This window comes from Streptomyces sp. 35G-GA-8 (assembly GCF_023534745.1).
Classification (GTDB): domain Bacteria; phylum Actinomycetota; class Actinomycetes; order Streptomycetales; family Streptomycetaceae; genus Streptomyces.
On sequence record NZ_JAMHJQ010000019.1, the window covers coordinates 115344 to 158104 of the forward strand.

The 42761-nt window shown below is 70.4% G+C and carries 36 protein-coding genes (1 of these 36 only partly in view); 14 read left to right on the forward strand and 22 right to left on the reverse strand.

Going from position 1 to position 42761, the window contains the following annotated elements:
- On the forward strand, positions 1–721 hold the 3' portion of the coding sequence (locus M1203_RS33540; protein WP_249953624.1) for a lysyl oxidase family protein. 980 nt of this gene lie to the left of the window's left edge; only the last 721 of its 1701 coding nucleotides appear in the window; its start codon lies beyond the left edge, outside the window; its stop codon occupies positions 719–721.
- A 74-nt stretch (positions 722–795) separates the two neighbouring features.
- On the opposite strand, the gene M1203_RS33545 is transcribed toward M1203_RS33540, so the two are convergent.
- Positions 796–3576 carry a glycoside hydrolase family 3 C-terminal domain-containing protein gene (locus M1203_RS33545; protein WP_249953625.1) on the reverse strand — a complete coding sequence of 927 codons (2781 nt, stop codon included), beginning with the start codon at positions 3574–3576 and terminating at the stop codon, positions 796–798.
- A gap of 338 nt (positions 3577–3914) precedes the next feature.
- On the opposite strand from M1203_RS33545, the gene M1203_RS33550 reads away from it, so the two are divergent.
- From M1203_RS33550 to M1203_RS33570, 5 genes are all read left to right on the forward strand, one after another.
- Positions 3915–5588 carry an extracellular solute-binding protein gene (locus M1203_RS33550; protein WP_249953626.1) on the forward strand — a complete coding sequence of 558 codons (1674 nt, stop codon included), beginning with the start codon at positions 3915–3917 and terminating at the stop codon, positions 5586–5588.
- 29 nt (positions 5589–5617) lie between these two features.
- Complete coding sequence (locus M1203_RS33555) at positions 5618–6655, forward strand: ABC transporter permease subunit (protein ID WP_249953627.1); 1038 nt, start codon at positions 5618–5620, stop codon at positions 6653–6655.
- Complete coding sequence (locus tag M1203_RS33560; RefSeq protein ID WP_249953628.1) at positions 6652–7626, forward strand: carbohydrate ABC transporter permease; 975 nt, start codon at positions 6652–6654, stop codon at positions 7624–7626. Before M1203_RS33555 ends, M1203_RS33560 begins: the two co-directional genes overlap by 4 nt.
- A 79-nt stretch (positions 7627–7705) precedes the next feature.
- The gene (locus M1203_RS33565; RefSeq protein WP_249953629.1) at positions 7706–9913 is read left to right on the forward strand and encodes a sialidase family protein; all 2208 of its coding nucleotides are present in this window, start codon (positions 7706–7708) and stop codon (positions 9911–9913) included.
- Complete coding sequence (locus M1203_RS33570; protein WP_249953630.1) at positions 9913–11907, forward strand: beta-galactosidase; 1995 nt, start codon at positions 9913–9915, stop codon at positions 11905–11907. Before M1203_RS33565 ends, M1203_RS33570 begins: the two co-directional genes overlap by 1 nt.
- Before the next feature lie 119 nt (positions 11908–12026).
- Here M1203_RS33570 and M1203_RS33575 read toward each other — a convergent pair whose 3' ends face one another.
- From M1203_RS33575 to M1203_RS33590, 4 genes are all read right to left on the reverse strand, one after another.
- Positions 12027–13061, reverse strand: coding sequence for a LacI family DNA-binding transcriptional regulator (locus M1203_RS33575; RefSeq protein ID WP_249953631.1), 1035 nt, complete (start codon positions 13059–13061; stop codon positions 12027–12029).
- A 212-nt stretch (positions 13062–13273) separates the two neighbouring features.
- Positions 13274–14506, reverse strand: a complete 1233-nt coding sequence (locus M1203_RS33580; RefSeq protein ID WP_308404945.1) for an FAD-dependent oxidoreductase — start codon at positions 14504–14506, stop codon at positions 13274–13276.
- Positions 14506–14700, reverse strand: coding sequence for a ferredoxin (locus tag M1203_RS33585; protein ID WP_249953632.1), 195 nt, complete (start codon positions 14698–14700; stop codon positions 14506–14508). Before M1203_RS33585 ends, M1203_RS33580 begins: the two co-directional genes overlap by 1 nt.
- Positions 14701–14723: 23 nt before the next feature.
- Entirely contained in the window at positions 14724–15923 is a 1200-nt protein-coding gene (locus tag M1203_RS33590) for a cytochrome P450 (RefSeq protein WP_249953633.1), read from the reverse strand.
- 208 nt (positions 15924–16131) lie between these two features.
- Here M1203_RS33590 and M1203_RS33595 point away from each other — a divergent pair, with 208 nt between their 5' ends.
- Positions 16132–16638: a MarR family winged helix-turn-helix transcriptional regulator gene (locus M1203_RS33595; RefSeq protein WP_249953634.1), complete on the forward strand. Its 507-nt coding sequence runs from the start codon at positions 16132–16134 to the stop codon at positions 16636–16638.
- 177 nt (positions 16639–16815) lie between these two features.
- Here M1203_RS33595 and M1203_RS33600 read toward each other — a convergent pair whose 3' ends face one another.
- Together M1203_RS33600 and M1203_RS33605 are read right to left on the reverse strand one after the other, a co-directional pair.
- Complete coding sequence (locus M1203_RS33600; RefSeq protein ID WP_374404632.1) at positions 16816–17259, reverse strand: DUF6114 domain-containing protein; 444 nt, start codon at positions 17257–17259, stop codon at positions 16816–16818.
- Between the two features lie 2 nt (positions 17260–17261).
- Complete coding sequence (locus M1203_RS33605; RefSeq protein ID WP_249953635.1) at positions 17262–17903, reverse strand: DUF6230 family protein; 642 nt, start codon at positions 17901–17903, stop codon at positions 17262–17264.
- A 626-nt stretch (positions 17904–18529) separates the two neighbouring features.
- On the opposite strand from M1203_RS33605, the gene M1203_RS33610 reads away from it, so the two are divergent.
- Positions 18530–19231 (forward strand): Tat pathway signal sequence domain protein, encoded by a 702-nt coding sequence (locus M1203_RS33610; protein WP_249953636.1) that lies wholly within the window; start codon positions 18530–18532, stop codon positions 19229–19231.
- 161 nt (positions 19232–19392) lie between these two features.
- On the opposite strand, the gene M1203_RS33615 is transcribed toward M1203_RS33610, so the two are convergent.
- Positions 19393–20208, reverse strand: a complete 816-nt coding sequence (locus M1203_RS33615) for an SAM-dependent methyltransferase (protein WP_249953637.1) — start codon at positions 20206–20208, stop codon at positions 19393–19395.
- 261 nt (positions 20209–20469) lie between these two features.
- On the opposite strand from M1203_RS33615, the gene M1203_RS33620 reads away from it, so the two are divergent.
- A complete protein-coding gene (locus M1203_RS33620) occupies positions 20470–23718 on the forward strand; it encodes an alpha-L-rhamnosidase (protein WP_249953638.1) in 3249 nt (1082 codons plus the stop codon).
- A gap of 91 nt (positions 23719–23809) precedes the next feature.
- Here the strand turns inward: M1203_RS33620 and M1203_RS33625 are convergent, their stop codons facing one another.
- The gene (locus M1203_RS33625; protein WP_249953639.1) at positions 23810–25189 is read right to left on the reverse strand and encodes a hypothetical protein; all 1380 of its coding nucleotides are present in this window, start codon (positions 25187–25189) and stop codon (positions 23810–23812) included.
- A gap of 180 nt (positions 25190–25369) precedes the next feature.
- On the opposite strand from M1203_RS33625, the gene M1203_RS33630 reads away from it, so the two are divergent.
- Positions 25370–26923, forward strand: coding sequence for a helix-turn-helix domain-containing protein (locus M1203_RS33630; protein WP_249953640.1), 1554 nt, complete (start codon positions 25370–25372; stop codon positions 26921–26923).
- 226 nt (positions 26924–27149) lie between these two features.
- Here M1203_RS33630 and M1203_RS33635 read toward each other — a convergent pair whose 3' ends face one another.
- The gene (locus M1203_RS33635) at positions 27150–27365 is read right to left on the reverse strand and encodes a ferredoxin (RefSeq protein WP_249953641.1); all 216 of its coding nucleotides are present in this window, start codon (positions 27363–27365) and stop codon (positions 27150–27152) included.
- Positions 27366–27368: 3 nt separating this feature from the next.
- Positions 27369–28568, reverse strand: coding sequence for a cytochrome P450 (locus M1203_RS33640; RefSeq protein WP_249953642.1), 1200 nt, complete (start codon positions 28566–28568; stop codon positions 27369–27371).
- A 196-nt stretch (positions 28569–28764) separates the two neighbouring features.
- Here M1203_RS33640 and M1203_RS33645 point away from each other — a divergent pair, with 196 nt between their 5' ends.
- Positions 28765–29433, forward strand: a complete 669-nt coding sequence (locus M1203_RS33645; RefSeq protein ID WP_249953643.1) for a TetR family transcriptional regulator — start codon at positions 28765–28767, stop codon at positions 29431–29433.
- 48 nt (positions 29434–29481) lie between these two features.
- On the opposite strand, the gene M1203_RS33650 is transcribed toward M1203_RS33645, so the two are convergent.
- From M1203_RS33650 to M1203_RS33660, 3 genes are all read right to left on the reverse strand, one after another.
- A complete protein-coding gene (locus M1203_RS33650) occupies positions 29482–29859 on the reverse strand; it encodes a toxin Doc (protein WP_249953644.1) in 378 nt (125 codons plus the stop codon).
- Positions 29859–30098, reverse strand: coding sequence for a hypothetical protein (locus M1203_RS33655; protein ID WP_249953645.1), 240 nt, complete (start codon positions 30096–30098; stop codon positions 29859–29861). The genes M1203_RS33650 and M1203_RS33655 overlap by 1 nt, the downstream gene beginning before the upstream one ends.
- A gap of 91 nt (positions 30099–30189) precedes the next feature.
- Complete coding sequence (locus tag M1203_RS33660) at positions 30190–31212, reverse strand: hypothetical protein (protein ID WP_249953663.1); 1023 nt, start codon at positions 31210–31212, stop codon at positions 30190–30192.
- A gap of 117 nt (positions 31213–31329) precedes the next feature.
- Between M1203_RS33660 and M1203_RS33665 the strand changes: the two genes are divergently transcribed.
- Complete coding sequence (locus tag M1203_RS33665) at positions 31330–31965, forward strand: TetR/AcrR family transcriptional regulator (RefSeq protein WP_249953646.1); 636 nt, start codon at positions 31330–31332, stop codon at positions 31963–31965.
- Positions 31966–32032: 67 nt separating this feature from the next.
- On the opposite strand, the gene M1203_RS33670 is transcribed toward M1203_RS33665, so the two are convergent.
- The 3 genes from M1203_RS33670 to M1203_RS33680 form a co-directional block, all read right to left on the reverse strand.
- Positions 32033–32506, reverse strand: a complete 474-nt coding sequence (locus M1203_RS33670) for a hypothetical protein (RefSeq protein WP_249953647.1) — start codon at positions 32504–32506, stop codon at positions 32033–32035.
- Between the two features lie 113 nt (positions 32507–32619).
- Positions 32620–34056: an SLC13 family permease gene (locus M1203_RS33675; RefSeq protein WP_249953648.1), complete on the reverse strand. Its 1437-nt coding sequence runs from the start codon at positions 34054–34056 to the stop codon at positions 32620–32622.
- Positions 34057–34148: 92 nt separating this feature from the next.
- Positions 34149–34934 (reverse strand): IclR family transcriptional regulator, encoded by a 786-nt coding sequence (locus tag M1203_RS33680; protein WP_249953649.1) that lies wholly within the window; start codon positions 34932–34934, stop codon positions 34149–34151.
- Between the two features lie 98 nt (positions 34935–35032).
- Between M1203_RS33680 and M1203_RS33685 the strand changes: the two genes are divergently transcribed.
- Both M1203_RS33685 and M1203_RS33690 read left to right on the forward strand, forming a co-directional pair.
- Positions 35033–36199, forward strand: coding sequence for an alanine--glyoxylate aminotransferase family protein (locus M1203_RS33685; protein WP_249953650.1), 1167 nt, complete (start codon positions 35033–35035; stop codon positions 36197–36199).
- A gap of 28 nt (positions 36200–36227) precedes the next feature.
- Positions 36228–39194 (forward strand): FAD-binding and (Fe-S)-binding domain-containing protein, encoded by a 2967-nt coding sequence (locus M1203_RS33690; RefSeq protein ID WP_249953651.1) that lies wholly within the window; start codon positions 36228–36230, stop codon positions 39192–39194.
- A 102-nt stretch (positions 39195–39296) separates the two neighbouring features.
- Here M1203_RS33690 and M1203_RS33695 read toward each other — a convergent pair whose 3' ends face one another.
- From M1203_RS33695 to M1203_RS33715, 5 genes are all read right to left on the reverse strand, one after another.
- Positions 39297–40154, reverse strand: a complete 858-nt coding sequence (locus M1203_RS33695) for a phosphogluconate dehydrogenase C-terminal domain-containing protein (protein WP_249953652.1) — start codon at positions 40152–40154, stop codon at positions 39297–39299.
- Positions 40154–40954 (reverse strand): sugar phosphate isomerase/epimerase, encoded by an 801-nt coding sequence (locus M1203_RS33700; protein ID WP_249953653.1) that lies wholly within the window; start codon positions 40952–40954, stop codon positions 40154–40156. The genes M1203_RS33695 and M1203_RS33700 overlap by 1 nt, the downstream gene beginning before the upstream one ends.
- Positions 40954–41739 (reverse strand): triose-phosphate isomerase family protein, encoded by a 786-nt coding sequence (locus M1203_RS33705; RefSeq protein ID WP_249953654.1) that lies wholly within the window; start codon positions 41737–41739, stop codon positions 40954–40956. Before M1203_RS33705 ends, M1203_RS33700 begins: the two co-directional genes overlap by 1 nt.
- On the reverse strand, positions 41739–42251 hold the full coding sequence (locus M1203_RS33710; protein ID WP_249953655.1) for a ribose-5-phosphate isomerase: 513 nt from the start codon (positions 42249–42251) through the stop codon (positions 41739–41741). The genes M1203_RS33705 and M1203_RS33710 overlap by 1 nt, the downstream gene beginning before the upstream one ends.
- A 28-nt stretch (positions 42252–42279) precedes the next feature.
- The coding region (locus M1203_RS33715) for a DAK2 domain-containing protein (RefSeq protein WP_249953656.1) at positions 42280–42761 on the reverse strand (482 nt) is incomplete at its 5' end.

The window sequence follows — 42761 nt, forward strand, 5'->3', positions numbered from 1 at the left end:
GACCGGCCGCGCGAGCGTGCCCGACGTACCCAAGCCCGATCTGCGCGCGCTGCCGGCATGGGACATCTCCATCACCGACGGCGAGGACGGGGACATCCCCGGCAAGGACTATCTGGCCTTCAGCGCCAATGTGTGGAACGCCGGTCCCGCGCCGCTGGTCGTGGACGGTTTCCGCGGTCCCGGCAAGGACCTGATGGACGCCTACCAGTACTTCCACGACGCCAAGGGCAAGCAGGTCGGCTACGCGCCCGCCGGCACCATGGAGTGGGACGCGCGGCAGGGCCACGAGCACTGGCACTTCACCGACTTCGCCAGCTACCGCCTGCTGAGGGCCGACAAGAAGGAGGCCGTGCGCAGCGGGAAGGAGGCGTTCTGTCTGGCCAACACCGACGCCATCGACTACACCGTGAAGAACGCCAACTGGCACCCGAACAACACCGATCTGTCCACCGCCTGCGGTGTGCAGAGCTCCGTCTCCGTCCGTGAGGTGCTGGACGTCGGCTCCGGTGACACCTACACCCAGTACCGTCCCGGTCAGTCGTTCGACATCACCGACCTGCCGAACGGTACGTACTACATCGAGGTGCTCGCCAACCCCGAGCGCCGGCTCCACGAGACCAGCCTGTCCAACAACACCGCGCTGCGCAAGGTGGTGCTGAGCGGCAAGCCCGGCGCCCGCAAGGTGACCGTGCCCGCGCATGATCTGATCAACGCCCCCTGATCCAGAGGTTTTCGACGGCCGGGGGGTCCGGGCGGTGCGAGCCGTCCGGGCCCCCTTCCACGTGTTCCACCTGCTCATCCGGTGACATCGATGCGTGCGAGCCGCAGTGGGCCGCGCAGGGTGACCCGCAGGTCGTGCACGCCCGAGAGCGCGAATTCGGCGCGTGGGGTGGTGCGGTAGTCGTACGGTCCGCCGCCCGCCCGGACCTCGATCGCCGCGCGTGTCCCACCGTCGGCCGTGGTCAGGACGATCTCCCCCTCGCCCGCCGCGTCGAGGACGACCCCGCCTACGCCGTCCCCGAAGTCGCAGTCGCGGAAGAGCAGTTCGCCGGCCTTCCGCTCGCCGCCCGAGTCCCGCGGGGTCACCGCGTCGCCCGACACCTTGGTCCGGTCGACGATCTCGGTGCCGGTCTGCTCGTCGTAGTCGGCCGCCGCCAGTCCGTTCCGCCTCAGATCCCTCGCGCGGGGGGTGTCGCCCGGGACGGTGAGCCGGACGGAGCGGCGGATGTCCGCGCTGGAGGCCGCCGCCTCGAACACATACGTGCCCTCCGGTACGGTCCACGCGCCGCGCGCCACGTCGTAGTGGCCCAGTTCGTCTCTCCCGAGGGCCAGTTCGACGGTTCGGGACTCCCCCGGCCCGAGCGGTACGCGGGCGTGCGCGACCAGCTGACGGTGAGGACGCGGGACACGCGGAGCGGCCTGTCGTACGTACAGCTGCACCACCTCGTCGGCGGCGCGCGAGCCGGTATTGGTGACGGTGACGCGTGCCCGCAGCTCAGGTCCTGGCCGGCCGATCTCCAGGGCGTCGTAACGGAAGGAGGAGTACGACAGCCCATGGCCGAAGGCGTACAGCGGCGTGCCGTCGAAGTAGAGATAGGTCTGCCGCGAGCCGATGATGTCGTAGTCGAGGAGACCGGCCGGATCCGCGTCGTCCGCGTACCACGTCTGGGGCAGCCGTCCCGCCGGTGAGACATCGCCCGCCAGTACCCGCGCCAGCGCGGTGCCCGCCGCCTGGCCGCCGTGCGCGGTCCACAGCAGCGCCGGGAGCCCGGCCTGCGCGTCGGCCACCGCGTAGGGATAGCCCGAGGTCAGCACGAGCGCCGTGCGCGGATTGGCGGCGTGTGCGGCCCGCCACAGCCGGTCCTGGTGCGGTGGCAGGGCGAGGGTGCGGCGGTCCTCGGTCTCCCGGCCGTTGATGTGCGGGTCATTGCCCGCCATGACAACGACCACATCGGCGTCGGCCGCCGCGCGGGCCACCGCCTCCTCGCCGCGTTCCAGGACGACGATCTCGAAAAGTGTGCCGTGGCCGGCAACCTTCAGACCGTCGGCGGCGACCGATACGTACCCGCCGGTCCCCGCGTGTACAAGGAGGTGCCCGCCCTCGTGCTCTTCGAGCCGGAACGTCTCCTGGACCACCCAGCCGCCGGGCTGATCGGCGGAGGCCCGTACGTACCCGTCCTCGGCGACGGAGAGATAGCGGCGGTCGGGCGCGCGCAGGGTGATCAGACCGTGCCCCCAGTCGGTCAGCACCAGTTCGGTGGCCTCGGTGGCCGCGTCGGTGTCACAGGTCAGCGGCGAAATCGAGGGCACCCGGACCCAGCCGCCCGTCATGGCCCTGAGCGTGATCCGGTCCGCGCCGTCGGCGAAGACGACCCGGTCGGCACCGAAGCGTTCACGGAGCCCGTCGAACGGGGTGACACGCCGGATCAGGGTGCCGCTGTACCAGTCGAGTTTGCACTCGTCGGCGAGCGGACCGACCAGCGCGATACGGCGGCCGGGCGCGATCGGCAGCAGGCCGTCGTTCTTGAGCAGGACGACGGCCTGCTCGGCGGCCTCCTGGGCGAGCGCGCGGTGTCCGGGGGTGTCGAAGGCCGAGGTCTCCCGGTACGGATCGCGTTCCGGGTCGAACTCCCCGAGCGCGAACCGTACCGTCAGCTGCCGTCGCACCGCCGTATCGATATCCGCTTCACCGATCAGCCCCCGCTCCAGGGCGCCGCGGATCCGTCCGGTGATCACGGACGGGTCGGTGCCATGGTCGGTGAAGCTGTCGACGCCGGCGCGCAGCGCGGCCGCGGTGGCCTCCTCGTGGGTGTCGAAGTACGCCTCGGCGTCGACGAGATTGCTGGGCGCGCCCGCGTCCGAGCAGACCAGCAGCTGCTGGTCGGTCCAGCCGCGCGCGTGCTCCCGCAGCAGGGGCGAGAGATGGTTGGGACGCCCGTTGACCAGGTTGTACGCGGGCATGACACCGGCCACCGCACCCGCCTCGACGGCTCCGCGGAAGGCGCGCAGATCGTATTCGTGCAGGACACGGGGGCGGATGGAGGACGAGGTGGTGGCCCGGTCCGTCTCGTTGTTGTGCGCGAGCCAGTGCTTGAGCACCGGGGCCGTGCGCCAGTAGTCGGGGTGATCGCCGCGCAGACCCCGGGTATAGGCGGTGGCGAGGACGGAGGTCAGCCGGGGGTCTTCCGCGTAACCCTCCTCGTTGCGTCCCCAGAGCGGGTTGCGGAGCAGATTCACCGTCGGGGCCCACACGTTGAGCCCGACGCGGTCGTCCCGTGCGCGCATCGTCCGTATCTCCTGGGAGACGGCCTCCCCGATCCGGCGCACCAGTTCCTCGTTCCAGGTCGCGCCGAACCCGACGGCCTGCGGGAATACGGTCGCGGGCCCCATCCAGGCGACACCGTGCAGTGCCTCCTGTCCGGTACGGAACGCCGCGACGTCCAGGCGTTCCACCGCCGGGGCGAACTGATGCAGCAGGGCGGTCTTCTCATCGAGTGTCAGCCGCGCGAGCAGATCCTCGACGCGCGCGGCACGGGTCAGCCCGGGGTCACGGAAGGGCGGCTGGTCCTCGGTCACGGAGGGTTCTCCCTGGAGAAGGTCGGTAGGGCCGAAAGAGCCGGAAGAGGCCCCCGCTCGGCTTTCGAAGCGCTTCGATGCTCCGAGTCCGCCGGTCGGCTGTCAAGACATCCCGGGACGCCGGGCATCGCTGCCGCGTCCGGACAACTTCCCTTCGTTCTCGGCTTGTTGGGTGCGGTAGATCGAGCGGTGAGGAATCTTGGAGGCGACTCTTGTGCCTCCGGAAGGGTTCATTTAACCTCGCAGCAACATCGAAGCGCTTCGACAAATCTTCGACACCGCGGCCGACCGGTGGGCTTCCGCCGTACGTTGCCGCGCACCACGAAGGGTTTGACGCAATGACGCCGAAGTCCTCCTCCGCGCCGAGCAGGAGAAGCCTCCTCGCCTCCACCGCGGTCGCCGCCATCGCCGTGGCCGGCGGCGCACCGCTGCTCGCCGCCTGCGGCGGCACGCGGAGCGGCAAGAAGGAGGGCACCACCTCGGGGAAGGAAGCGCGGAAGATCCTTCCGGCCTTCGTGGCACGCGACGTCGTGGCGCCGGACATCCCGCCGGAGAACGGCTCCTCCGCGGGATTCACCCGGGCGATCGCCACCGCGGATCTCAAGGGCTCGGTGCCGCAGAAGCTCGGCGCGGGCAGCCGTATCACCATCATGTCGCCGTACTGGGGCACTCCGCCGTCCGGCGACAACCCGTACTACGCGGCCATGAACGACGCGATCGGGGTGCGGACCGTCTGGCAGAACCAGGACGGGAACACCTACGACGAGAAGCTCGGCGCCGTGCTCGCCTCCAGCGGGATCCCCGATGTGGTGATCGTGCCCGGATGGAATCTGACCGGCAAGATCCCCGGCGCCGTCAACGCCAAGTTCGAGGACCTCGGCCCGTATCTCTCCGGCGACAAGGTCAAGGACTTCCCGAATCTCGCGGCCGTGCCGACCGACGCGTGGCTTCGCTCGATCTTCGGCGGCGCGCTGCGCGGTATCCCGATGCCCGCCTCCTACGTCGTGAACATCGCGCCCTTCTACCGCAAGGACCTCTTCGAGAAGCGGGGATACGAACCGCCCCGCACGGCCGACGAGTTCCTTTCGCTCGCCAAGGAGATCACCAGCGCCAGATCGAAGGTGTGGGCCTGCGACGACATGAAGTGGACCGCCTTCAATATGTTCGGGGTGCTCTCCGGCAACGACAAGGCCCTGGGGTGGGACCTGGTCGAAGGCAAGCTGGTCAACCGCGTCGAGACCGCCGAGTATCTGGAGGCCCTGGAGTGGACGCGCAAGCTGTACGCCGCCGGGGTCGTCCACCCCGACGCCAAGGCCGTCCAGGGCGACGCCGGCAACCGGTTCACGGCCGGTCAGGTCCTGATCTACAACCAGGATCTCTCCCACTGGTACGCGAAGACCGTGGAGCAGGCGGCCACCCCCGGGTTCGCGATGGGCGCCCTGGACCTCTTCGGCCACGCGGGCGGCGACCCGACGCTCTACGCCGTTCAGCCCGCCGGCATCTGGGCCTTCGTCAAGAAGGGCTCCTCCGAGAGGCTGGTCAGGGATGTGCTGGCCATGGCCAACTTCACCGCCGCGCCGTACGGCACGAAGGAGCGCATGCTCACCGACTACGGCGTCGAGGGCACGCACTACACCGTCGAGAAGGGGCTGCCCGTCAAGAACGACAAGGGCACCATCGAGGTCGCGGGCACCTTCGACTACACCGGTGACCCGGCCGCGTATGTCGCCCACCCCGACCGGCCCGATATCGCCAGGGCTCAGGTGGAGTGGCAGCAGCGCATGGGGGCCTTCACCAAGAAGACCTCCTTCTACGGGCTGACCATCACCGAGCCCACGCGGTGGACCAATCTCGCCGATGACTTCGAGCAGTTGGAGGACGACATCGTCCGCGGCCGGAAGAAGATCGGGGACATGCGGCGGGCCGTCTCCGACTGGCGGAGCGGGGGCGGTGACCAGCTGCGCGACTGGTACGCGAAGCTGCTCGACGAGTCAGGACCGGCCGCGAACTGACAGGCGCCACACGACGCAGGGAGTTCAGGGTGTCGCAGAGCACGCTTCCGGACCCGGACGTACGCCGGCGCGCACGGCGCTCGCCCCGGCCGCCGCGGCGGAAGGGCGGCAACCGGCCGCCGAAGCGAGGAAGGGCTTCCGGACCGGCCACCCGGGTGCGGTGGCGCCGGGACCGGGCGCTGATCCTCATGACGCTTCCCGCACTGCTCCTGGTGCTCGTCTTCAGCTATCTGCCGATCCTCGGCAATGTGGTGGCCTTCCAGGACTACGACCCCTACCTCGGCGACAACGGCTTCGTCGCGATCCTGGAGAGCCCCTGGGTCGGTATCGACCAGTTCGCCCGGATCCTCGGAGACTCCGCGTTCTGGGCGGCCGTACAGAACACCCTGGTGCTGTTCTTTCTCCAGCTGGTGCTCTTCTTCCCCGTCCCCATCCTGTTCGCGCTGCTGATCAACAGTCTCGTACGGCCCAGGGTGCGTGCGGTCGCCCAGGCCGTGATGTATCTGCCGCACTTCTTCTCCTGGGTCCTGGTCGTCACCGTCTTCCAGCAGATCTTCGGCGGCGCGGGGATCATCGCCCAGACACTGCGGCGCCATGGCGTCGAGGGTTTCGACCTGATGACCGACCCCGGCCTCTTCAAGTTCCTGCTGACGGCCGAGGGTGTCTGGAAGGACGCCGGGTGGGGCGTCATCGTCTTCCTCGCGGCGCTCGCCTCCGTCAACCACGAGCTGTACGAGGCAGCGGCGATGGACGGTGCGAACCGCCGGCGCCGGATGTGGCATGTCACCCTGCCCGCCCTGCGCCCGGTGATCGCCCTGCTGCTGGTGCTGCGCGTCGGCGACGCGCTGACGGTCGGCTTCGAGCAGATCCTGCTCCAGCGCGACGCGGTGGGACGCGACGCGGCGGAGGTGCTGGACACGTTCGTGTGGTGGACGGGCATCCGGAATCAGGACTTCGGCTACGCGGCCGCCGCCGGTCTGATCAAGGGCGTCATCGGTCTGGGGCTGGTGCTCACGGCCAACAAGGTCGCCCATCTCATGGGCGAGCAGGGGGTGTACAAGAAATGAGCCCCACCGGGACCGCCGCCCCCACCGACCCCGCGTCCGCCGACTCCGCGTCCGCCGCCCCGCGTGGCCGCCGTTTCTGGTCCGCCCCGCCGCGTCCGGTCTGGGAGGAGAAGCCCACCAGGGCCGGCCTCGCGGGCAAGGGCATCGCCCTCTCGGCCGCCTGTCTGGCCATCCTCTTCCCGCTCTGGATCGTGATCGTCACCAGCCTGTCCTCGCGGCGCACCATCGACGCGGCCGGCGGTCTGGTGATCGTGCCCAGGGATCTCACCCTCATCGCGTACGAGGAGCTGCTGAGCGGTGGTCAGGTGCAGCGCGCCGCCCTGGTCAGCCTGGGAGTGACGGTCGTGGGCACGGCCTTCAGCATGGTGGTGTCCGTCCTGTGCGCGTACGGGCTCTCCCGTACGAACTCACTCGGCCACCGCTGGATCCTGATGACGCTGCTGGCCACCATGTTCTTCGGGGCCGGTCTGATCCCGACCTATCTCCTCGTCCAGGCGCTGGGTTTGACCGACACCTATCTGGCGCTGATCCTGCCGGGCGCGGTGAGCGTCTTCAATGTCCTGGTCCTGCGCTCGTTCTTCATGAACATCTCCCCGGAGCTGATCGACAGCGCGCGGATCGACGGCGCGGGCGATCTCCGGATCCTGTGGCGGATCGTCCTGCCGCTCTCCCGCGCCGTGATCGCGGTCATCGCGCTCTTCTACGCGGTCGGCTACTGGAGCGCCTGGTTCAACGCGTCGATCTATCTGACGGACCAGGACATGATGCCGCTGCAGAACGTCATGATCCAGCTGGTGCAGAAACAGGAGCCGCCGACGGGCCTGGGACAGCGGATCAAGACCGGTCAGCTCTCCCCGCTCGCCGTGCAGATGGCCGTCATGGTGCTGGCGCTGCTGCCTGTCGCCGTCGCCTCGCCCTTTGTCCAGAAGCACTTCAGGAAGGGCATGCTCACGGGCGCCGTCAAGGGCTGACGCGCCACCGGGCCTGCTCGCGCACGACCTCACCAGGTGCCGCCCCGGCGCGCACGCCCCCACGACGGAAGGTGACGTCATGTCCGATCCGACGCATGGACCCCGCAGACGTACGGTGCTCGGCACCGCCTCAGGAACAGTGGCGGCCCTCGCGCTGACCGGCGCCCCGGCGATGGCCGCCCCCCGGCACTCCCCCGTCGCCGCCGACCGGGCGGCGGCGGAGCAGCCGTACCGCTGGCGCACGGTCACCATCGGTGGCACCGGCTTCCTCACCGGCGTGCTCTTCCACCCCGCGGTCAAAGGACTGGCCTACGCCCGTACCGATATCGGCGGCGCCTACCGCTGGGACGACGCGGCCCAGCGCTGGACACCGCTCACCGACCATCTCGGCTGGGACGACTACCATCTGCTCGGCGTCGAGGCCATGGCCGTCGATCCGAACCAGCCCGACCGGCTCTATCTCGCTCTCGGCGCCTATACGCAGTCCTGGGCCGGCCATGGCGCCGTGCTGCGGTCGAGCGACCGGGGTGCCACCTGGAGCCGTACCGCCCTGCCCGTGAAACTCGGCGGCAACGAGGACGGCCGGGGCGCGGGCGAGCGGTTGCTCGTCGACCCCCGCAACGGCGACACCCTCTATCTGGGCACCCGCCATGACGGACTGCTCGTATCGACCGACCGGGGCGCGACCTGGGCCGCCGCCGCCTTCCCCGCCGCCGCGAACGCCTCAGGTCAGGGCATCACCTTCCTGGTGGCCGCCGGGCGCCTGGTGTACGCGGGATGGGGCGACGGCGGCAGCGCGCTCTACCGTACGAGCGACGGCGTGGCATGGCAGGCCGTCCCCGGTCAGCCGTCGGGCGCGGCGGCGCGGGTGCCGATCCGCGCGGCCTTCGACGCGAACTCCCGTTCCCTGTATGTCACCTACGCCAACGGGCCGGGCCCCAACAACCAGACCGACGGCTCGGTCCACCGGCTCGACACCGCCACCGGTGTCTGGACCGATGTGACCCCCGTCCGGCCATCGGGGGGCGACGCCTTCGGATACGGGGGCGTGGCGGTGGACGCGCGGGTCCCGGGTACGGTCGTCGTCTCCACCAACAACCGCTGGGGCCCGGTCGACACCCTCTACCGCTCCACCGACGGCGGCGGGAGCTGGGTCTCGCTCAAGGACACCGCGACGCTCGACATCCGCGAGACTCCGTATCTCGGCTGGGGTGCCACGCCCAAGTTCGGCTGGTGGATCCAGACCGTCGCGATCGATCCGTACGACTCGAAGCACCTCGTGTTCGGCACGGGCGCCACCCTGTTCGCGACCCGCGATCTGGTGCGCTGGGCGCCCTGGATCCGCGGTCTGGAGGAGTCCGCGGTACGACAGCTCGTCTCACCCGCCTCCGGAGCCGCCCCTCTGCTCAGCGGTCTCGGCGACATCGGGGTGATGTACCACGAGTCGCTTGCCGTCTCGCCGTCCCGGGGCATGGCCACGAATCCGGTCTTCGGCACGGCGACCGGTCTGGCGCTCGCCACCCTGAAGCCGGGCTATGTGGTGCGCACCGGCTGGGGCGACCACGGGAACGGCGCCTCTTCGACGGACGGCGGCCAGAGCTGGCGGCCGTTCGCCGGACAGCCCGCGATCGCGTCGACCGCTCCCGGGCCGATCGCGGTGAGCTCGGACGGCGCCACGCTGCTGTGGTCGTTCGTCCACTGGGACGGTACGCGGCATCCCGGCTTCCGCTCCACGGACGGGGGCGCGGGCTGGAGCGAGGTGGCCACCTTCCCCCGGGGCGCGGTGCCGGTCGCCGACCCGGTCGACCCGCGGTGTTTCTATGTGTACGACACGGACGGCGGCGCCGTGTACCGCTCCACGGACGCGGGGGCGACGTTCGCGCGCGGCGCGGGCGGACTGCCGTCCGGGGATGTGCAGTTCCGGATCGCGGCGGCGCCGGGACGGACCGGTGATCTCTGGCTGTCGGCCAAATGGAACGGACTGTTCCGGTCGACGGACGGCGGTCGTTCCTTCACCAAGGTCACCAGCTGCTGGGCCTCGTACGCCCTCGGTTTCGGCAGGGCGGCCCCGGGGACGGCCTATCCCGCCGTCTTCCAGACCGGCGCGACGGAGAACTTCGTCGGGGTGTACCGCTCCGACGACGCGGGGGCCGGCTGGATCCGGATCAACGACGACGCCCATCAGTGGGGCTGGACCGGTGAGGTGATCACCGGCGATCCCCGTGTCCATGGCCGTGTCTATCTGGGCACCAACGGCCGCGGCATCCAGTACGGGGACCCCGTCTGATGCCGTCCCTGGACGACGCCACGCGGGGCCGTGTGCTCTTCGGCGGCGACTACAACCCGGAACAGTGGCCCGAGGAGACCTGGGCCCAGGACGTGCGGCTGATGAGGGAGGCCCGGGTCAACTCCGTCACCCTCGGGGTGTTCTCCTGGGCGAAGCTGGAACCCCGGCCGGGCGCACGGGACTTCGGCTGGCTCGACCGGCTGATGGACCTCATGGCGGAGAACGGCATCGGGGTCGTCCTGGCCACCCCGACCGCCTCTCCGCCGCCGTGGATGGGGTCGCGCCATCCGGAGACCCTGCCGCGTGACGAGGACGGCCGGATCGTGTGGTGGGGCTCGCGGCAGCAGTTCTGCCCCAGCTCACCCGTCTACCGCGGGTACGCCGGGGCCCTCACCGACGACCTCGCGGCGCGGTACGGCGGCCATCCGGCGCTGCGCATGTGGCACATCAACAACGAGTACTGCACCCACTGCTGGTGCGACGAGACCGCACGCCACTTCCGTGAGTGGCTGCGCGCCAGGCACGGCACTCTCGACGCGCTCAACGAGTCGTGGGGCACCGCCTTCTGGAGCCAGCGTTACGACCGCTGGGACGAGGTCATCCCGCCCCGGCGCGCCCAGTATCTGCGCAACCCCGGGCATACCCTCGACTTCCGCCGCTTCACCTCGGACGCGCTGCTGGAGTGTTACACCGCGGAACGCGACATCGTCGTGCGCCACACCCCGGACACCCCGGTGACCAGCAACTTCATGCCGTTGTGGAGCGGTCAGGACGGCTGGGGGTGGGCGGAGCGCGAGGATGTGGTGTCCGTCGACATCTACCCCGACCCGAGGGATCCGTACGGCGGCCAGTACAACGCGATGCTCGGCGATCTGACCCGCTCCCAGGCGCGGGGTCCCTGGGTACTGATGGAACAGGCGGCGGGGTCCGTCAACTGGCGGGGCGTCAACCACCCCAAGCCGGCCGGCCTCAACCGGCTGCTGTCCTGGCAGTCGGTGGCACGGGGCGCCGACGCCATCTGCTACTTCCAGTGGCGCCAGTCCCGGCAGGGCGCGGAGAAGTTCCACTCCGGGATGCTCGGCCACGCCGGTGAACAGGGCCGCACCTTCCAGGAGGTCAAACGCATCGGGGCGGAACTGGACCGACTGGGGCCGGACTTGACGGGCACGCACACCGTCGACGAGATCGCCGTGCTGCACGACTGGGATTCCTGGTGGGCGGACCAGCAGGACGGCCGGCTCTCGTCCCGTCTCGACTACCCGGCGGTCCTGCGCGCCTGGCACCGCGCCCTGTGGGAGTCGAACCTCCGCACCGGCTTCGCCCGTCCCGATCACGACCTGAGCGGGTACCGGCTGGTGGTGGCGGCGCACTTGTATCTGCTGACGGACGCCGCCATCGACAACCTGGTCCGCTACGTACGCGACGGCGGCACCCTCGTGTCCGGCTTTCTGACGGGCGTCGCCGACGAGGACGACCGGGTGCGGGCGGGCGGGATGGACGCCCGGCTGCGCGCACTGTTCGGCATCGGCACCGTCCATGAGTGGTGGCCGCTGGACGCGGACGAGACCGTGGAGTGCGACGGCTTCCGGGCCACCCTGTGGTCCGAGGAGCTGGAGGTGTCGACGGCCGAGACCGTCGCCTCGTACACGAGCGGGGAGCTGGCCGGGCTGCCGGCCGTCCTGCGCAACGGCCGTGCCTGGTATGTCTCCACACTCCCCGAACCGGAGGCGCTGCGTGCGCTGCTCGCCCGGGTGGCGGACGGCGCGGGCGTCCGGCCCGTGCTGGAGGGGGTGCCCGACAGGGTGGAGGCGGTACGCCGGGGCGGGCTGCTCTTTCTGTTCAACCACGGCACGAAGGACGTCACCGTCGCGGTCGACGGCACGTACCGGGAGTTGCTCGGCGATCACGCGGTCGACGGGTCGGTCGAGCTGGGCCGCCACGGTGTGGCAATCCTCCGCGCGAGCGGACGCCGTGATGAACCCCCGAGTTGCTGAACCACTGAGCCACTGAACCACCGGGCCACCGGGCCACCGAGGAATCGCCGACCCGCTGTCGTACGGTGGTCCCGACTTCGTCACGAACAGCTTCTCGGTTCCGGGCGGCTGACGCGGCATCAGCTCCGCCGGGACGGCGGATCCCCGGGGACGGCCCGGGGACCCGCGCTCTCCCTCACGGTCAACTCGGGCCGCAGCAGAAGGACTTCGTCCGTGCCCCGGCCCGCGAGTTTGGCGACCACCTGTTCGACCGCGTGCCGTCCCATCTCCTGCGCCGGGACGGCGACCGAGGTCAGGGGGACGGAGGCATGCACGGCGACCTGATCGGGGCAGATGGCCACCACCGAGATGTCCTCCGGCACCGCGCGCCGCTGCTGGCGCAGCAGGGCCAGCAGCGGGTCGGTGGCCGCCTCGTTCTGGACGATGAACGCGGTGGTGCCGGGACGTTCGTCGAAGATCCGGCCGACGGTGGCGGAAACGGCCGCGTAACTGCCCTCGCAGGGCCGGTGCAGCAACCGCAGCCCCAGCTCCCCGCTGCGCTCGCGCAGACCGCTCAGCGTACGTTCGGCGAAGCCGGTGAGGCGTTCGTACACTCCCGGGGCCTCGCCGATGACCGCTATCTCGCGATGGCCGAGCCCGGCCAGATGCTCCGCGCACACCGCGCCGGCGGCGGCGAAATCGAGGTCCACACAGCTGAGTCCGGTGGTGTCGGCGGGCAGTCCGATGAGCACCGAGGGGCGCCGCGCCTCCCGCAGCAGGGGCAGCCGGTCGTCGTGCAGCTCCACATCCATCAGGATCATCGCGTCGGCGAGGGCGCTGCCCTCGATCCGGCGCACCGCCGCCGGCCCCTCCTCGCCGGTCAGCAGCAGTACGTCGTAGCCGAAGGTACGGGCCGTGGTGGCGACCGCGATGGCGATCTCCATCATCACCGGTACGTACATGTCGGTGCGCAGCGGCACCATGAGCGCGATGATGTTCGACCGGCTGCTGGCCAGCGCGCGGGCACCGGCGTTGGGGTGGTAGCCGAGCTGTTCGATGCTGCGCTCGACCCGTTCCCGGGTGGAGGCCGAGATGGACCGCTTGCCGCTGAGGACATAGCTCACCGTGCTGGCGGACACTCCGGCATGCTGAGCGACATCGGCGAGGGTGACCATTCAGCTCTCCAGGCAGGCCGGTTGAGGTGTGAAGCGCTTCGACAAGCATGGGCAGATATGCCTTTGAGATTAAAGGGCATGGTGATGACCTGTCCACAGTCGGATCGAAGCGCTTCGACACTCAGCTACGGCACTCGGCTTCAGCCCCTACCGCCACGAAGAGCGGGTCCGGCCGACTCGGCCGGACCCGCTCCCACGGAAGTGACTTCCGGCTATGTCACCAGCTCCGTGCGCGCGCCGACCGCGGTCGCCCAGTCGGCGCCCTCGGCCACCAGCGCGCGGTAAGGACGGGCCGCCCGCGCCATATTGACGGAGACCGCGCCGCAGACCCGGCCCTCGCGCCCGTAGAGCGCGATGAGCTTGCGGTCCACGACAGCGCCCTCCACGACGCGCACCTCGTCGGCGTCCCGCGTACGGCCGAAGATCTGCACCTTCAGGTCGTACTGATCGGACCAGACATACGGAACGGGAGCGAACGGAACGGCCGCCGCGGGCCCGGCCAGAATGTTCCTGGCGACGGCGAGGCCCTGTTCGGCGGCGTTCGTGCGGTGCTCGATCCTGGTCGGAGCGCCGGTGCGCGGGTGCAGCCAGCACGCGACATCGCCGGCCGCCCAGACCCCCGACCCGGCGTACAGGGTGGGATCGCACTCCACCCCGTCGCCGACCGGAAGACCGCTCCCTTCCAGCCAGCCGGTGCTGGGCCTGGCCCCGATCCCGACCAGTACCGCGTCCGCGGGGAGCGTACGGCCGTCGGCCAGGCGCACCCCGGTGACACGGCCGCCCTCGGCGGCGATCCCCTCGACGAGCACGCCGGTCTCCAGCCGTACTCCGTGCTCGCGATGCACCTCGGAGAGCATCGCGCCCAGTTCCGGACCGAGTACGTCGGACAGCGGCATCGGGACATCGCTGACCATGGTGACCTCGGCGCCCAGTTCACGGGCCACGGCGGCGGCCTCGCAGCCGACGAAACCCGCCCCGACGATGACGAGCCGCGGCCGGCCGCGCAGATCGTCCCGCAGACCGAGGGCGTCCTCCAGGGTGCGCAGCACATGCACCCCGGCGATGCCTTCCGTACCGGGCAGCCGGCGGGCGGCGGCGCCGGTCGCCACCACGAGGGCGTCGTAGCCGATCCGTTCACCGTCGGCCAGGACGACCTCGCGCGCCGTGGTGTCCAGGGACGTCGCCCTGACACCGAGCCGCAGATCGAGCCGTAGGTCCGTCAGTACGTCCTCGCCGCGCAGCCGCAGCCGCTCGGGTTCCCAGGCGCCCGACAGCAGCTGCTTCGACAACGGCGGTCTGTCGTAGGGGAGATGGACCTCCTCACCGATGACGGTGATACGCCCCTCGAAGCCGGCCCTGCGCAGCCCCTCGGCGGTGGACATACCCGCCGCCGAGGCGCCGACGACGGTCACATGCCGGACCTCGCCCACTCCCGCTCCGCTCACTATCGCTCCAGTCGGATCGCGGCGGCCGGACAGATGAGCGCGGCCTCGCGTACCTGCTCGTGCAGCGCGGCCGGCGGCCGCGCGTCGAGAATGAATGCTATGCCGTCCTCGTCACGCTGGTCGAACACTTCGGGGGCGACGTTGACGCACTGTCCCGCTCCGCAGCACTTGTCCTGGTCGAGCTCGATTTCCATGATCTCCCTCTCCACTCCGGCGCTCACCAGGCCACCGGAAGCGCGTACACCCCGTACACGGCCATGTCGCCACGGAAGCGGATGTCCTCGAACGGCACGTCGAGCCGCAGCTCCGGCAGCCGGCGGATGATGGTCGCCAGAGCTATCTGGAGCTCCACCCGGGCCAGTGGCTGGCCCAGGCACTGGTGCACTCCGAAGCCGAAGGCGACATGGCGGCGCGCGTCCCGGGCCACATCGAGGTTCCCGCCGGACGGGAAGACATCCGCGTCGCGGTTGGCGGTGTTGAGGGTGCAGATGACCCCCTCGCCCGCGCGGATCGTCCGGCCGCCGACGGTGACATCCTCGGTGGCGGCCCTGGTGACGCCGTTGTGCACGATGGTCAGATAGCGCAGCAGTTCCTCGACCGCCCCCTTCACCAGCGAGGGGTCCTCCTGGAGCCGGGTCCACTGGTCGGGTTCGCGCAGCAGCGCGAGCACCGACAGCGCGGTCATGTTCGCGGTCGTCTCATGGCCGGCGATCAGCAGCAGCAGCCCCATGGACGCCGCCTCGCTCACGCTGAGTTCGCCCCGGGCCGTCAGCCGGCTGATGATGCCGTCGTCCGGCGTGTGCTCCTTGGCCTTCGCCAGTGCGATCAGGTACTCGCGCAGTTCGTCGCTGGCGGCCAGGATCTCGGTCTCCGTCGACGCGTTGTGCAGCAGGACCCGGCTGCGCTCCTGGAAGTAGTCGTGGTCCTCGTAGGGCACCCCGAGCAGACGGCAGATCACCAGGGACGGCAGCGGCAGCGCGAACTCCGTCACCAGGTCGGCCGCCGACCCGGAGGCGGTCATCCGGTCCAGCAGATCGTCGGTGAGGCGCTGGATCTCGGGGCGCATCGCGTCGATCTTCTTGACCATGAAGTCGGCGGTGAGCATCCGGCGCAGCCGGGCGTGGTCCGGGTCGTCCATCCGGATGAAGCTCGCCTCGCCCGAGGACAGCTTCTTGCGTGCGGGGGTGAGGAAGGGATACCCGGGGCGGGTTGCCTCGGCGCTGAACCTCGGGTCGCCGAGGACCGCGCGGACGTCTTCATGACGAGTGATCAGCCAGCACTGGGAGCCGTCCCAGAGCGTCACCCGGGTCACGGGGGCCTCCTCGCGCGCCTGTTCGTACTCGGGAGGCGGGGAGAAGGGGCAGGCGCCCCGGGAGGCGGGGGCGGTGAGGCGAGGGGGGTGGTCGGTAACGGTCATGGGGGGTTCTCCTTCGCACAGAGTGCGGATGGATTCCAGGGAGACCGAGCTGTGAGCGAATTGCCTAACAAAAGCAATTAACTCTCGGTCACGCTAACGCGCCTGTACGCACGGACGGAAGGGGACAGAAGCGTGGGTTCCACATTGGCCGAATGCCGACCGCGGCTACCCGCGTCCCCTTGCGCGCCGATGCCGTTACAGTTCCTCCATGCCGGACGCCGACACCGCCCCGGAACCCACAGCCGCACTGGAGAAGATGCTGGCCCTGCTGTCGTATCTGCTCACCCGCTCCCAGGCGCACGACCAGCAGATCTCGCAGGCAGGTGTGACCGCCCGCCGCTCGGACGTGTATCTGCTGCTGGCCCTCGACAAGAGCGAGGGGGGCAGCCGGGTCGGCGATCTCGCCGACCGGCTCATGGTCGAGCCCTCCCATGTCACCCGTCAGATCGCCCGGTTGCAGGCCCAGCGGCTCGTCGAGCGCACACCCGATCCCCTCGACGGCCGCGCCCGCCGGGTGGTGATCACGGCGGAGGGGACGGCCTTGCTCTCACAGCTCCACCGGGCCAACCGCGACAGTCTCCAACGGGCCCTGCACGGCGTGGAGGAGCGCGACATCGCCACCACCGTCGATGTGCTCCAGCGGCTCGTCGACGGTTATGTCCGCAGGGTGCGTACGCAGGCGCTTCCGGAGCAGTACGAAGCCCTCAAGGAGTAGGTCCGAAGCCCCGGCTGCCCGGGAACGCCCGCGGAAGCGACGTCCGTACGTGGGGTTCGGACTTCCGGGGGCGCGCGGACGCCTATCCGAATTCGGCGGTGGTCGACGTCCTCGCCGGACCGACCGATGTCACGGTGGTGTGCCGGAAGCAGGGCAGCACCGTGACCGCTGAGGCCGTCAGGCCGACTCGTGTGGAGCCCGCCGCCGCCGTCGGCGCGGCTCCTGGTCGGGCAGCCAGCCGAAGGCCAGCGAGCTGCCGACGACACCGAGCACCAGACCGACGAAGAACCCGCCCAGGTTGGATGTGATCCAGGTGCCCAGGGCGACCAGCACACCGATGACCGAGTAGAACAGCCGCTGCCCCGGGTTCAGCAGTACCAGCAGTCCGCATACGGCCATGACCAGCGGAAGCAGATAGGCGGCGATGCCGCCCGCGCCCGCTTGCAGGACAACCGAGATCGAGGCCTGTTCGGTGAGCAGGATCTCCACTCCGCCGAGCAGCAGGAGCGTCCCGCCCCAGAAGGGCCGGCGTCCGCGCCAGGCGGTGAAGGCGCGCAGCGGATGGCGGCCCCCGGCCGGGACAGCGGCCCCGGCCGGGGGGTCCGGTTCGAGGGGAGCCACCCTCAGCAGCCCTTCGAGCGGAAGCTGAGATGAAGGTTGGGCAGCCGGAACTTGGCAGCGGTGGTCGCCCAGTTGGTCTGGCGCAGATGGGTGATGGTGACCGTGTCGGCCTGCTGGCCGAAGACACCGAGCGGACCCTTGACGCCCGCCTTGGTGAAGGTGCTCGCGTCCCCGCCGATCTCGATGTTGTCGAAGTCCGCCCGATCGCCCGTCAGGACCGTCGAGTCGGTGGTGAGATCGGTCGCGGACACGGGAGTGCCCTTGTCGCCCGCGGTGATGTGCAGATAGGTGCCGCCGATCTCGACGCTCTGGCAGAGCTTGGTGAGTTCGGCCTTCTTGATGGCGGAGACCACCACCAACACCTGGCCTCCGGTGTCGCCGGCGTTGGGGCTGCCCTCCGCCATGTTGTCGATGCCGCCGAACTGCTCGAAGCCCTGGCCCTCCAGGCGGTCGGCCGTGACGGTGAAGGGCATGCCGGAGATGGCGAACTGAGCGGCGATGGCGCCCTGCGCCGTGAGGATCACGAGGGTGGCGGCCGCGGCGATCGCCGGTACACCCATGAGAGCGGCGCGGCGCAGCCGCACTCTCCCCCGCCGTTCGGCTCTCTCTGGCGGTTCCCCGCCGGTGATTTCGGACGTGGCCATGAGCTGCTCCTGAGGGTGTGATGACCGGAACGAGCTTGCGTGGCGATGTCCTGGCGCGGACGGCTCCCGGCGCCGATGGGTTTCCCCGGGCGACGGCGCGGCCATGGGAGTCGACCCGGAAAGTTACTCCCAGGTATCCACCCGGTCAACCATCTTGTGAAAATTGGGTGTTGATCGCGTATGGGCCTGCTCCCAGTCCGGTGCGCGCCGGACGGGCCGCTCGGGCTCGCGACCGGCGCGTGCCCCCGGCACCACCGCTGACGTCTGGGTACCGTGGGTAACATTCATCGCCGACTTCCCCCTTGAGGCCTTGACTCCGTGCACCGGACAGGTTTACAACGCTCTTGGGTTTCCTTCTGTGCCGCGCTCGTTCGCGGCGCGGTGCGGGTCCGTGGCGCCGGTCCCGTACCGCAACCGTTCACCCCCCATACACCCTCCGGCGCTGCCCCCGCGGGCACCGCCCTCCCACACCATTCTTCCGCTCCATCCCGCCGCTCCAGCGTTCCCTTGAGGAGCGGCTGCCGCACAGCCGGTCGCCTCTCTCGCCGGCCGTGACCACGCGCCTGGCCGAGCCGCCACAGCGCGTTCGCACAACCTCATCCCACCGCTCGCGAAAGGGACTTCGCATGGGCACTCGCACGGGCTTACGACGTACCGTTCTCGCCACCGCGGGCGTCGGCGCAGCCGTCGCCCTCCTCGCCACCGCAACAGCCTCCGCCACCGGTACGGCGTCCACCGCCGGTGCCGCCGCCGGCAATGTGCTCACCTACGGCAGCGCGGCCGGCCCCGCCGTCGCGGTCGGGGACGTCTTCACCTCCTCGCTCAGCAGCGGCGCGAGCGTCGCGATCCGCACCACGGCCGGCGGATCCACCGGAATCACCTGCACGGTTTCGCAGTTCACCGCGACCGTCACCGGCAATCCGGCCGCACCGGGGACCGCCACCGAGTCGCTGACGGCGCACACCTTCGGCGGCTGCACATCAAACATTCTGGGTACCACCGGGGTTCAGAGCATCACGGTCGACCGGCTGCCCTACAACACGACCGTCACCTCCGGGGGGCCGCTCACCGTGGGCGCCGGTGCGGCGGGCGCGGTACAGACAACCGTCAAGCTGAACACCCTGCTCGGACTGACGACCTGCGTCTACACCTCCACGGGGCTGAGCGGCGCCACGTCCAACACCGACAACTCCATCACCTTCACCAACCAGTTGTTCAGCAGGTCGTCGGGGCCGGCCACCTGCCCGGGCTCCAGCTACTTCTCCGCCAAGTACGGCCCGGTCAGGGACACGAGCCAGTCCGGCAGCCCCTCCGTCTTCGTCAACTGACCTGCGGCGAGGACACGTTGAGGAACTGACGGACGGACACACCGATGCCCCTGCGACCACGCTCGCACGGGCATCAGCCGCTGACCGCGCCCCGGCTCGGGCCGGTCCCGACTCGGGCCGGTCCCGACTCGGGCCGGTCCCGACTCGGGCGGGACTCCGGCTCAGGCCTTCTTCCGGGCGACGCCTCCGTACATGGCGATGTCACGGTCGTCGATGTCCTCCTGGTCGGCGTCCGGCCGCCAGTGGTGGACCTGGGTGACGCCCGGCTCGACCAGTTCGAGACCGTCGAAGAACGCCTCGGCCTCGGCCTGCGTGCGCAGTTGCATGGGCATACCGCGGCGCGCGTACTCGGCGGCGACGCGGCCCACCTCCTGCGGGGCGAAGTCGGCGGTGCCGATGGTCATGGCCAGGAAGCTGCCCGCGGGCAGCGGGTCCAGCAGGCGCTGGACGAGGCCGTGGTCGTCGTCGGTGTCGAGGATGAAGTGCAGAATGCCGATGATCAGCAGCCCCACCGGCTCGCGCAGATCGAGGAGCTCCTGGAACTGGGGCGAGCCGAGGATCGCGTCGGGGTCACGCATATCGGCGTCGACATAGGCGGTGCGGCCCTCGGGGGAACTGGTCAAAAGCGCCCGCGCGTGCGCGAGCACGATCGGGTCATTGTCCACGTAGACGATGCTCGCGTCGGGGCGGACCTCCTGGACGACCTCGTGCACATTGGGCGAAGTGGGCAGGCCGGTGCCGATGTCGAGGAACTGCCGGATGCCCTTCTCCCGCGCGAGATACCGGGCCGCGCGGTGCATGAACTCCCGGTTGGCCCGCATGTGCACCGGCAGCGCCCGCCACTCGCGGCACATCGCGTCTCCGGCTTCCTTGTCCACCGGGTAGTTGTCTTTCCCGCCCAGGATGTAGTCGTAGACGCGGGCCGAATGCGCCTCGCCCGTGTTGATCCGCCGTACTGGATTCTCCTGCTGCGCCATCTTCACTCCAGGTCCCGATCGAAGCTTTGGCCAGGAGTCTAGGCATGCGGATATCTCAAGATCACGTCACTCGCGTACATGAAAGGTTTCAACAGGCCCTTCAGGGAAGCTAGAGCAACGCCAACCACCCCGTCAATAGAGGGAACTTGTCGCTCTCGCGGCTTCGCCATGGCCGTCACAGAACCCTTGACAGTTCACAGGCGCCTCCCTACTTTCCCAAAAGTGAAACGATTCACCGTCGAGTCGTAACGGAGTCGCATTGTGATCAGCAGAAGACGACTGCTCGGTACGTCCGCCACCACCCTGGGAACAGCGCTTGTCGCCGGGACCGTTCCGGCCGCCGCAGCCGATCCGTCCATGGCACCGGCCACCGGGCCGGGCGCCGGGGCGGGCGCGCGCGTCACCGAACCGACCGTCGAGTACGTGCGCCATCCGCTCGGCCTCGACACTCCACGCCCCAGGCTGAGTTGGCCCGTCGTGTCCGACCGGCCCGGACAGCGGCAGAGCGCGTATCAGATACGGGTCGCCACCTCTCCGGAACGTCTCGCGACACCCGACATCTGGGACAGCGGGCGGATCACCTCCACACAATCGGTCCTGGTCCCGTACGCGGGACCGGAGTTGAAGGCACGTACCCGCTACCACTGGACGGTACGGGTGTGGGACGCCGACGGAAGGGCGTCGGGATGGAGCGCGCCCTCCTGGTGGGAGACCGGGCTCACCGACGCCTCCGACTGGTCGGCACGCTGGATCACCGCGCCTGCCGCGCTTGTCGGCGCGCCCGCGCTGGACGGCGCCTCCTGGATCTGGTTCCCCGAGGGGGATCCGGCCAGCAGCGCCCCGGCGGCGACCCGCTGGTTCCGCGGCCGGGCCGTGATACCTGCCGGTGTCGTCCGCGCCCGGCTGGTCATCACCGCCGACGACGGCTTCACCGCCTCGGTGAACGGCGTCGATGTCGCGCACACCGAGGCGAACGGCCCCGCCGAGAACTGGAAACGACCCGTCGTCGTCGATGTGACCGGCCAACTGCGTACCGGCGCCAATGTGATCGCCGTCTCCGCCACCAACGCGACCACCGGGCCCGCGGGTCTGCTCGGTCTGCTGGAACTGACGACAGCGCACGGCACCACCGCCTTCGTCACCGACGGCAGCTGGCGGTCCACCGACCGGGAGCCCTCGGGCGACTGGGGGACCGTCGACTACGACGACACCGCGTGGCCCGCCGCCAAGACGCTCGCCGCGTGGGGCTCCGGCCCCTGGGGCGCGGTGCGGGTCTCCTACTCCCCCGCCGCGCAGCTGCGCCACGAGTTCCGGCTGCGGGGCGGGGCGAAGGTCGCGCGCGCCCGGCTCTACTCCACGGCCCTCGGACTGTACGAGGCCCATCTCAACGGCGAGCGGATCGGCGAGGACCGGCTCGCGCCCGGCTGGACCGACTACCACCAGCGCGTCCAGTACCAGACGTACGACGTGACCCGGCTGCTCAGATCCGGTACCAACGCCCTCGGGGCGACGGTCGCGGCCGGCTGGTACGCGGGGAACATCGCCTGGTTCGGCCCGCACCAGTATGGCGAACGGCCCGCCCTGCTGGCACAGTTGGAGATCACCTACACGGACGGCACCACCGAGCGGGTGCTGTCGGACACCGACTGGCGCGCCGCGACCGGGCCCGTGACCGGCGCCGATCTGATGGCGGGCGAGGCGTACGACGCCCGGCTGGAGACCGACGGCTGGACACGCCCCGGATTCGACGCGACCGGCTGGGTTTCCGCGGAAGCCGTCGACGAGGTCGGCGCGGCGCTCGTGGCGGAGGTGGACGGTCCCTCGCGAGTGGCGGGTGAACTGCCCGCGAAGAAGGTGACGGAGCCCCGGCCCGGCGTCTTCGTCTTCGATCTCGGCCAGAACATGGTCGGCGCGGCCCGGCTGACCGTCTCCGGCGCCGCCGGCACCACCGTACGGCTGCGCCACGCCGAGGTGCTCAACCCCGACGGCACGATCTACACGGACAATCTGCGCACCGCGCGCGCCACCGACACCTACACCCTCAGGGGAGGGGGCCAGGAGACCTACGAGCCGCGCTTCACCTTCCACGGCTTCCGCTATGTGGAGGTGACGGGCTATCCGGGGAAGCCGGGGCCCGGGGCGGTCGTGGGGCGGGTCATCCACACCTCGGCGCCGTTCACCATGGATTTCAGAACGAACGTCCCGATGCTCAACCAGCTGCACAGCAATATCACTTGGGGCCAGCGCGGCAATTTCGTCTCCATACCCACCGACACGCCCGCCCGCGACGAACGGCTCGGCTGGACCGGCGACATCAATGTCTTCGCGCCCACCGCCGCGTACACCATGGAATCGGCGCGCTTCCTCACCAAGTGGCTGGGGGATCTGCGTGACGCGCAGGAGGACAACGGCGCCCTCACCCATGTCGCCCCCGATCTCGCCGGGGTCGGCAGCGGCGCGGCGGGCTGGGGAGACGCGGGGGTCACCGTGCCCTGGGCGCTCTACCAGGCGTACGGGGACGTGCGGGTGCTGGAGCAGTCCTGGGCCTCCATGCTGAGGTGGCTCGACTATCTGGAGGCACACAGCAGCGGTTATCTGCGCCCCGCCGACGGGTTCGGCGACTGGCTCAACATCCAGGACGAGACGCCCAAGGACGTCATCGGCACGGCCTACTTCGCGCACAGCGCCGACCTCGTCGCCAGGGTCGCCGAGGTCCTCGGCAAGGACCCGGCGCCGTACGCCGCGCTGTTCCGCGCCGTACGCGACGCCTTCCGCGCGGCGTATGTCTCCGCGGGCGGACGGGTGAAGGGGGATACGCAGACCGCGTACGTCCTGGCCCTGTCGATGGATCTGCTGGCCGACGGCGACCGCGGACCCGCCGCCGACCGGCTCGTCGAGCTCATCAGGGCCAAGGACTGGCATCTGTCGACGGGCTTCCTCGGCACCCCGCGACTGCTGCCGGTCCTCACCGCCACCGGTCACAACGATGTCGCCTACCGGCTGTTGACGCGCCGGACGTTCCCGAGTTGGGGCTACCAGATCGACCAGGGCGCCACGACGATGTGGGAGCGGTGGGACTCCATCAGGCCGGACGGCAGTTTCCAGGACGCCGGGATGAACTCCTTCAACCACTACGCGTACGGCTCGGTGGGCGAGTGGATGTACGCGAACATCGTCGGCATCGCCCCGGGTGGCCCGGGGTTCCGGGAGATCGTCGTACGGCCGCGGCCCGGTGGCGGGGTCACGGAGGCCGAGGGGCGCTACGACTCGCTCTACGGCCCGATCAGCACACACTGGACGAAGGACTCCGACGGCTTCCGGCTCACCGTCTCCCTGCCCGCCAACACCACCGCCGAGGTGTGGATCCCCGAGGGCGCCGGGGGCGGCGCGGCCCCCACGACCGGCAAGGGCCGGGCGGACGTACGGCACGCAACCGCCACGTTCCTGCGACGGGAGGACGGCTGCGCCGTGTTCGCCGCCGGTTCGGGGAGGCATCACTTCACCGGCTGAGCGGGCCGACGGAGCCACCACCGACGGAACCACCACCGACAGGGCCGCGAACGGAAGGTACCGGGGCGTGGCGTCCGGGCGGGGCGGGGCGTCAGCGCGTCCCGTCCCACCGGACATGGCCGTCGAGCAGGTAGGCGGCGCAGTCGCGCGCCAGCTCCAGCAGCGGGCGCCTGGCCGGAGCGGGGCCCGGCGGCGAAGCCTGGAGCGCGACGCCCAGCGCGCGGACATCGTCCGGGGTCAGCGCGGCGATCGGCAGCTTGAGCGCGGCCGACGGATGCCGCAGATCGTGGACGACGGTGGAGTCGGCGGAGGGCTGTCGCAAAGACGCGTCGCCGCGCGCCCGGCCCGTACGAGCCGCCCGGACGATGTATCTGCCGTCGGGCGACGCGGTGATCCACTGGCCCGCCCCGGCGAGGGCGGCGGGCACGGGTACGGCCGAAAGGTCCGTCCTGTCGAAGAAGTACGGCCGGCCCTCCTGCGCGGCCCAGCCGCCGACCACCCGCCAGGCGGGCACGGAGAACAGCTCCGACAACGGCGGCGCGTCCGTTCTGGCCACGGGCAGAAGGCGCCCGCCCGCCGGCTCCCACATCCAGAGCCCGCCCCGGGCGCCGGAGGTGATCAGCCGCCTCGGGCCCGCGAAGGCCAGGGCCACGATGTCGCCGTGCGGGCCGGGCACGGTGACTCCCGCGAGCAGCGTCGACAGTCGTGCGTCGGTCACGACGAGGCGGGCCCGGTCACCGAACGCCAGAGCGCCACCCGCGGGGCCCACGGCGAGCAGATCACCGCGCGTGAGCCCGAAGGGGAGGAGCGCGGTCCGCTCGACGGGTCCGGCCGCGGTCCCGGTCAGCGCGACGGGCGCCGTCCGCAGCCCGACGACGAAACCGTGCGCGGTGGCCACGGTGCGCCCGCCGGTCAACTCCGCACCGTCGGCGAGGATCTGAGTGTCCTCGGGGGTGTACCGGACGAGTTCGACGCCGGGGGCGCCGGTACGGCGGAGCGCGATCAGCTCGCGGGGGCCCGGGCAACTGACCGACTCGTGCTCCCGCGTACCGGAGTACACCCACGAGAGCCCGGTTCCGGGGAGTCCGGCGAGGGCGAGACGCTGCCCGTCGCCCCCGCCGACCGTGGAGGTCCGCAGTGCCATGGCTCCCCCGCCCGGTGCGAAGGACACCTGGCCCGCATGGGCGATCGGCGTCGGGAACACCCGGCCGAGGTCGTTCCAGGCTTCCGCGGTGACCCGGTCGGCCGTCCCCGGGTCCTGCGCCGCCAGACGCTCCGCGAGGGCCCTGCCGTACTGGTCGGGCGGGCTCCAGCGCCCGAGGCGCAGCCGGCGCGCGGCCCGTACGGCGTCCGCGACCGGCACCGAACACGTCAGCGCCCACAGGGCGGGCCAGGCCCTGGTACGGGCGAGCCGTGCCGCGGCCCTGTCGATCTCCTTCGACGCGGCCCAGGGCAACCGCGCGCCCGTCATGATCACGCCCACCCCCGTGGCACAGCCTGTGACGAGTCTGACATGCCGGACAGGGATGGGGAAGCGTCCGGCCGGACCGTCGAGCGGATCGCCGGCGACACTCCCACGGGCGACGCGCCCTTAGACTGACCGTTGCCGAAACGGGCACCGGCTCCGTGCGAACTCGAAGGGAAGGACCTGATGGAAGGGGACCCGGAGAGACGGGCACCCGACAGCCGACTCGATGAATTCCTTTATGTGGTCGGGAAGTTGGCATGGCGGCCGGACGCCGGACTGCAAGGCGTGGTCGACTGGCTCCACCGCCAGCTGGGCAGGGAGATCGCGCTCGTCGACGGCGCGGGCGCCGTGGAGCTGTCCACCCCGCGCTTCCCCGAGGAGGCCCTCGGCCCGCTCGGGCCGATGCTCACCCGGCTGGCCACTGGCCACATGGCCTCGGCCGCCACGGAGATCGGGGCGGTGCACCTGCGGCTGGAGGCGGTCGGGACCGAGTCGCCGCGCCGGGTACTGGTGCTCGCCGGGCCCGCCGGACTGAGCCCCCGGGCGTCGTCCCTCGCGTCGCACACCGGAAGCGTCATCAGCATCCTGGACCGAGCGCGCACCGCCGACACGGCGCTCCACGGGTACCAGGAGAAGGCGCACCAGCTGCGTGTGGCCCTCTTCATGGCGCTGATGGCCGGGGATACGGTGCTGGCCCGCCGGATGACGACCGGGGCCGTACCCGCGCTGCTGGACTGCGACCGCGTCCGGGTCCATCTGCTGCGCTGCCCGCCGGAGGACCGGGACCGGCTCGCGCGGGCCCACCAGGACTCCTCGGGCTACCACGGCCGGGGTCTGATGGTGCGCTGTCCCGTCTATGACGAGCATCTGATCTGTCTGATCGCCGAGGACGACGGAACGGAGGACGGCGATGGGCGGGGACCCGGCGCGCCGGGCGGTCCGGGAGCTCCGGGCGGTCTGGGCGCGGCGCTGCGTGAGCTGGTCGGGCAGTGTCCGCGTTACGCGCTGGGGATCAGCGCCGCGCATCCGCTCCGCGCGACGGCCGAGGCATACGAACAGGCCAGGCACGCCCTGGCGGTGGCGGGCAACGCCCCCGGCAGAGTGGCCGGTTACCGGGGCCGGGAGCCGCTGGAACGGCTGCTGCCGCGCGACGCCGCCGTCGGCTGGGCCCGTTCCTTTCTCCGGCCACTGCGCCCGCTGCCCGCGCTCACCATCGAGACGACCCGGCTGGCGATGCACTTCCCGCGATCCGGTGTGGCCGATCTGCTGGGCATCAGCCGCAACACCGTCACCGCCCATCTCCGTCGCGCCGAGGACGCGCTCGGTGCGGACCTCCGAGACGTCCGCTCCCGCGCCACCGTCGCGCTGGCCCTCGCCATCACCGGCCTGCACCAGGACGCCGAACCGGTCGGCGGGGGCCCGGACGTCCCCGGCGGGGAGGCGCTGTTCCGCGCACCGGCCGCCACCACATGGGCCGAGGGTTTCCTCGAACCGCTCGAAGGCGCCGGCCATCGCCGCGTGCGGACCACACTGCGTACCTGGATCGAGACGAACACCGACGCGCAGCGGACCGCTCGGAGTCTCGGCAACAGCCGTACGACTGTCGCGGCCCATCTGCGTACCGCGGAGCGCCTGCTCAACCGGGATCTGCTGACGACCGGTTCCGGCGTCCACGATCTCGTGTACGCCTTCGGTCTGCTGGGGGAGATCCCGCTCGCCCCCGACCGTGCGCCATGACCAGAACGCCGTCCTCCCGACCGCGCACGGCGCACGATCCGCGCGTCGCTCCGTGCGTCGTGCACACCCGCACCGGCGGGTTCGGGCACCGTGACCAGTGACCGGGGCTGTCATCCGTCCGTGCGAGGCGATCCAATGCGGTGTGTCGAGTTCGGCCACCCCGCATCGGGGGACGGGGTGGCCGAATCCCGGCGGAATCCAGGGCGCGCGGGATCGAACACACCTGTCAGGGACGCGGGGCGATCTCGCGTCCGCCGTCCACGACGGTGATCGCCATCGCCGGGCACGAGTCGGCCGCGTCGAGCACGGCCTCATGGGGATCGACGCTTCCGGCCAGGGGCCGGGACCGGTCGCCCTCCAGGGTGAAGTGGTCGGGCGCCATCCCCGCGCACATCCCCGACCCCATACAGCGTTCTCCGTCGACGCGCAGCTGCCAGGCCATCGGTCACCACCCGATCGGCATCGTGCGCGGGCCACGAACGATCATCTGCTGCTTCCAGACGATGTCGCCCGCCAGCCGCAGACCGGGCAGCCGGGTCAGCAGCGCGCGCAGCGCCTCCTGGAGTTCCACCCTGGCCAGTGGCGCGCCGAGACAGTGGTGGACACCGTGTCCGAAGCCCAGATGCTGGTTGCCCTCGCGCTCGATGTCCAGCACGCCCGGTGCACTGAACCTGAGCGCGTCCCGGTTGGCCGCGCCCACCGCGACCAGCACCGGCTCCCCCGCCTGTACGAGTGTGCCGCCGACCTCGATGTCCTCGGTGGCGTATCGGGGGAACGCCGCGCCCGCGCCGAGCGGTACGAAGCGCAGCAATTCCTCGACGGCGCCCGGGATCAGCGCGGGCTCCTCGCTCAACCGCCGCAGCTGGTCCGGGTGTTCGAGCAGGGCGTAGACGAAGTTGGGGATCTGCGTCGCCGTGGTCTCGTGGCCGGCGACCAGGATGCCGACGCACAGATCGACGAGTTCCGGTTCGGAGAGCCGGTCGTCGACATCGCGCGCCTCGATCAGCGCGGACATGAGATCGTCGGCGGGCTCCTCCCGGTGCCGGGCGATCAGACCGGCCATGTACGCGCGCAGCTCGTCGCTCTTGGCGGTGAACTCCTCGGGGGTGAGCCCGCTGGTGGACAGCGCGGCGTCGCTCCACTCGCGGAACCGCGGGCGGTCCTCCACCGGTACACCGAGCAGCTGGCAGATCACGGCGACCGGGATCGGCAGCGCGAAGTTCTCGACAAGATCCACGGGCGGCCCGGCGGCGATCAGATCGTCCACGAGCCCGTCGGCGAGCCGGCTGATGTCGGGCCGCATCTTCTCGACCCGGTGGACGGTGAACGCCTTGGCCACCAGGGTGCGCAGCCGGGAGTGGTCCGGTGGGTCCATGCTGAGGATGCCGCCGGGTCGCTGTCTCGCCCACTGCCGGGGAGCGTCGTGCCCGTCCTCCGCCGCGCGGCTGAACCGGCGGTCGCCCAGGACGAGCCGGGCGTCGGCGTAGCGGGTGGCGAGCCAGGCCGGCTCCCCGTACGGCAGTTTGACCCTCAGCAGCCCGGGGAGCTCACGGGCGTCGGCGTACGCGTCGGACAGCGCGATCCCGTCGGTCCGGTTGAAGGGGTAGCCGACGGGTCCGGCCGGTGCGTCCTGTACATCGGTCATCGAAGAGCCCCGATCGCGAGTCGTTGACGCGGCTCGTTTCGCGCACGGGTCGGCCCCTATGCGAGCCGCGGAATGTAAGCGCTCGATTACAAACGGTAGGAGGGGCGTCGGGTCCCGTCAACCGGGCCTCACGGCCGGTGGATTCGGCCCGTCCCGGCATTACCGTGTCCGGTGCACGGAGTACGGGAGGTGCGACATGGCCCAGCAGGGGCCCGAGCGACGGCGCAATGCCGCTGGTACGAGACAGGCGCTGCTCGACGCCGCCACCACGCTCTTCGCCGAGCGCGGTTTCGACAGCACCACGGTGCGGGACATCGCCGGCCTGGCCGAGGCGAATCAGGCGCTGGTCTTCCGCTACTTCGGCTCGAAAGAGGCGCTCTTCGAGGAGGTCATGGCGGAGGTGGGCCGGGACCAGCTGGCCACCACGCCCGCGGAACACCTGCTCGCCACGGTGCTGCGTGATCTTCTCGCGCCCGCCGCCGACCGGGACCCGTCCCTGGAGGCGTTCCTGCGGTCGGGGGGCAACGGCGGGGTGGTCTCGGCGGTGCGCGAGCAGCTGGGCGAGGAGTACGCGCGGGTGCTGCGCACACTGACCGCCCGCCCGGACGCGGCGCTGCGCGCGGATCTCGTGCTGGCCTGGCTGCTGGGCATCGGTCTGCTGCGGGTGGTGGCACCGAAGGAGCCGCTGTCGACGGCGGATGCCACCGAGGTGACCACACTGGTGCTGGGCGCGGTGAGCACCCTGCTGGAACGGATCGACCCGGCCCCGGCACCCGCGCGGGCTCCGGTCACCGCGCCCAGACCGGCCGCCGTTCCCGGCCCGTCCCCCGCTCCGGCCCCCGGGCGTCAGCCGCAGGGGACCTGAGCGGGTCCTTCCCCGGACCTCCCCGAGGAGGCCGGCGGCTCAGGCGCCTCAGATGCGCCAGCCGCGGATCTGGTCCGCCGCCTGGTAGACACTGGCCTTGCCCGACTGGATGGCACGTACGAGTTCGACGAGAGCCCCGTACGGCGGATCGATCCCCTCGCCGGAGGCGTGCATATACGCGGCGGCGACCTGGCAGGCGTACAGGCTGTTGCGGTACGGCAGGGGCTCCAGGCGCACCAGGGTGTGGATGAGCGCCGCCGCGCGCCAGGCCACATCGGGTTCGCTGGTCGCCGGGCGCGGGATGCGGGTCTTGTGCCGGGCCACGGCGGCGACCAGCGCCGAGTAGTCGGCCACCGAGACATCTTCCGGAACGGCCTGTTCCTGTACGTCCAGGAGCCAGGCCACGTCGATGTACAGCACCGGCATCAGGCGGCTTCCGCCCTCCTGTCGTGGCGCGCTGGTGGGACCTCGTTGGCGAAGGCCTCGTCGAACTCGCCCCGGTGCTGTTCGCCCCAGCTGACGGCGTAGCGGACGAACTGGAGACGCTGCTGCTCACGGAGGGGCAGGTCATGGACGTACTGCTTGAGCGACTTGCCCTCGGCGGCGGCCGCCGCGCGGACCGCTTCCAGCTCGTCGTCGGTGAAGCTGATATTGAGTGACGGCATAGCCGTACGGTACCTAATTGGTACCGAACAGGGAAGCGGCGGATCCACGGGGCCGGCGGCCGCCGTGCTCGATGGCGGCCGAGGGTCGCTCTCAGTGCTCCCGGTAGAACTCGGCCAGGGCGTGGAACGCGGCCTTGGGCTCCCAGGGCATGTCCGGATAGGTGTCCCCGCAGCGGTTCTCCAGGACCTTCACGATGCCGTAGCTGGCGAGGTCGAGGTCGTCGCGGGGGTCGCCGTCGGGGCGGTGCACATGGTCGTAGAGCGCGAAGATGAACACGAAGGCGCTGTCGACACCTTCCGCCTCGAAGACCTCCAGCAGCTCGCGCAGATACGCGGCCTGGCCGGCTTCGTCGCGTTCGTACTCCCCCTTCAGCCGAACCGGTCCGGTCTTCTTGTCGTACTCGACGATCTCCAGGCCGCGAGCGCCCATGTCGCCCGCGCCCCGGAAGCAGGAGGCGCCGAACTCGGTGATCGCGACCGGCTTTCCCTGCCCGACGAGGTCACGGACACCCTCGGCGAACCGGTCGGCCATCTCGACCGTCCGGTAGAGGTCCAGGGAGACGATGTCGAAGAGCGTCCAGTCGACGCGCTCCAGCGGTACGGAGGCGTAGGTGATCCTGCCGCCGAAGCGCTCACGGACAAGGGCCGCGGCCTTGCCGAGGAAGTCGTTGACACGCGTGCCGACCTCGCCGATCAGCTCACGTATCCGGTCCGGCACGGTCAGCTGCCCGACCCGTTCGTCGAGGGAGTCGCCGGGCAGGAACCCCTTGTTCATCAGGCTCATCTCGGCTCCGGTGACGAACACCACCTCGCAGCCGCGCCGCCTGAGCCGTTCCGCCCGCTCGGCACAGTCGGCGAACAGCGACAGCATCTCGTCGGTGGTGAGCTCCAGCGGATACGGCGAGAACCAGACCTCCAGCCCCAGGGCGGCGGCGAAGCCCGCGGCGAGCTCCAACCGGCCCGGGTCACCGCCGGTCACCCGGACCGCGTCGCAGTGCAGATCGTCACGGATGACGCGCAGCTCGCGCTCGACCACCTCCGGGTCGAAGCGCTCACGGGAGATCACACCTTCGCGGATGAATCCGGTGTCGTACGTGATGCCTTTGGCACGCATGCGCGATGCCCTCTCCATCAGAGAATATTAGGTACTGGACGTACCTTACTTGCATGTGGCCCAGGATCAAGTCCACAGTTGAGGGGAACGGTCGGTACCGAATCACGGACAGAGGGCATGACGGACGATCCGACGAAGCGGCCGGGTGCCGCGGGGACACGGCGCCGCGGCGCCGTACTGGAAGAGGCGATCCTGCGCGCAGCGGCCGACGAACTCATCGAGTCCGGTTACGCGGGACTGACCATGGACCAGGTCGCGCGACGCGCCGGCACCAACAAGAACGCGATCTACCGCCGCTGGCCCAACCGCCTCGCGCTCGGCATCGCGGCCTACCGGCAGCTGACCACAACACTCCAGCCTCCCGACACCGGTGATCTGCGCGACGACGTCCTCGAACTGCTCCACCGGGCGAACCGGCACTGGAGTTCCCCGCTCGGCATGGTCCTGCGCGAGCTGATGTCCGCGGCCGGCGGCGCGACGGAGTTCGTCGCGCAGTTGCCCGAGCAGTCCACCGACGCCGTGGCCGCGTCCTGGCTGACCGTGCTGGGGCGGGCGATCGCACGGGGCGAGGCCTCCCCCGAAGCGCTCCATCCACGGGTCGCCACCGTGGCCGTCGTCCTGCTCAGAAACGAGTTCGTGGTGCGCGGGGTCCCCACCGCACCCGACGAGGTCATCGTCGAGATCGTCGACGAGGTCTACCTCCCGCTGGTCCGGCAGCGCGGTGCGACACACCTTCGTGAGCGGCCCATCTGACGATCTCGCCGGAGAGCCCGCCACCTGTGCGGTGGCGGGCTCGACGATGGCCGGGGTCGGTCGCGGGTCAGTCGCCGGTGTTGGTCGCCCAAACAGGCTTGTTGGACTTGTTGTAGACGACGACATTGCCGTCGTCCTGGACGGCGAGGTAACGGCCCTTGTGCCAGGTCCCGGCGGCCCAGAGGGCCTTGCCGGCCTTGTTGTAGACGACAAGGTTGCCGTCCTCCTGCATGACGAGGCGGTCGGCGTTGGGGTAGACGTTCGGGGCCTGCCAGGCGGCGCGGTTGTCCTTGTAGAGGACGACGTTGCCGTCGCTCTGGACGCGCAGAATGGCACGGCCGTTGCCGGAGGTCCACGCCTGGTTCTTGCCGAGGGTGGCGGTCGGGTAGAAGTGGGAGTCGCTTCGCAGGGCCTCTTGGGGCCCCGCGCTCCAGGCGGTGCGGCCGCTGTCGACGGCGTCGGCGGCGGGAGCGGCGGCCAGAATGGGCAGGGCTGCGAGGGCGAGCGCGGGAAGGCCGCGCCACACGAGGTTCTTGATCACAACACCGGATTAAGGCAGTTCGCCTGTCCGCGAAGACAGCCCACTGGCCGCGAACTCACCCGGACGGTCCAGCGAATTCATCGGCGAAACGACACTCCCGGGTCAGGCTCGTGTCAGAACCAGCCCGGGACGACGAACACACCCCAGGTCACGACCGGCACCACCGCGGCCATGGCGAGGCCCCACACCATGAGGCCTCGGAAGACCGTGTCCCTGCGCTCCTCGGGCGAGTTGGCGACCACCAGGGCGCCACTGGTCGAGAACGGCGAGGAGTCCACCACCGAGGCCGAGATCGCCAGCGCGACGATCAGCCCGACCGTGCCGACCTGACCGCCCAGCAGGAAGGGGACCGCCAGCGGGATCAGCGCGCCCAGGATGCCCGTGGTGGAGGCGAAGGCGGAGACGACGGCCCCGATGAGACAGATGAGCAGGGCTCCCAGCAACGGGGTACGGACCGAGGCGACCCCTTCGCCGAGGTAGTCGATGGTGCCGATCCGCTCCATCAGGCTGACGAACGTGACGATGCCGCAGACGAGCAGGACCGTCGACCACGCGCACTTGTCCACCGCTCCCTTCGCCGACTCCGGTGAGACGAGGGAGAGGACGACGGTCACGGTGAGAGCCATCAGCCCGACGTTGAGGTCGAAGAAGAGGGATCCGACGACCAGGCTGAGCAGACCGAGGAGGGTGAGCACACGGGCGCGGTCGAGGGTGAGCGGTTGCTCCTCGGCGGTGGCCCGGTCGTCGGCGACCGCGACGGCCAGAGCGCCGCCGCCCGCCGGCGCCACCGCCGTGGCCGACACCGAGGACCCGGAGGACAACGCCGTGGTGACCGTACGGCCACCACCACCGGTCGCGCCGCCGCCGCCTTCGCCTCCCACACTGTCACCGTCTCCCGGCTTCGCGGCCAGGGCGCCCGTGCCGCCGTCCACCGGCTCCCGCCGCCCCAGCAGTGTGCGACCACCGAACAGGAAGAACACGAAGAGGCTGAGCGCGACATTGAAGAGGAAGGAGCAGAGGAACAACAGCGCCGGATTTCCGGGCAGGTTGTTCCGTGACATCACTCCATTGGTGATGCTGCCGAACACACTGATGGGCGAGAAGCCTCCCGCGCTGGCGCCGTTGATGATGAACAGCCCCATCAGAAGCGGATTGATCCGGTAGCGCTTCGCGAATCCCAGGCCGATCGGCGCGACGAGCGCGACGGCCGCCGGGACCACCGCGCCGACGGCGGTCAGCACGGCGGTGACCAGGAACATGATCCACGGGATGAGCGCGATCCGGCCACGCACCACTCTCATGGACCCGTGGACAAGCCAGGTCACCGTGCCGTTGTTCTTCGCGATCGCGAAGAGGAAGGTCACACCGACCAGCACCACGAACAGATCCCCGGGGAACCCCGCAAAGATGTCGTCCGCCGTTTCGTGCACGAATACGGTTCCCACCACAAACGCGACCACGATGGCCAGTGCGCCCATATGTACCGAGAAAACAGTGGCGACCGTGAATATCAGTACGAGACCGATGAGGGAGATGACGTGATCTGACACAAGGCTTCCTCGCCTTCAGTCCGGCTCCATTTATTCCGCAATACGGAATCCCGTTTCCGCAGTGGGAAGTATGGAAGCGGCACCAGAAGGCGTCAAGAGTCGTGCGCTGACGAACCGTCACCCCCCGCAGGAGTGCCCGCGCCCCCCAGCGCGGAGCCGACCGCCGCCGCGGCCTCCCGCACCAACAGGCCGTAGGTGGCACGGTCTTCGCTGGTCAGACGGCTGGTGGGGACATTGACACTGATGCTCGCGACCGGCTGCCCCGAGCCGCCGATGACGGCCGCCGCGACCGCCGAGACATCCGTGCGCCATTCACCGCCGTTCGTCGCGTAACCACGCTTCCGGATCTCGGCCAGCTCGGCGAGCAGCAGCTCCGGATCGGTGATCGTGGTGGTGGTGAAACCGGACAGCCCCCCGGCGAGATGCCGGCCGACGACCTCGGCGGGGCTCGCGGCCAGCACGGCCTTGCCGTTGGCCGAGGCGTGCAGCGGCAGGACCTGGCCCAACGGCAGGATGATCCGCACCGGTTGGGCCGTCTCCAGCCGTTCGATGAGCACGACCTTGCCGCCCTCGGGCACCGCCAGATGGACCGTCTCGTCGGTGCGGCGACGCAGGTCCTCCATCACCGGTACGGCGACATCACGCAGCCCCAGTTCGCCGGTGGCATGCCGGCCGACGTGCAGCGCCTTGGTGGTGACCACCCATCGGGTGGGGGCACCGCCCGCCGGGCGGATCCATCCCGCGGTGTGCAGGGTGACCAGCGCGCGTTGCACGGAACTCTTCGGGAGTTCCATCGCCCGCGCCAGGTCCGCGACCCCGACCGGCTGGCGCGCGGCCACCTCCTCCAGCGCCCTGAGCGCGTTGAGGACGTTCTGCATCCATTGACTCCTTCGACAACCGAACCCTATGCTCCGCCGTGCCATCACACGATACGCCGTGCCGTCTTACGGCACAACCCTTGAGGGGAGCCGCTCGCATGACCTCCCGTACCGGCCGCCACTTCCTCCAGATCCCGGGCCCGACCAACGTCCCCGACCAGGTGCTCCGTGCCATGTCCGGGCCCACGATCGACCACCGAGGCCCCGAGTTCGGAGCCCTGACCCTGCGTCTGCTCGAAGCGATCAAGCCGGTGTTCGGCACCGAGGGCCCGGTGGTGATCTATCCCGCCTCCGGGACCGGCGCCTGGGAAGCCGCGCTGGTCAACACCCTGAGCCCGGGCGACCGGGTGCTCTGTTTCGAGACCGGCCACTTCGCCACGCTCTGGCGGGACATGGCCCTGAGCCTCGGTCTTGAGGTGGAATTCGTGCCCGGGGACTGGCGCCACGGCACCGACCCCGAGGTCGTGGCCCAGCGGCTGGCGGCGGACCTCACCCACTCGATCAAGGCGGTCTGTGTCGTCCACAACGAGACCTCGACCGGTGTGACCAGCCGTATCGCCGAGATACGGCAGGCGATCGACGCCTCCGGTCACCCGGCGCTGCTGCTCGTCGACACGATCTCCTCACTCGGCTCGATCGACTACCGCCATGACGAATGGGGCGTCGATGTCACGGTGGCGGGATCGCAGAAGGGGCTCATGCTGCCCCCGGGCCTCAGTTTCAACGCCGTCAGCCACAAGGCGCTCACCGCCGCCCGCACCGCCCGGCTGACCAAGTCCTTCTGGGACTGGGGCCCCGTCATCGAGGCCAACCGGCGCGGATACTTCCCGTACACCCCGGCGACGAACCTCCTCTACGCGCTGGAGGAAGCCCTTCGTATGCTCGCCGACGAGGGGCTGGACGCGGTCTTCGCCCGGCATGCCCGGCACGCCGCGGCGACCCGGGCCGCCGTCCGGGGCTGGGGACTTGAGGTGCTGTGCGCCGACGAACGCGAGCACTCGGGGTCACTGACCGCGGTGCTCATGCCCACCGGTCACGACGCCGACAAGGTCCGCGAGATCATCCTCGACCGGTTCGACATGTCCCTCGGCGCGGGCCTCGGCAAGCTCAGCGGCCGGGTCTTCCGGATCGGGCATCTGGGCCACTTCAACGACCTCACCCTGGCCGGGACGCTCGCCGGGGTGCAGATGGGCCTCGAACTCGCCGGTGTACCCATCAGTCCGCGCGGTCTGGGAGACGCCCTCGACGTGCTGCGTTCCCGCTGACGGTCCGAACCATGTGGAGCGAGTGAACATGACAATGATCAACTCGGACGCCCCCGCGATCGGCGGTGCGGCGGCAGAGGACCTGGCACACCGCCTGCGGCGGGAGCTCGACGGTGATGTGGGGTTCGACGACTACACCCGGCATCTGTTCTCGCGGGACGCGAGCATGTACGCGATCACCCCGGTGGGTGTGGTCTTCCCCCGTCACGCCGATGATGTGCGCGCGGCGGTGGCGGCGGCCGGGGAGTACGGCATACCGCTGGTGCCGCGCGGGGCCGGGACCAGTCTGGCCGGCCAGACCGTGGGCCCGGGGCTCGTCCTGGATCTGTCGCGGTACATGAACCGCGTCCTGGAGATCGACGACGGCCGCCGCACGGCGCTCGTGCAGGCGGGGGTGGTCCAGGACCAGCTGAACAGGGCGGCCGGGCCACTGGGGCTGATGTTCGGTCCCGACACCTCCACCAGCAACCGGGCCACCGTCGGGGGGATGATCGGCAACAACTCGGCGGGCAGCGGCTCACTGCGCTACGGCATGACCATCGACCATGTCCGGGAGCTCGATGTCGTCCTCTCCGACGCGAGCCGGGCGCTGCTGGCGCCGGTCGACGAGGCGGAACGCGCGCGCCGGGCGGCGCTGCCGACCCTGGAGGGAAGCCTCTACCAGCGGCTGCCAGGGATCGTGCGTGCCAACTCCGAGGCCATCGCGGAGGGTTTCCCGGAGTTCTGGCGCCGGGCGTGCGGCTATCGGCTGGACCGGATGGCCCGCCCGGACACCCCGTTCGACCTGGCCAAGTTTGTCGTCGGCTCGGAGGGCACGCTCGTCATCGCCACCGAGGCGCTGGTCGATCTGGTACCCAAACCGCGCCACACCATGATCGCCGTCGGTCACTTCACCAGCACGGCCGCCGCCATCGAGGCCACCGAGGACGCGCTGGCCTGCGACCCGGCCGCGGTCGAGCTGATGGACCGTACGATCCTGGACCTGTCCCGGCAGAAGATCGAGTACGCCTCGCTGAGCACCATCCTCGAAGGCGACCCCGACGCGCTGCTCTTCGTCAGCTTCACCGGGAACGACAAGCGGGAACTGCTCGCCGGCATGGAGCGCCTGACCAAGCTCTGGGCCCGGCACGGCCACGGCTATCACACCCTCCAGGCCATCACCCCGGACCAGCAGTCCTCCCTGCTGAAGGTCCGTAAGTCCAGCCTCGGTCTGCTGATGGCCGCCGGCGAGGGCACCCGCCGGCCGCTGGCCTTCGTGGAGGACACGGCCGTCGATCCGGTCCATCTCCCCCAGTACACCAAGCGTTTCAAGGAGGTGCTCGACCGGCACGGGCTGACGGCGGGCTTCTACGGCCACTGCTCGGTCGGCTGTCTGCACATCCGTCCGTTCGTGGATCTGACCGACCCCGGACAGGTCGACACCATGCGCGCGGTGGCCGAGGAGATCAAGGACCTGGTCACGGAGTACGGCGGCGTCAACTCCAGTGAGCACGGCGACGGTCTGGCCAGGAGCGAGTTCAACCGGGAGATCTTCGGCGACCGGCTGTACGAGGCGATGCGCCAGGTCAAGCAGGTCTTCGACCCGGACAACCGGATGAACCCCGGCAAGATCGTGGACGCGCCCTCGATGACGGACAACCTCCGCGACCGGGCGCTGCCCCCCGCCGAGCCGCTGCGTACCCGCCTCTCCTTCGAGGTGGTGGGCGGTATGCGGGGCGCCGCGGACCGGTGCATGAACATCGGGTTGTGCCGCAAGAGCGGTACGGGCGCCATGTGTCCCTCGTACATGGCCACCCGCAATGAGGAGGACTCCACTCGCGGCCGGGCCAACGCCCTGGTCAAGGCGCTCTCGGAACCCGATCCCGGTAAGGCGCTCGGGGACGAGCGGCTGCACGAGATCCTTGATCTGTGCCTCATGTGCAAGGCGTGCAAGAGCGAGTGCCCGCTCGGTGTCGACATGGCCACACTCAAGGCCGAGTCGCTGTCGCACCATCACGATCTGCACGGGGTACCGCTGCGGTCCCGTATCTTCGGCTCGATCCGGCTGCTGAACCGGCTCGGTTCGGTGGCGGCGCCGCTGTCCAATCTGCCGGGGCGGCTGCGTCCGCTGCGGCTGCTGCTCGACCGCTGGCCGGGCATCGCGTCCGAGCGCCCGCTGCCGGTGTTCGTACGGCGCAATCTGGTGCGGTGGTTCCGCAAGCACGCGCGTGGCGCCGCCGCGTCGGGCCGTCCGGCGGCCACCCAGGGCACGCTGACGTTCCTCGCCGACTCCTTCACCACCTTCACCGAGCCGGACATCGGCCGCTCCGCCATCGAGCTGCTGGAGCTGGCGGGCTGGCAGGTCCGGCTGGAGAGCCGGGGCTGCTGCGGCCGGTCCAGTCTCTCCAAGGGGCTGGTCGACGACGCCAAGGACAAGGCGTTCGCGCTCGCCCATCTGCTCACCGAGACAACGGAACCCGGCTCACCGATCGTGGGCTGCGAGCCGTCCTGTCTGATGACGCTGCGCGACGAGCACCGGGCGCTGCTGCCGAACGACTCGGCCGTCAAGGACATCTCGGGGCGGGTGCGTCAGGTGGAGGAGTTGCTGGTCGAGGCGGTGGACGACGGCCGGCTGCGGCTGCGTGAGGACTCCTGGCTCGCCGGCCGCAAACTGCTCTACCACGGGCACTGCCACCAGAAGGCGGAGGTCGGCACCGCCGCGACGATGAGCCTGCTCAACCGTATCCCCGGGGTGCGGGTGTCCGAACTGGACGCCGGATGCTGTGGGATGGCGGGGTCCTTCGGCTTCGAGTCCGAGCACTACGAGGTGTCCATGACCGTCGGTCAGGACCGGCTCTTTCCGGCTGTCGAGGCGGAGCCGCCGGAGACCGTGGTGGTGGCGACGGGGGTCTCCTGCCGCCAGCAGATCTTCCACGGCACGCGCCGCGACGCGTGGCATCCCGTCCAGTTGCTGAGGGAGGCGGTGGAGCTCACCGCTCCGTCCTCCGGACGCTGAGCCCCGTATGTGCTGTCCCCTATATACGGGTGTCCCGTATATACGGGCGGCCTCCCCGGCGCGGGTGCGCCGGGGAGGCCGGGTGAGCGGTGGCGGACGTCGTCAGCGCTTGATCTCCTTGATCCGCAGCATGCGTGTGATGACCTTGTCCAGCTCGTCGTCCTCGAAGACCTTCTTCCAGTCGTCCTTGACGATCGACTCGCGGCCGTAGTCCATGGCGATCAGACAGGCGTCGGAGAACGGGTTGTCGCCCTTGAGGGTGTTGGCCAGCGCGACCTGGGTGTGGCCCAGGAGCATCGCGCGGGCGGCCTTCTCGGGAACGCCGACCGTGTGGACGGTCTCGTGCAGCGCCTCGGTGAGCAGCGCCCCCACCATGCAGGCGATGGTCTCGACCAGGGTCGGCTCCAGGACGGCGAGCTGCTTGACCGTCACCCAGTGCACATCGACGACCGGCGCGTACATGGTGCGGATCACGGACTCGGCCAGCTCCTGGACGGCCGGGTCCGGGCCCTCGAAGGAGGCGACGACCTCCTGTGGCGCGGCGATCCCGCCGAAGGTGTCCGCGTACTCCTCCTTGGTGGTGCGCTCCAGGAAGACGGACGGGTGGCAGGGGTGGGCGACGGCGTTGTGCACATCGTCGCGGCGGGTGAGCAGACCCGCGTAGGCGGCGGCCGGGTCGAGGGTGAGCAGCACGGAGCCGGGCCTCATCAGCGGGACGAGCTGCTCGGAGACGGTGCCGAGCACGACGTCCGGCACGGCCAGGATGAGCACGTCCGCCTGGGCGGCGGCCTCGGCGGAGTCGGTCAGTTCCCGGCCGAGGCTCCGGATCAGTTCCTGGCCCTGGGGGGAGTTCTCGGCGAACAGCACCCGGAAGTCGCTCGTGACGAGGTTGTCGGAGACGCGCCTGCCCATCTTTCCGGCGGCACCGATGACGGCGACGGTCTTGTTCTCGATGGCCATTACTCGCTCCTCTGAAGTGTGCTGATGCAGTGCCGGGTCCACCGGTCCTCGATCCGGGCGGTGGTCTCGAATCCGTCGTCCTGCCACGGAAGCCAGTGCTCCACGATCTGATTGATCCCGCGCTGATCGGGCCGTACGGTCGCGGTCATATGGGCGTGGTCGAGCTGTCCCTCGCCCAGCGGACAGCCCGCGTAGGTGAAGCCGACCCAGCCGTCCCGCCGGGTGAAGGCGAAGTCCTTGACATGGATGTTGACGACATGGGGAGCCGTCGCCTCGACGACGTCCCTGGGGTGTTCCAGCCGCGCCACGCAGTTGCCCGGATCGAGCACGACCCCCAGGTGGGGATCGTCGACCGCGCGGATGACGGTGAGGAGGTCGTCGGTGGAGACCTGCTCGTAGGTCTCCAGGCCGAGCGTGATGCCCCGGTCCGCGTAGGCGGGGACGCTCGCGCGCAGCAGCGCGGTCGCCTCGGCGGTGTCCGGCCGGTGATCGGCGGTGTTCATCATCGAGCGGACGAGCGTGACGTCCAGCGTGCCCGCCAGTTCGAGATAGCGCGCGAGGTGGTCCCGCCCGATACCGCGGGTGCCCAGTTCCAGGGTGATGCCCAGGTCCTCGGCGGTGGCGCGGATGTCGGCGAGCCGGGCGGCGTCGAAGGTCTCGATCAGCGGGTAGTCACAGATCTGGAAGACATCGCCGCCCAGTTCACGGGTGTTGACGAGCATCCGCTCGATGGTGAGGGGCTTCGGCGCGCGGGACGAGAGGCGCCAGAAGTACGCGTAGGTGCTGAGTCCGTATGCCATCAGCCGCCCGCCTTCGCCGTGCGGTCGCTCATCTCGTCGAGGATCCGCTCGACGGCGTCCGGGTCGTGGGCGAAACGCCCGAGGAACAGTCCGTCGACGCCCTCTCCGAGGTCCCCGAGGAGTCCGGGGCCGGCGCTTCCGCCGTAGATCACCCGGCTGCCCTCGTAGCCGGGGCGCGCCGCCAGCCAGGAGGTCAGGGCCGCGCAGACGGTGGTGATGTGTTCCGGGGAGGCGGGCCGCGGTGCGCCGATCGCCCACTGCGGTTCATAGGCGACGACGATCTCGCCGGCGTCGCCGCCGTCGTGCTGGGCGGTGGCCAGGATCCGAGCCAGCTCGGCGACGGTACGGTCGGCCGCCTCGGCGGGTCCGGCCGGGTCCAGTTCGCCGACGCAGAGCACGGGTGTGAGGCGGTTGCGCAGGGCGGCGGCGGTCTTGGCCGCGACGACGGTGTCCCCTTCGCCGAAGAGCCGGCGCCGTTCGGCGTGGCCGACCTCCGCGTAGGAGCAGCCGATCTCCTTGAGATACGGACCGGAGACCTCGCCGGTGAAGGGGCCCCGGTCGTCGGTGGCGAGATCCTGCGCGCCGACGCGGACGCCCGTACCGGCGAGGAGTGAGCGCAGCGGGACGATCGCCGGGAAGGCCGGCAGGACGAACAGCTCGGTGCGGCCCTCGGTGACGGCCGGGTGCCGGGCGGCGATGTCGCCGACGCGGCGGGCCCAGTTGAGGGTTTCGTGATGTCCGAAGTACATCTTCAGACTCACCCCGAGCAGGGTGGTGGCGGACATCAGGCGGCGGCTTCCTCGTCGGTCGCTTCGTGGGTCGCGTCGTCGGTCTCGTCGTCGGTCTCGTAGTTCTTCATCAGCTGGACCTTGGCGGCGGAGGCGGAGGACTCGTCGAAGCGGTATGTCAGCCACTCTCCGGCCAGCCGGCGGGCCAGCTCCAGGCCGACGACGCGCTGGCCGAAGGTGAGGACCTGCGCGTTGTTGGAGAGGACCGCGCGCTCGACGGAGAACGAGTCATGGGCGGTGACGGCGCGGATGCCCTTGACCTTGTTGGCGGCGATCGCCACCCCGAGGCCGGTGCCGCAGACGAGCAGCGCGCGGTCGGCCTCGCCGCGCGCGACCAGTTCGGCGGCGGCGATGGCGATCGTCGGGTACGCGGTGTGTCCGTCGGCGTCCACACCGACATCGGTGACGGTGGCGACCAGATCGCTCCGCTGGAGGTCCCTCTTCAGTGTTTCCTTGTAGTCGAAGCCGGCGTCGTCCGAGCCGACGACGATCCGCAGCTTGTCGCTCATGGGGGTGTTGCTCCTCGGTGGGTGGGGGTCAGTGCGGGGCGAGTACGCCGTGCACGGCGCGGACGATCAGGGCAAGGGAGTGGGCGCCGGCGTCCGGGGTCCCGAGGGACCGTTCGACATGCGGCCTGGCCCGTCCGACACGGGGGACGAGACCGGCGGTGGCCTTCGCCGCGTCCTCCGCGGCGGTCGCGGCGCGGTGCCAGGCGTCGGGGAGCGCCGCGCCGGCGGCGACGGCTTCGGCGAGGACGTCGGCGAACGGTACGAGAACGTCCACCATCGTCTTGTCGCCGACCTCGGCGCCGCCGAGCCGGCGTACCGCGGCGGATGCCTCGGACACGCCGTGTGCCACGGCCGGGGCGGTGGGCGCTTCGGTGTCGCCGAGCGCGGCGCCGACCGCGTGGAGCAGTACGCCCCACAGCGCGCCGGATGTGCCGCCGGCCCGGTCCGCCCAGGCGTCGGCGGCGGCGCCGAGCGCCGTCCCCGCGCCCGCGCCGGCCTCGGCCGCGCGGA

Bases quoted from the DNA above. Each gene is read 5' to 3' on its own strand.
- M1203_RS33550 (WP_249953626.1), top strand. From the start codon at position 3,915: ATGACGCCGAAGTCCTCCTCCGCGCCGAGCAGGAGAAGCCTCCTCGCC.
- M1203_RS33560 (WP_249953628.1), top strand. From the start codon at position 6,652: ATGAGCCCCACCGGGACCGCCGCCCCCACCGACCCCGCGTCCGCCGAC.
- M1203_RS33565 (WP_249953629.1), top strand. From the start codon at position 7,706: ATGTCCGATCCGACGCATGGACCCCGCAGACGTACGGTGCTCGGCACC.
- M1203_RS33570 (WP_249953630.1), top strand. From the start codon at position 9,913: ATGCCGTCCCTGGACGACGCCACGCGGGGCCGTGTGCTCTTCGGCGGC.
- M1203_RS33575 (WP_249953631.1), bottom strand. From the start codon at position 13,061: ATGGTCACCCTCGCCGATGTCGCTCAGCATGCCGGAGTGTCCGCCAGC.
- M1203_RS33585 (WP_249953632.1), bottom strand. From the start codon at position 14,700: ATGGAAATCGAGCTCGACCAGGACAAGTGCTGCGGAGCGGGACAGTGC.
- M1203_RS33590 (WP_249953633.1), bottom strand. From the start codon at position 15,923: ATGACCGTTACCGACCACCCCCCTCGCCTCACCGCCCCCGCCTCCCGG.
- M1203_RS33595 (WP_249953634.1), top strand. From the start codon at position 16,132: ATGCCGGACGCCGACACCGCCCCGGAACCCACAGCCGCACTGGAGAAG.
- M1203_RS33605 (WP_249953635.1), bottom strand. From the start codon at position 17,903: ATGGCCACGTCCGAAATCACCGGCGGGGAACCGCCAGAGAGAGCCGAA.
- M1203_RS33610 (WP_249953636.1), top strand. From the start codon at position 18,530: ATGGGCACTCGCACGGGCTTACGACGTACCGTTCTCGCCACCGCGGGC.
- M1203_RS33615 (WP_249953637.1), bottom strand. From the start codon at position 20,208: ATGGCGCAGCAGGAGAATCCAGTACGGCGGATCAACACGGGCGAGGCG.
- M1203_RS33625 (WP_249953639.1), bottom strand. From the start codon at position 25,189: ATGACGGGCGCGCGGTTGCCCTGGGCCGCGTCGAAGGAGATCGACAGG.
- M1203_RS33630 (WP_249953640.1), top strand. From the start codon at position 25,370: ATGGAAGGGGACCCGGAGAGACGGGCACCCGACAGCCGACTCGATGAA.
- M1203_RS33635 (WP_249953641.1), bottom strand. From the start codon at position 27,365: ATGGCCTGGCAGCTGCGCGTCGACGGAGAACGCTGTATGGGGTCGGGG.
- M1203_RS33640 (WP_249953642.1), bottom strand. From the start codon at position 28,568: ATGACCGATGTACAGGACGCACCGGCCGGACCCGTCGGCTACCCCTTC.
- M1203_RS33645 (WP_249953643.1), top strand. From the start codon at position 28,765: ATGGCCCAGCAGGGGCCCGAGCGACGGCGCAATGCCGCTGGTACGAGA.
- M1203_RS33650 (WP_249953644.1), bottom strand. From the start codon at position 29,859: ATGCCGGTGCTGTACATCGACGTGGCCTGGCTCCTGGACGTACAGGAA.
- M1203_RS33655 (WP_249953645.1), bottom strand. From the start codon at position 30,098: ATGCCGTCACTCAATATCAGCTTCACCGACGACGAGCTGGAAGCGGTC.
- M1203_RS33660 (WP_249953663.1), bottom strand. From the start codon at position 31,212: ATGCGTGCCAAAGGCATCACGTACGACACCGGATTCATCCGCGAAGGT.
- M1203_RS33665 (WP_249953646.1), top strand. From the start codon at position 31,330: ATGACGGACGATCCGACGAAGCGGCCGGGTGCCGCGGGGACACGGCGC.
- M1203_RS33680 (WP_249953649.1), bottom strand. From the start codon at position 34,934: ATGCAGAACGTCCTCAACGCGCTCAGGGCGCTGGAGGAGGTGGCCGCG.
- M1203_RS33685 (WP_249953650.1), top strand. From the start codon at position 35,033: ATGACCTCCCGTACCGGCCGCCACTTCCTCCAGATCCCGGGCCCGACC.
- M1203_RS33690 (WP_249953651.1), top strand. From the start codon at position 36,228: ATGACAATGATCAACTCGGACGCCCCCGCGATCGGCGGTGCGGCGGCA.
- M1203_RS33695 (WP_249953652.1), bottom strand. From the start codon at position 40,154: ATGGCCATCGAGAACAAGACCGTCGCCGTCATCGGTGCCGCCGGAAAG.
- M1203_RS33700 (WP_249953653.1), bottom strand. From the start codon at position 40,954: ATGGCATACGGACTCAGCACCTACGCGTACTTCTGGCGCCTCTCGTCC.
- M1203_RS33705 (WP_249953654.1), bottom strand. From the start codon at position 41,739: ATGTCCGCCACCACCCTGCTCGGGGTGAGTCTGAAGATGTACTTCGGA.
- M1203_RS33710 (WP_249953655.1), bottom strand. From the start codon at position 42,251: ATGAGCGACAAGCTGCGGATCGTCGTCGGCTCGGACGACGCCGGCTTC.